Here is a 57,671-nt window from a genome sequence, read left to right as displayed (position 1 = left end):
GGCTTTCCTGCTGCCAAATAACGGCGCAACCATCTTTTCTCTATCTTAAGCCATGGGAAATTTGCCTCATCATTTACACTCATGGTTCCACCCATGACCAATAACAAATCAACCTCTTCAATTTGAGGTAAAGCTTCTATTTCAAGAGACCGATCAACTGGAAGTGCAAAAAATTCAGTAGAACTAATAGTCGCGTGATGAGCTTTTAAAAATGAATAGCAACTTCCAAAACCCTCACCAGCAATATGTTGAAAATAGTGAACACGTAAATGCGACTTCATGCGCTTAAACCTATTGTTGTTAGAATGTTGTAGAGGTCTTTGCAAAAATAAAGCCAAGTTTTTATTTTATGGGTCAACTGTAACGAAACGTCTTATAAAACTTCGTAAATCTAGCGAAGAATTTAAATTTCTCTTAATCTAACTTTATTATCTAAAATGCAACGCACTATGAAAAAGCATAACGACTTCCAGACTCGCCTCATTCATGCACAAAGAAAGGCTCCGCAATTTATCGAGACAGTGCAACCCCCCTTATTTCGTGCATCAACTATTATTTTTAAATCAACTTCGCACCTTTTTGATCGCCATTGGACGGATGATTACGACTATAGTTACGGCACACATGGCACCCCTACCACCTTCACATTAGGCGACAATATTGCACAAATTGAAGGTGGATTGCATTGTTTACTTGCACCGAGTGGCTTATCAGCAATTAATGTTGTTAATTCAGCATTTTTAGGCACTAATGATGAAGTATGGGTACCAGATAATATTTATGGACCAAATTTAGAACACTTAAATTACTTAGAAAATCAGTATGGGATTGTAGTCAAAATATATAACCCAATTGATGCTTCAAGTTTTCAGCCTTCGGATAAAGCTAAGCTATTATGGTTAGAAGCAACAGGCTCGGTTACTCTAGAATTTCCTGATCTTAAGAATCTAGTCAAAAAAGCTAAAAAACACGGTGTATTAACAGCCCTAGATAACACTTGGGGAGCCGGGCTTGCGTTTAATGCTTTTAATTTTTCCGATGAACATCTATCAGTCGATTTAACCGTGCATGCACTCACCAAATATCCGAGTGGCGGTGGTGACATCTTAATGGGTAGCATTGTAACTCGTGATGAGAAACTTCATCACCGCCTGTTTCGTACGCATGCCATTTTAGGTATTGCAGTTTCGGGAGACGATGCAGCTCAAGTCCAGCGTAGCCTTGCTCATATGTCATTGAGATATGAACAACAGTCAAAAAATGCCAGAATCATACTTACATGGTTAAAGGCTCAACCTCAATTTGCACAGGTTCTCCATCCAAGCGATGAAGCTTCACCTGGCCACCAATATTGGCAAGAAATATGTACAAGTGGTCAAAGTGCGGGCTTAGTAAGTGTTATTTTCAAACCTGAATATGACATTACAGCAGTACGCCGTTTCTGCGATGTGTTAGCGTTATTTAAACTTGGTTTTAGTTGGGGAGGACCTGTTAGCCTGATCATGCTTTATGATTTAAAAATGATGAGGAAACTTGAGAATACACATTTACAACAAGGATTATTAGTCCGCTTCTGCATAGGACTAGAAGATCCTCAAGATTTAATACAAGATATCGAAAATGCACTAAAACATCTGTAAAACGGCAACATTATAGTGACTCAAACCAAAGGATAAAAATATATGGGTACACCGATTGTTATTGCTAAAAATATTAATGACACATCCAAAGAAATTGTTTTGCTTTCCCAGTTTGCCAACCGTCATGGACTTATCGCAGGTGCTACAGGTACAGGTAAAACAGTTACATTAAAAGTTCTAGCAGAAAGTTTTTCTCGAATTGGCGTACCCGTATTTCTTGCCGATGCTAAAGGTGATGTTTCGAGCCTCGCAAAAGCTGGAGAAGCTTCAGATAAATTTAATGAACGACTAAAACTTTTGCAGATTGATAGTGTCCCTTTTGCAGCAAATCCTGTCGTTTTTTGGGACTTATTTGGCCAACAAGGCCACCCTATTCGTACTACCATTTCTGAGATTGGGCCAATTTTATTAGCTCGCATGCTCAACTTAAATGATACACAAGAAGGCGTTTTAGCAGCTGTGTTCCGTATTGCTGATGATCAAGGCCTGCTGCTAGTCGACTTTAAAGACTTAAAAGCCATGATCACATTTGTCAGTGAACATGCAGCAGAATTTAAAGCCGAATATGGAAACTTATCACCAGCAAGCCTCGGCGCTATTCAGCGCAATTTACTTGCGCTCGCAGATCAGGGTGGAGAACAGTTTTTTGGTGAACCCGCGTTAAATATTCTAGATTTCATTCAAACCGACATAAATGGACATGGCTACATTAATATTCTTGCGGCTGATAAGCTCATGAATACACCTAAGCTCTATGCCACTTTCCTTTTGTGGATGCTTTCAGAACTATTTGAACAGCTTCCAGAAGTCGGTGATATGGATAAACCTAAATTGGTATTCTTCTTTGATGAAGCTCATTTATTATTCGACAATGCTAGTCAAGCCCTACAAGAAAAAATTGAACAAGTTGTACGCTTAATTCGGTCAAAAGGTGTAGGCATCTATTTTATTACTCAAAACCCACTCGATGTACCAGAAAGCGTTCTCGGTCAACTTGGCAATCGTGTTCAACATGCTTTACGTGCATTTACTCCTAAAGATCAAAAAGCAGTAAAAACTGCAGCAGATACCTTCCGAGCAAACCCAACTTTTAAAGTTAATGAAGCCATTACCGAACTGGGTGTAGGTGAAGCACTCATTAGTTGCCTTGATGAGCAAGGCACGCCACAAATTGTAGAACGTGGCTGGGTAATGCCTCCTTACTCCGCCTTTACACCCATTACCCCAGAAGAGCGTCAAGCGCTAATCTCACAAAGTATTATTGCCAACATTTACGAACAAACTATAGATCGTGATAGTGCCTATGAAATGCTACAAAATAAAGTTGCTGAACGTGAGCAACAGCAGCAAGATACTGAAATTGCCAAACAGCAAGCAAAGGAACAAGAACGATTAGCACGCGAACAACTAAAAGAAGAAGAACGAGCAGCACGTGAACGAGCCAAACTTACGCAAGATATAGTTGGTACTTTTGCAAAAAGTGCTGCACGAAGTTTAGGAGGAAGTACAGGTCAAAAATTAGTGAGAGGTCTACTTGGTTCACTATTTGGCAAATAACTTTCTTAGATATATATCACTTTTTAATTAGGGGATTTTATATCCCCTAATTCTCTTATGGTTTTTTATTCAAAATCTATTGCCATTAATTTTTTAAAGATGTATTTTAAATACATCTTATATAGCCAGATAAATAAGGTCTAGCCATGACTCCACAACAAATTGAACTTGTTAAATCTACTGTACCCGTTTTGCGTGAACACGGCGTTACGCTGACTACATACTTTTATAAGCGTATGCTTAACAACAATCCAGAATTAAAAAATGTCTTTAACTTAGATGACCAAACCAGCCTACGTCAGCCACGTGCTCTTGCAGCTGCCGTTCTTGCCTATGCAGAAAATATTGAGAACCCTTCTGTTCTAGCTAAAGCTGTTGAACGTATTACCACTAAACATGTGAGCTTAGATATTCAACCAGATCAATATGCAATCGTTGGTGATAACTTACTTCATTCAATTAGTGAAGTTTTAAATGTTCCATTTGAGTCCGAGCTTATCGAAGCGTGGAAGCAAGCTTATTTACAATTGGCAGATATCTTGATTGGTGTTGAAAAACAAAAATATGAACAACTTGAAAGCTTAAAAGGTGGATGGGCTGGCTGGCGTCCATTTGAAATTACGCAAATTGACCCTCTTGAATCTGGTAAACGCTTTACCTTAAAAGCAACCGACCATGAAGACGTACTGACTAGCCCAGCAAATGCTTTTATTTCAGTTAAAGTACAAGTTCCTAATCAGCAGCTCGAACAACCCAAAGCCTTTAAATTTACAGAAGCTCAAGAAAACAACTCATATCACTTTGAAGTACAACCTGAAGAGAACCATACAGAGTTTTCAGTTGCTAATATTTTACTTGAGCATTATAGAGTTGGTGATCAAGTACAGGTTTCAGCTCCTTTAACGCCGTAATGCAAAAACCTCTTGCCTGAAAGTTTTCTTATTTAGACTTTCAGGCTAAGATGATCATCCTTTTTATTCTTCCCATTTTTGGTGATCATGCAGCTTAATAAATTTACCGATTATGCATTACGATTATTAATGTATGTTGCACGCCCAAGTGATGCACCCTACACGATTGCAGAAATCGCGAAAGATTTGCATGTTTCACAAAACCATCTGGTTAAAGTTGTTCATTTTATGGGCAAACAAGAATGGATTATTACTATTCGCGGTAAAGGTGGTGGAATTCGCTTAAATCCAGATGCTCTTAATTCAAATTTAGGTTCAATTGTTCGAATATTACAGGGTGACAATCAAATCGTTGAATGCAACACACCGCCTTGTGTATTACGTAGTCACTGTGGTTTAAAAGGGATTTTAGATCAAGCTCTAGAAAGCTTTTATCAAAGCCTAGACCAATATACTCTCGGAGAGGTTTTGCAACAGTCAAAGTCAACTCCTTCTGACTCTCCTATCGCTTTTTTGCAAATTTAATAAATACCCTTTATAGGTTAGATCTATTGAAGATTAGCAAGAATAACCAAGCTCCTTTATACTAGGCACGAGCCCTCTCATTTAAAAAGTTATTTTTTATGCGTCGTAGTGAAAAATCGAAAGACACCAAAGCCAGACTCGCACCCAAACAGAAGATCAGCTATGAAAAAGCACCAGATCCAACGATCACAGCATATGCTGTGCAATCCTTAAACTGGTTACGTCAAGCTGAATTCCTAATGAGTGCACCTAAATTGGCACTTTGTGTTGAAGATAGTGGCTACGAAATTGCTTTTGCAGGGCGCTCAAATGCTGGTAAGTCTAGTGCTATTAATGCATTAACCAATCAGAAACAGCTCGCCCGTGCCTCTAAAAAGCCTGGCCGGACCCAGATGATTAACTTTTTTAGTCTAGGCAATCCTGACCAACGCTTGGTCGACCTTCCAGGTTACGGTTATGCAGCCGTACCTGAAGATATGAAAAAGGTATGGCAAAAGGAATTAGAAAACTATCTAATTCACCGTAAAAGCTTACAAGGCTTAGTATTACTTATGGATATTCGCCATCCTCTACAGCATTTTGACATGATGATGTTGGAATGGGCTTATTCACGACATCTGTTCGTACATATTCTTTTAACAAAAGCAGATAAGCTTAATCGCGGCCCTGCCAATAAAGTGCTACTTGAAGTGAAGCAGCAGTTGAAAAAAATGAAGCTTGATTTTTCTATCCAGCTTTTCTCTTCACTTAATAAATTAGGTTTGGAAGAGCTTGCAAGTGTTATGGGTGGACGCCTGCATTTTACGCTTGATCAACAGCCCGAATTTGATGTTGATTCAATCCCTGAAGCGACTGATGAGGATGCTGAAAGCTAAATTGTCACAACAGATACATTTTCTTCATAAAATTTGTACTCAATTGGCCCCTATTGCTAAACACAAATGTAGGGGCTTTTTTTATACTCGTAATAACTTCATCGAGTTAAAAATCAGGACTAAATGATGAAATTGTTATCTTTTTTGAAGAACAAGGCTTTAGGTTCTTCTATTGACTATAAAATTCTTCCACGTAAAGTAAAATTTGACTGGAAAAATACCCCTGTAGACTGGATTCCGAATCAACCTTTCGCAAGCTATTTTATTAATGAAATTAATAATATTTTGCCAGCGGGAGAGTTTTGGTTTTGCCGTTTATACAACAAGGTTTTACCAAATATTACCGATGAAAAGCTTAGACAAGATGTCCAAGCTTTTATCCGTCAGGAAGCTATGCACGCCAACGCACATACTTCTGCCAATAAAGAGTATTTAAGTGTGCGTAATATTGATATCCAAAGAAATCTGGACATCATGAATTATTTATTTAATAAAGCCTTAGCAGATAAACCATTTGATAAAGAAGTTCCACAATTTTTACAGGAACAATGGGATCTATTCCGTTTAGGCATTATTGCTACAGTCGAACACATGACTTGTGTTTTAGGTAAATATGCGCTTTACAACGAACGTTGGGAAGAATTAGGTGCAGACCCAGAAATGGTAGATTTAGTTAAATGGCATGGTTCGGAAGAAATTGAACATCGTACCGTGGCCTTTGATTTATATCGTCATCTCGGTGGGGGTTATATTCCTCGTTACTATTTAAGTATTGCTGTTATTACGCTTGTACTTGGATTATGGGTAGACGGCGCAGCACATATTATGAAGCAAGACCCTCGTTTTGCTGATGCTGCTAAATCTAGATTTTTTCCAGTTTGGGTTGCTGTAGAGTGGTTCAAAATTAGTCGTAAGGATAATCAGGTATTACCAAATCCACTTTGGCTAATTGCTCAGCAGATTGATTATCTCATGCCTTGGTATGATCCAGTCAAAGAAGGCAGTACTGAAGATGCTGTAGGTTATTTATCTCAATCTCCAGCAGCAAAAAGAGCAGAGCTTCAAGCAGCTTAAAATAAAAAAGCAGGATTTCAAATCCTGCTTTTTTTGATTTATAAATATTAGACGCTTATATCCTTATCTTTAGTGTATCGGTCTACAACCACACTAATCATCATATCACCCTGTACATTCACCACCGTTCTTACTGTGTCGAGCAAACGGTCTATAGGGAGTAAAATTGCAATAGCCTCGGCCGGCAAACCAACCGATTGTAGAACCATAATCATGGTGACCATGCCGGCACTTGGAATTCCGGGTGCACCCAATGATGCAATCATGGCAGTTAAACACACGATAATTTGCTGTGTGAGATTTAAATCCAACCCCACTAAATTTGCTACAAACAATGCAGCTGCTGCCTCATATAAAGCGGTACCATCCATGTTTAACTGTGTTCCTAAAGGAATCACAAATCCCGCTGTTTGAGGACGCACACCTAAGTTTTCTTGCGCACACTTCATACTAAGCGGCATAGTGGCAGAACTAGAACTCGTTGCAAATGCTGTAATCAGGGCTGTACGGGTGCCTTTAAAAAAGGTCCACGGACTCATACGCCCAAAAATCCAAAGCAATAGTGGTAGAACAACAGCACCATGGAAAATGGTTGTGCCCGTTACAACGACCGCAAACTCAGCCAAACGACTTAATACTGAAATATCTTCCGTTGCCATTAACTTTGCTAATAAAGCAAAAATACCCAAAGGCGCCAATTTCATGACCCAGCCAACCAGTAGCATCATCATTTCAAAGAACTGGTGGCTCAATAAGCGAATACTTTTGAAACGCTCCCCACCCTGCACCAAAGCGACACCAACGAATAAAGCAAAGACGACAACAGCCAAAACGTTACCATCACTAAATGCTTTAAATGGGTTGATTAACGTATTTTGAATAAAATTCGTGAAAAAACTGGCAGGATTTAAACTATCTGGTGCTTGATAATTTTGCATGGAAGTCTGAAAAATAGAAATATCTATACCACGTCCAACTTCAAATAAATGAGCACAACTAATGCCTAAAATTAAGGCTAAAGTCGTTGTAGTTAAACAGCATAAAAATGTTATTTTCCAGACTGGTCCTAACTGTCCGCCTGCTTGCAGATTTGATACACCCACAACAATCGAACTAAAAATTAAAGGCACCAAAAGCATTTTAAGGAGCCCGATAAAAATACTACTTAATATTCCAAGCCCATATAAACTATGTTTTACAAAAGCTGTGTCCGGATACATTGTGAGTAGGAAACCAAAGGCTAAACCTAAAATGGCGGCAATGAGAATTTGTGTATTTAAGTTCATATCAGCATTATTTTTTTTCAGTTAGCATATCTGTTTACAATATGACATGAGGTCGCTTTTCATACGAGCAATTTTTTGTCACATCGATTTCTTAAAAATAAAAAAGCCATCTAATGAGATGGCTTTTCCAAGAAGTCTATTGGGTTTCAATTTCCCGCAGACGAATTAAACCCTCTTGTACCGTACTACATACAAGCTGGCCATTTTGCCACATACGGCCAAAGTTTAAGCCACGAGAAGCAGCACTTACAGTTGCTTCCATGTCGTAAAGCATCCATTCATCTGCACGCAGTGGACGATGGAAATAAATTGCATGATCAATACTTGCACATTGTAAACTTGGGGAAATATAACTTAAGCCATGCGGTCTTAAAGCTGTCGTCATTAAAGTAAAGTCTGAATAAAATGCAACAATCGCTTGATGCAAGGCAATATCATCTAATTGTTTTGGAATACGATCATGGGTACGAATGTAGTGCGCATTATGAGGAGCTTCTGGTTGTGGCTGAAACGGGTTTACCGGATCAATTGGGCGAATTTCAACATGGCGCTCACGCATGAAACTAGCACGAACATTTTCAGGTACAAAATTTAAAATGCCTTCTTTTAACTCATTTTCCGACTTGAGAGTCTCTGGTGCAGGATACTCTGGTTCTTGATCTTGATAGTTCAATCCTTCTTCTGGATTAGCAAAAGAAACCATCGCAGAGAATATAACCCGCCCATGCTGAATTGCTCGAACTTGACGGCTTACAAAGCTCTTCCCATCACGTAAGCGATCAACTTCATAAATAATTGGAGCATTGATATCACCCCCATACAAAAAGTATGCATGTAAAGAATGCGCTGGGCGATCAGTTGTATAAGATGCTGCACGTAAAGCCTGACCCAAAACCTGCCCACCAAAGACACGTTTACCAACAAGATTGCGGCTCATGCCACGATAAATATTTTCTTCTAGCTTTTCTAAAGTGAGAAGCTCGACTAGTTCTTGGGTTAACGCATTCATGAGAGATACCTTCATATTTCAGGTAAAAAATCGTATTAAAGGACAGCTGTGTAGAATCTATTGTGCCATAAAAAACTATTTGAACATGGAACAATCAGTCAACTTTAGCCCGACATTGCCCATATAACAGCTAAAAATACGATTTTTAACGATAAAATATGCCAAAAGCATTATAATTTATAAGAAAGTAGCATATTGTTTTTTTTAATAAATGCCTCAAAATAATCACCCTCTGCATTTGGTGCCGGGATTTATCTTTAATAAGAAGTAGGAGTTCTTATGTCCAAGAGTGGGTTTGGTCAAATGTATCGTCGGCTTTCGAGTAAGCTACTTGACCTCGTGGTAACACCACATGTTCTTGGGGAAGTTCCTACTGAACCAGTATCAGATACGACAGAAACAGAAGCAAAGATTGAGCGCCAGAAAGTGGTGTGCTATGTCTTACAAAACCACTCTCGAAGCAATGCTTTGGTGGTTGATGGAGAAACGCGTCGTTTAAACTTAAAACCCGCGCTGGACCCATTAGTTGTTGGATCTCATCAGGAAAAAGCATCAGTTTTATTTTTACAACATAATGATGAAAATAATCTACTAAACCCGCCTCCTCATGCTTTCCCACCACGTTTAATAAAACTTATTGAAGTCTTAAAAGAAAATCCTGAACTTGATATAGAACTTGTTCCAGTTACCGTTTTATGGGGCCGCTCACCAGATAAAGAAGACTCTTGGTTTAAGCTCTTATTTTCAGATACATGGGCTACGCCAAGCACCGTTAAGCAATTGGTCAACATTGGCTTACATGGTCGTCAATCTTATTTAGAGTTTCATGAGCCGCAATCGTTACGCGAACTAGTTGAATATGCTCAACAGCATTATCCAAATCTTTCGCCAGCCACTTATATTGTAAGTACGTTAAATGATTACCTAGATCGTCAGCGTGAAGTGGTCTTAGGCCCCGATTTATCTGATCGCCGAAATGTCATGCAGTCGGTTGTGAAATCTCGTGATGTGCAAGAAGCAATCCGCCGTGAAAGTATTCGCGGAAAAGTCAGTATGCTCGAAGCTGAACGTCGTGCGATCGGTTATGTAAATGAAATCGTATCGGATTATTCGCACTCAGCAGTCCGCTTTGCCGATCTTGCTTTAACGCGCTTATGGACCCAGCTTTATGACGGCGTAGATGTGCATAACTTCAGCACTGTTCGTGAACTGGCAAAAGATTATGAAGTGGTTTACACACCTTGTCACCGCAGTCACATCGACTATTTATTATTATCTTATGTGATTTATAGACGTGGCCTTATGGTTCCATATATTGCTGCAGGTGATAATCTGAACTTGCCTTTCGTTGGTCAGCTTTTACGCGGTGGTGGTGCCTTCTTTATTCGCCGTTCTTTCCGTGGTAATGGCCTTTATACAACGGTATTTAAAGAATATTTATATAGTATTCTTTCTCGCAATACACCACTTGAGTACTTTATTGAAGGTGGACGTTCGCGTACAGGACGCCTATTACCGCCTAAGACTGGCATGCTTGCCATGACGGTTCATAGTCATTTACGTGGCCGTACAAAGCCAATTGTATTTGTACCAACCTACATTGGTTATGAACGCCTTATGGAAGGCTCGACCTACGTCGGCGAAATGCAAGGTAAACCGAAAGAAGCCGAATCAATTTTTGGTATTGTGAAAACCTTACGAAAAATTGAACGTATTTTCGGTAAAGTCCATGTGAACTTTGGTGAACCTGTTTTCCTTGATGATCTGCTTAAACAACATAATGCAGAAAATGTTTTTATCGAGAAAAATGACGACCCAATTCCTCAAGCAGTTTCAGATGCAGTAAATAGCTCTGCGCATGCAATTTTAGAAAATATTAACCGAGCTGTGGTGATTAACCCTGTCTCTTTACTTTCTATTATTTTGCTTGCAACTCCAAAGCATACGCTTGATGAAGAAATCTGTATTAAGCAGCTTGAAGCTTACCGTAATCTGGCATCGAACTTCCCATATGACCAACGTATGGAAGTAACGCCTCTTTCGGGTAAAGAAATTATTGCTTATGGTTTAAAGCTTAAACTCATTAAACGAGTTCAGCATGCACTCGGCGATATTATTGCGATTGAAGATAACCAAGCTGTTCTTCTGACCTATTTCCGTAATAACATTTTGCACGCCTTTGTTTTACCTTCATTGGTTGCATCACTTGTTGAACACAATGGAAAAATCAGCCGTTCAGATTTAACTAATGTGATCTATACGCTATATCCATTCTTGAAGGCAGAGTTATTCCTTAAATGGAAGAGTAGCGAACTTAAGGAGCAAATTGAGCAATATGCAAATGCATTGGTTCAATCCAACCTTATTCAACAAGACGATGAAGATAACTTAATTAGCTCTGCACCAAATACTGAAGAGCATAATCAGCTTGTTGTTTTAGCTACCCCTGTTAAGCAAAGCCTTGAGCGTTACTACATGACGCTTGCGCTCATTACTCAACGTGGTTCAGGTAATATTTCTGCTAAACAGGTTGAAGAATTAAGTCATTTACTCGGACAACGTTTATCAGTTCTATATGAATTTAATTCGCCAGAGTTCTTCGACAAAGCTTTATTCCAAAGCTTCTTAAAAGTACTTACGCAGCAGAATTACATTCGCACCAACGAACAAGGCCAAATCGAGTTTGATGATAATTTCCGTCAAATGGCTGCTGGCGCACAGTTGGTGCTTGATGAAGTAACTTTACAAATGTTGCAACACATCACAACCTTTAGCGACGAAGAGTTAAAAGATGCACTTGAAGCTATGGCATCTCAACAAGCAAAACGACGTTTAAAGCGTAAAAAATCTTAAGATTTTTACTCAAAATAAAAGGCAACTTCGGTTGCCTTTTATTTTATTAGCGAATTGGGCATTCAAAATAACGTGGATCATCCATACAACGCAGTCGCTTCATAAGTTGAACAAAATAAGCATCGTAATAACCTGAAAGAACGTACTGATTACGTATTTTTGCAACCATAACGTCATAGCTCTGCTTTTCATAAAAAGAAACGTCAACCCAATAATAGGCAGGTAAATGATTTTCCCATTGGGTCGCACGATTAGTCAGTAATTGGCTGTTTTGAACAAACCATCCTCGTATTTTTCGACCAAAATTAGCAGGATAAGCTTGTGGTTTAATAATTAAATTAACGCCGAAATACGCCAAAGGAAAATTGATTACTTGGACATCTGGTCCAAATTCTTTTTGTAGGTTATATGGCAATAATCCATATATGGGAGCCGGAACAATATCGATTTTGTCTTGCTTAAACTGCACAATCGCATTAGATAAATCGACATACACTGGCTGCGCTCCTACACTTCGCACCAATGCCTGTTGTGGTGGATTATTGGGTAACACCCCAATACGCTGATTTCTTAATTGAGCAACTCTAGAGATTTTCTTATTTTTTAAGACCATATAGGCAGTACCAATTGGAATCATCCCTACCGCTTCATAGTCCTTAGAAATTAACCTTTTCTCGATTGTTGGATGATTTAAAAGCTGCAATAAGCTTTTAGCGGTACGATTATTGGGAATGAGCCCGATACCTGCAGTATTCCCCATAAACTGGTTATAACGATAAGTGTTAAAATTGGATGCAGCTAAACCTGAACATTTACCCTCATCAAAAGCTTGTATTGCCTGTTCTTCTTTTTGATAGGTCACCACTTTAAATTTAACTTGATATTTCTGAGCATATAGCCGAATGTCATTTAAACGGCGTGTGATATCTCCTTGAGACCCGATAGGATCATATGCACACCACACCTGATCCTCAGCCCAACTCGTAACGGCTGTGATGCTCAAAATAAGAGCTAAGCAAATTCTTTTCACTTTCAACCTTTTTATCTTTATCGGCAATTTGGCTGCCTCATCAGGTATTTCTATTCTTATTTAAAGTTTAATCAAAATTTTGTTTTGTACCATGAACATTTAAACATAATAAATAGTCATTAAAGCAAATTGGATGCTCTAATTGAAAACCTGTTTGAAGCAAATGTTTAGCATAAATTCTTTTACCTGAAGTTTGATTCGATTCTAAAGTTAACTCTGGTAATCCCAATTGTTTTTGAAACCACAAAATAATTTCATGCAAGGGTAATGGTTGATTATTAGTCACAATATAGCTCACTTGATCAGTTTCATGGTCAACCATAAAGCCTAGAAAGTTTGCTAAATCCTCAATGTGTATTCGATTACTATAATGAATATTTGGATAACTTTGACTATTTTCAGCCATTTTCTTCAAACGAGCTACCGACGTTCCATAAATGCCAGTTGGGCGAATAATTACACATTGAGTTGGATAGTGTTTCTGCCAAAGTAACTCCATATTACGCAATATACGCCCTTGTGCATCACTTGGCTGAATGTCACTAAAATCATCAATGATCTCTCCTGCATTTTCACCATATACCCGCGTAGAAGAGACTACGATTATTTTTTTTACTGGATGTATGTTTAATGCTTTTCTAATCGGTTCAATACTATCTACATAAGTATGCTGATAACCCTCAATCGTACTATCGTTTGGAGAAAGTAAAATATATACGACATCTACAGGTTCAATTTTACTTAAATCGAGTTTAAAGATATCTTGAACAAGATGTGTTGCGTAACTATCCGTTTTTACACTACGGCTGATTGTGGTAATTTGATGTTCTTTCTCAAATAGTTGTTTAGCAACACGCTGAGATGTTTTACCATAACCGATAAATAATATATGCATAGAAAACTCGTTGAGGGGACATGACTTCAGTCCATCAGTTACAAGGCGTTGGATCGGCTTCAGCAGCCCTGCTCGAAAAACTAAATATTTTTACCACAGATGATTTACTGTTTCATCTGCCACGTGATTATGAAGACCGCAGTACAATTATTGCAATGAATCAACTCGTGGTTGGGCGTAGCTATTTACTCGAAGGTGAAGTCAGATCCATTGATTTCCCTCCGGGAAAAAGAAAATCTATGGCAGCCTTGGTTCAAGATGAATTCGGTAAAGTCACCTTACGCTTTTATCATATTTATAAAAACCTCACTGACAAAATAAAACCCGGCCATCGCTTACGTATTTTTGGTGAAGTTCGTGTAGGTGCGCGTGGCCTTGAGATGTATCATCCTGAAATTCAGCTCATTAATGAACATACGCCTTTACCAAAAACTCAGCTTACAGCAATCTACCCCAGCACAGATGGGCTGACTCAACCCAAATTACGCGAATATGTTAAACAGGCTTTGAAGCATCATAGTGATGCCCTACCAGAGCTATTACCAAAGCAATATACGAATGGCTATGCGCTTAAAGAGGCTTTGTATTACATTCATGAGCCTCCAGTAGATGCCAATATGGTTCAATTGGCACAAGGTTCACACCCTGCACAGCAACGACTTATTTTTGAAGAACTGGTTGCACACCAAATTAGTTTACTTAATCGCCGTGCTTATATTCGTCAAATTGCATCTCCAGCTTTTTTGAGCAGTAAAATATTAGCTAAAAAGTTATTAGAAGCTTTGCCTTTTCAAATGACCAATGCACAAAAACGTGTATCTAAAGAAATTTTGAATGATTTAAAACAGCACCAACCCATGCTGCGATTAGTACAAGGCGATGTAGGCGCTGGAAAGACTTTGGTGGCTGCCGTGGCTGCATGCCACGCTTTAGAAGCAGACTGGCAAGTGGCATTGATGGCCCCTACCGAAATTCTTGCTGAACAACATTATTTGAATTTTAAGCGTTGGTTTGAACCATTAGGTGTTACTGTCGCATGGCTCTCTGGGAAACAAAAAGGTAAAGCCCGCGCACAAGCAGAGCAGCAAATTAAAGAAGGTCATGCTGAACTCATTGTCGGTACACATGCTTTATTTCAAGATAATGTTGGTTTCGCCAAATTAGGTCTGGTGATTATTGATGAACAGCATCGTTTTGGCGTAGATCAGCGCTTAGCCCTACGTAATAAAGGTGCTGAGCAGTTCACCCCACACCAACTCGTCATGACAGCTACCCCTATTCCAAGAACACTGGCAATGAGTGCCTATGGTGATTTAGACACTTCAATTATTGATGAATTACCACCAGGTCGTACCCCAATTCAAACCGTTACCATTCCTCTTGATCGTCGAGAGGAAGTACTTCAACGAATTGCTTCGAATTGCAGAGATGGGAAACAGGCATATTGGGTTTGTACTCTGGTTGAACAGTCTGAAACTTTAGATGCTCAAGCAGCAGAAGCCACTTATCAAGAAATGAAAGAACGCTTTCCTGAGCTTAATATTGGCTTAGTACATGGCAAAATGAAAGCTGATGAAAAGCAAGCAGTCATGCAAGCGTTTAAGAATAATGAATTGCAACTTCTCATCGCAACCACGGTCATTGAAGTTGGGGTCGATGTTCCTAACTCCTCTATTATGGTGATTGAAAATGCTGAACGCTTAGGCCTTTCTCAGTTACATCAATTACGTGGTCGCGTAGGTCGAGGAGCTCAAGCCAGCTTTTGTGTACTTTTATACAAAACGCCTCTTTCACAAAATGGGCAAGAGAGACTTTCCATTTTAAGAGAAAGTAATGATGGCTTTGTGATTGCAGAAAAAGATCTTGAGTTACGCGGACCTGGTGAGTTACTGGGTACCAAACAAACGGGAGATATGGGTTTTAGAGTGGCTCGTTTAGAGCGGGATGACCATTTACTTAGCCAAGCTCATTATGTAGCTCAACAAGTGTTAAAAGATTATCCAGAACAAGCAGATGCACTGTTAAAGCGGTGGCTCCCGGAAGCACCTCGCTACGCGTATGTTTAGTTTCTTAAATCCGCAGCATTTTATTCACTCACTCTCATCTTGCTTATTGTGTGAGACTGGTGTGCGAGAAAAATATTCGCTCTGTAAAGACTGTTGGGAACAGTTAGGTTGGCTTAAACAAACCATTCAACGTAATAATCAATCAGTTCTTGTAGCGTGTGATTATGCATATCCAGTTAATCGAATCATTCAGCAGTTTAAATATGAACAAAAATTACATTATCAAATCTTGTTAGGGGAAATTTTACTACAACTCAAATTTCCTAAGGTGCAGGCTATTGTACCTATGCCTATTTCAAATCAACGTTTAATCGAACGTGGTTTTAATCAGTCGTTGTTACTTGCAAATATCTTGAGCAAACAATTAAAAATACCTGTTTGGCAGCCGGTGCAACGCCTTGCTGAACATTCGCAAAAAGGGCTTTCTCGACTAGAACGCTTTGAAAACATTGAACAGCAATTCATTGCACTTACTCAAGAAAAACGACGTTATCGCCGTGTTCTTATTATTGATGATGTCGTTACCACCGGAAGCTCAATTTACGCCCTGAGTCAGGTATTAAAGCAACTCGGATGTACATCCATTTATGCCGCTTGCTTAGCGGCAACTTTAACCAGTTAAAATGATTAAACTGTAGATAAATGCTCCTCACACCAAGGAATAACGATTTCACGGGTTAATGGTGCGAGGTGCGTTTCTGAATCATTTAAATCTACCCATTTCATTTCTGCAATTTCGGCTGCAATTTTAGGAGCCTGATCGAGCTGAACAAGATATAAATGACTGACCAGAATATGATCTGGTTCATTCGCTGCTGCTGTTTCGAAACGACCAAGAAATTGCTCAATTACACAAGAGCTCCCAACCTCTTCTAAAATTTCTCGCTGCATGGTGACCTCTGGTGCCTCATTGGGTTCCAGCTTACCGCCCACTTGCATAAAAGCATGGGTATTACGCTTTCTTACGAGCAACAACTGATTTTGCTCGTTCAAGATCACTGCAGCAGCGACCGTAATTGTTTTCACTTATTTAACCTCGTTTATGGTTGAACATCTGCATTTATCCATTTTGGAGCAGGAGCCTGATATTGCTCAAATTGTTGAAGAATATCTTCAATTTTGTCTGATGCGATCAATTTATCAACGAACCGTGCTTGGCTAAATCCATTATCTACCGTCCCTTGAATCATTTTAAGTAAATCTTCATAAAAGCCAGCTATATTTAAGAAAGCACATGGCTTTTGATGTATACCTAATTGCGCCCACGTCCATTGTTCAAAGATTTCTTCCAATGTGCCCGCACCGCCAGGTAAAGCAATGAAACCATCGGAAAGTTCCGCCATTTTGGTTTTACGCTCATGCATATTTTCGACCACATATAATTTGGTTAAGCCCGGATGAGCTAACTCACGATCGACTAAAGCACGAGGGATCACTCCAATGACTTGTCCACCTGCCTGTAAGGCACTATCAGCGACAACACCCATTAAGCCTGAGCGACCACCGCCATAAACTAAGGTTTTACCTTGTTTTGCAATAGCCTCGCCTGTAGCTTGGGCAACTTGTTGAAAAATTGGGTTTGAACCAAGAGATGAACCACAGAAAATACAAATTGAATTCATAGTGTAAAAAACCATTTTATTGAATTGTCATGCTGACAAACTAAACTATCGATAGAGTTTTTTTTTGCAAAATAGCGTATTAGCAAGTGTTTTTCGGCAAATCCTTGTCTAAAATACACCCATCCATTTCCATCAGACTGCGTGAGGAAAAAAGACACATGCTTGAAGCCTTTTATGCCACAGAACGCGGAAGTCTGGAAGATGCCACCATCAATGGTGGATTTGATCTACATCCCGAATTAGTCTGGCTTGATCTTATTGCACCCTCGCAAGAAGAGCAACAATGGGTACTAGATGCCTATGACCAAAATTTACCTACAATAAAGTCGCTTGAAGATATTTCATCCTCAGCACGATTTTACCGCGATGATGATGGTATTTTGCATATCAGTACTTATTTTTTAACGAAAAATAAAAACTATCAAGTGGATGGTGATGCAGAAGATTCATCGCATATTTTAGCTATGGTGCAAACGGTCGCATTTATTTTACATAAAGACCGTCTCTTCACGATGCGAGGAGAAAAATTAGTTGCCTTTCGTGCCTTCCGTGCACGCGCTCGTCGAAATGACTATGACATGGACTATAAAGATCCAACATGGATTCTATTAGGTCTTCTTGAAGCAAAGCTCGATGAGCTTGCGGATATCTTGGAAGATATCCACAAAGATTTAGAAAAATACTCCACAGAGGTTCTAAATAATCACCAACGTGAAAAAATTCTAGATCTTGATGACATGATTACACGCCTAGCTCAACAAGAAGATATGCTAGGAAAAGCTCAGCTCTGTTTAATTGATTTACGACGCGTACTGACATTTTTGTCACGCCCTCGCGCTTTAGGTAGTCATATTTACGATGCAGATATTCGAGAACTGAGTGAAGATGTTCGCTCACTCGTAGAACATGATGCCTTCTTATTCCAAAAAGTACGATTCTTGCTTGATACGACCTCTGGATTCATTAATACCGAACAGAATGACACGATCCGTCGATTCTCTATCTTACCAAGTATGTTAGCCCCTCCGATGCTTATTGCCAGCATCTATGGGATGAATACGGAAGTATTACCCTTTGCCCATGGCAAAAGTAGCTTCATAGCAGTTTTATTAATTATTGCTGGCTTCTTTATTGGTCCTATCATTTATTTCCGCTGGAAAAAATGGATCTAAGCTTTGTAATAAAATACGAATCCACAATATAAAAAAGCACCTACATAGAGGTGCTTTTTTATGTCTTGAATATCAGATCAAATGTAGATCTTCCTGCAAATGACAGGCTTGAATAATTTTCAGCATTTTTTCGGGTACATTTTTAAAATGCAAACCAGTTTTTTGTGGAGTCTCTCGCAACCATTGGACTAAAACAGCCAATGCCAAGGTACTACCATGCTCAAGCTCTGTTAAATCTACCACAAGTGGAAAGCTTTGCTGCTTCTTAATGATAGCTAAACCTGCTTGATACTGTTGTTCCGCATTTTCAAAATCAATTTTTCCCGAAACAACCAATTGTTGGTTGAGATACTGAACCACTCGTCACCTACTATTTTTGTTTGTTCTGATTAACAGCAGCATCTGCATCCGGCTGGAATGTTGCAATTGCTTTATTCAAATCGCCGCCATTGCGTTTCACTGTTGCAGCAAACTGATTACGGAACTGTAATCCTAGATCAATACCAGAAACATTGATATTACGGATTTTCCATTGAGTACCTTTATCAGCTAACTGGAAAGATACAGGAATTTTGTCACCGTTGTGACTAAAATCTAATGTCACTACCGGGTTTTTACCCGCAGTTGCCTTGTAAGGACGCATGGTATAGCTTTGATTTGTATATTTAGCAAATGCAGTACCGTAATTTTCAATTAATGTATTACGGAAGTTTGTTTCAAACTGAGCACGTTGTGCCGCTGTACTATACTGATTTGTCGCATAAGTACCCATTACAATACGAGTAAATGCTTGTGAATCAACATACGGGTCTAAATTCTGACGCACGATAGTCTTCACTAATGCTGGATTACTTTGTAATTTTGCATGATCAGTTTTTAAACGACTAATCAAACCATCAGCAACACGCTTGATAAAATCAGGTGGTGCTTCTGAAGGTGCAGCAAATGCTGTACCCACAATCATGGTAGACAAAAGACTTGCTGTCAGCGTTTGTTTAAACAACGTATTCACCAGGAACCACTCCTTCAAATAATCTTTTACTCAACAAATGATGCTTGTGCACTATCTTTATTAGTGCTTGCAGGAGCACTTGCTTCTGTTGAGCCTGAACCGGCAGCAACTTTACCAGCCCCGCCACCCGTAATAAATTTACTAATTAAATCTTCTAAATCCATAGTTCCTTGAGTGTTTGAAATCGTGTCACCTCGTTTCAGGTAGTTGACACCACCGCCTGGTACGACTTTCAAATATTTCTCACCCAACAAACCATTCGTTGCTACCATTATATAAGCATCTTCATCAATACTAGTGATGGAGTTCATGTTACTGGTCAGTTGCTGTTCCATTGCTTTTTGTTGCTCTGGAGAAGCCTGCGTATAATCTGAACTATAACGCAACTCTTCCAGTGCATTTTTCTGAACTTCTTTTAATTGTTCAGAATTGAAACTTGTCAATTTTCCATCCAAACCGAAAGTTACGGTAGCCAAACGCGTAACCGGATCAAGCGTAATTGAATCAACACGACCAATTGTAACACCACTCATTGTTACTTTAGCACGAGGCTTTAGCCCATTGACGTTATCAAACTGAGCCTTCATGGTATAACTATCATTTAAGTTCGTACCGACAAGACCACTGACTTTCATCGCTAAAAAAAACAACGCAATACCGAAGATGATAACAAAGATACCAACGGCCAGTTCACTACTACGTGATTTCATTAAATCCCTCCGAACATGACCGCAGTCAACACGAAATCAAAACCTAAAACACATAATGAAGAATATACAACTGTTCTCGTCATTGCAGTCGCGATTCCTTCTGGAGTTGGATCACATGCATATCCTTGATATACCGCAATCCATGTACATAGCAAAGCAAACACAATACTTTTAATAACGCCATTTACAACATCATGTCCAAATTGCACGTTGTTTTGCATTCCACTCCAGAATGAGCCTTCATCGACGCCAAGAAAATCGACACCTACCATTTTGCCGCCCACAATACCAATCGCAGCAAAAATGACAGATAGCATCGGTAAACTGACCATCCCCGCCCAAAGGCGCGGTGAGACGATTTGTTTTAATGGGTCAACCCCGATCATTTCCATACTGGCAAGCTGTTCACTTTGCTTCATGGAACCAATTTCTGCGGTCAATGCTGAACCTGCGCGGCCAGCAAATAATAAAGCTGCAACTACGGGAGCCAACTCGCGCAATAATGTTAACGACACCATTGTGCCGAGCATTGATTCACTGCCAATATTTACTAAGATTGAATATCCTTGCAAACCCAGTACCAAACCAATAAATAGGCCCGAAACGGTAATAATCAACAAAGACATTACCCCTACCCGATGCATTTGATAAATGAAGCGTCCAAATCCACCAGATGAAGGAAAAGAAAAAACAATCTGTAAGAGCATTAGTGCCGCAACACCAATCCCTCGAATCCGCTCAATAACGAGTCTACCTAACCAGGCAATCGTATTCATGGACGAACCTCGTTATTTAAATAGGCTTGATGACTAAATTGGTATTCAACCGGTCCTTCTGCCGAACCTGTTAAGAATTGGTGTACAAATGGAGAAGCATTATTTTGCAATTCTTCAGGTGTACCCTCTCCCTGAATTTTTCCTTCTGCCACCACATAAATGTAGTCAGCAATCGATAATGTTTCTGCGACATCATGCGAAACAATAATTGTTGTTAAATTTAATGCTTCTCGTAATGAACGAATTAAGCGTGTCAAAACACCCTTTACAATCGGATCTTGACCAGCAAAAGGTTCATCGTACATGATTAAATCTGGATCAAGTGCAATCGCGCGAGCCAATGCTACACGACGATTCATACCACCCGAAAGTTCTGTCGGCATTAATTGCTCAGAACCACGTAGACCCACTGATTCAAGTTTTAATGCAACCAGTTCAGCAATGAGATTTTCAGGAAGCTTAGTATGCGCTCGGATTGGAAACGCCACATTTTCATAAACGGACATATCCGTAAATAGAGCTCCACTCTGAAATAACATTCCCATACGTGCACGGGCGGAAAAAAGTTCCTGACGAGACATTTTGGCAATATCTTTAGCGTCGAGTAAAACTTCCCCCTGATCTGGAACGAGCTGTCCACCAATCAGACGTAATAAAGTTGTTTTACCTGTACCAGAAGGTCCCATAATGGCCGTAATCTGGCCTCGACGTATATTTAAACTAATATTGTCATAAATGACGCGTTCCCCTCGATTAAAACTCAAGTTTTTCACTTCAATAAGCGGTTGAGCCGAGAGAGGAGTTTTATTATTCATAATGGCAATCGTTCCTGCACTTTTATGCACGCATACTATAACACTGAAAATTAGCAAACTTGTTGTAATTTTGACAAAAGCAAATCTAACTTATTTTATAGAAATAGAAGAAGTATATTCGTAAAAAGAGGTCAACTCAAAAGCCTGGAATTGCTCAACAGAACTTCCATTTATAAAAGCGTAGGCGAAATAAACCCCATTACACAAAATAAGTGCAATAAAAAGATAAGGCAAACCATGCTGGACCAAAAGGTTCTTCAATTGCGCCATTATTGTTAGTTTTCGCTTATTTCTACTCATTATTTAATAAAAAATTGAACCAATTCACATTTTGTTAGTTTATAACAAAACTGAAAAATAAAAAAGGCCAGTATTTTTACTGGCCTTTTTTCAAACTAAATATTGATTAGCGGTCGAATTTACGACGCGGTGGTTTATCATCAAAGCTACGACGCGGACGATCTTCACCACCAAAGCTACGTTTTGGACGATCATCACCACCGCCAAACGCTGGACGTTCACCACGTGGTTTATCATCGAAGCTACGACGCGGACGATCTTCACCGCCGAATGCTGGACGCTCGCCACGTGGTTTGTCATCAAAACTACGACGTGGACGATCTTCACCACCAAAGCTACGTTTTGGACGATCATCACCGCCGAATGCTGGACGCTCGCCACGTGGTTTGTCATCAAAACTACGACGCGGACGATCTTCACCACCAAACGCTGGACGCTCGCCACGTGGTTTGTCATCAAAGCTACGACGTGGACGATCTTCACCACCAAAGCTACGTTTTGGACGGTCACCAAAACCACCTTCACGACGTGGTTTATAATCTACGCGGTTACCACGGTTGTCATCATTCGAGTCAAAACGCGGTTTATCATTGAAACCACCTTCGCGACGTGGACGATCTGAACTGAACTCACGACGTGGACGATCTTCAAAACCGCCTTCACGACGTGGACGGTCTGAATTGAACTCGCGACGCGGACGATCTTCACCACCAAACGCTGGACGCTCACCACGTGGTTTGTCATCGAAGCTACGACGTGGACGGTCATCACGACCACCTTCACGGCGTTTGAAGTTGCTTTCGCCTTCAAAACGACGACCGCCACCGAAACCGCCGCCACTACGACGACCATCACGGCTACCGCCATTACCACCACGACCACGACCACCGCCATCACGACCTGAACGAGCAGGAGGTGGAGATGGCTCTAAGCCTTCAATTTCAGAAACACTTAAACGCGCTTCTAAATATTCTTCAAGTGCACGGATCTTACCGCGTTCACGATAAGTCGCTAAAGTAATTGCTTGACCAGTACGACCAGCACGACCAGTACGACCAATACGGTGTACATAATCTTCATGCTTCATTGGAAGACCGAAGTTAATTACGTGAGAAATAGTCGGTACGTCAAGACCACGAGCAGCAACGTCAGTTGCAACTAAGATTTTTGCACGACCTTCACGAATACTACGTAAACGACGGTTACGAACTGTTTGTGGCATTGCACCATGAAGTGCAACAACAGAGTGACCTGCTTCAGCAAGTTCTTCTGCCAACATATCTGTATCTTCTTGCGTGCTAGCAAAAACAACAGCTTGATCTAAGTTTTCATCACTTAACCAATGGGTAAGTAATTTTTTCTTATGTTCAAAGCCATCAGTCCAATGCAATGTTTGCGTAATATCTGTATTGGTTGAATGACCTGTTTCAATTGCGATACGCATAGGATCTTTCATCATGCATGATGCAAGACGAATGATACGATCAGCAAATGTTGCAGAGAACATTAATGTTTGTTTACGGTTAGCAGCTAATTCGCTGATTGCTTCTAGGTCTTCAGAGAAACCTAGGTCAAGCATACGGTCCGCTTCATCAACGATTAAAGCATCTACTTGATCTAATTTAATTTGACGACGATTCACCAAGTCAAGTAAACGACCAGGTGTTGCAACAACAACTTGCGCGCCTTTTAATTGTTGAATTTGTTTTGCAAATGGCATACCGCCCATAATTGCAGCAATACGAACACCTTTCATGTGACGTACAAGTGCAATTGCGTCTTGACTTACTTGCTGTGCCAATTCACGAGTTGGTGAAATTACCAAGATATTCGGTTGAGTCACTGCTTTCATACGGTCTTTGAACGGTACAACAGTCTCTTGACCAGCTAAAGCATTTAATGTTGGGAGTAAGAATGCAGCTGTTTTACCAGAACCAGTTTGGCTTGATACGAGAAGGTCTTTACCTTCTAAAGCAGCAGGAATTGCTTGTTCTTGCACAGGAGTCGGGGCAGTAAAACCTAAACCTTCAAGCGCTTGTTGTAAGGTTTCATGCAAAGAAAATTCGGCAAAAGTTTTGCTCATAGAGAGTTTCACCCTTGTGGGTGCTCCATTTTTAATAAATACAAAAAAATAGACATCGGCAAAAAGCGGCAAAGCAAAATTAGCTGAACGTTTTTTTCAGCAGCAATCCGAGTAACGACGATGTGGACTAAACGCACGCTTGATTACGGCCGAACCTGAAGAATCGCTGAGCGATTGGGGCGCAAGTAATGGTCCTCTCTATGGACAGCGTGCGCTTACAATGAATAGAACAGAATGTTCAGGTAATGAACGGAAATTTAAGTGCGTTGGCGGATTATAGCAGAAATAATTTAAAAGTCACCTGTTTTAATCAACTTTGTTCATATTTCTTAAATTAATGTAATTTTACTCTTTACTTAAAAAATAAAACCCTCTGATTAAAGAGGGTTTTATTTATAACAAACTAAATTATTTTGCAGCTTTATCCCAAGCTGGAACAACAGTTTGCATTAAAGGTTTTAGCAGTTTAAGCGAACATGCAAGTACTTGACCATTTTCAAATGAGTTATTACCGCCACGTGCGTCAACAACTACACCACCCGCTTCTTTAAGAATAAGTTCACCAGCAGCAATATCCCATGGCTTTAAACCAAGCTCAAAGAAACCATCAAAACGACCAGCAGCTACATATGCTAAATCTAGAGCAGCTGAACCGCCACGACGGATTTGTGCACCAGCTTGAGTAACCGCTAATAAAGATGCGAAGTGCTGCTCTGCATAAGATACGATTTCGCCAGCACGTTTAGCACGGTAAGGGTGACCTACGGCCAAGAAAGTATTTTCTAAAGTATCTTTTACGTTGGCACGAATACGGCGTTGATTCATCACTGCACCGCGACCACGGCTAGCAGAGAATAACTCATCACGCACTGGATCATAGATTACGCCGTGTTGAGTCACACCTTTATGCTGAACTGCAATAGAAATACAGAAATGAGGGAAACCATTAATAAAGTTTTGTGTGCCATCAAGCGGGTCAATTACCCAGCACCACTCTGCATCATGGCCTTTGCCTTCTTGCAAACCAAACTCTTCACCTAAGAAGCTATGGTTTTTATAACTTTTACGTAACGTATCAATCGCTAACTGTTCTAAATAACGATCTACACGTGTTACCGGCCCATCAATGCCTTTCTCTTCAACTTGTAAATCGAGTTTATGACGATTTTGATGCGCTTTTAAAAGCTCTTGACCAACTGTTTGAGCCGCACGCGCAGCCATAACCACCATAGGTTCCATTGAACACCCACTAGACAAATTTGAAGATTTTGACAAAGAATAATGCATAAAAGCGCAGATATTTTAGCAAATATATGCGCTTTTAGGGGGAAAATGTTTCAAAAATTTTATTGAGGGTTAAACGACCTGGTTTAACTTGAGCCAAACTTTCTCAATTGAGTTCAAAATACCTTTAGCATCCAACCCACAGTCTTGCAGCATTTGTCCGTGTGAAGCCTGTTGTAAGAACAAATCTGGCAAGCCTAAATTAATGATAGGTTTCACAATTTGTTCTTGAGCCATGAACTCATTGACAGCGCTACCTGCGCCACCCATAACGGCATGCTCTTCAACCGTTACAAATAAATGAGTATGTTCAGCTAAGCCACGAATAATTTTTTCATCTAAAGGTTTCACGAACCTCATATTTACAACACGCACGCCCACATCATGTTTTTGTGCAAATTGTTCAGCAGCCTCTATAGCAACCATTACTCGGCTACCAAATGCCAAAATTGTAATCTGCTCTTCACGGCCAGTCTTTATTTCAGCAACGATTTCAGCTTTACCTAATTCAATAGCGGTCAACTCTTGCTGAATCTCAACGCCTACTCCTGCACCACGTGGATAACGTACTGCTGCTGGTCCATTGTAAGCGTAGGCTGTATGAAGCATCTGACGGCATTCATTTTCATCTTTTGGCGCCATGATCACAATATTTGGAACTGTACGCATGTATGCATAATCATATGCACCTGCGTGAGTTGGACCATCTTCACCAACCAAACCTGCACGGTCAATCCCGAAAGTCACATCAAGGTTTTGTAATGCAACATCATGAATAAGCTGATCGTAACCACGCTGCAAGAACGTCGAATAGATTGCAACAACAGGTTTTAAACCTTCACAAGCCATTCCTGCTGCAAGTGTTACAGCATGCTGTTCAGCAATCGCAACATCAAAAAATCTCTGTGGAAACTCTTTAGCAAACTGAACCATGCCTGAGCCTTCACACATCGCTGGTGTGATCGCGAGTAGACGCTCATCTTGCGCCGCCTCATCACATAACCACTGACCAAATACATCAGAATATTTAGGTGGTGTTTTGCCTGCTGAGGTTGCATTAATTTTGCTAATTGCATGATAGGTAATCGGATCTGCTTCTGCAGGAATAAAACCTTTACCCTTTTTAGTGTAGACGTGTACTAAACGTGGCCCTTTACGCTTCTTTAGAGCATTAAATACTTGAGCCAGTTGGTTTACGTCATGCCCATCAAATGGACCAAAGTAATCAAAACCAATTGCTTTAAATAAATTATCTGCAGCATCTGTTGCTGATTGATGCAAACGCGAGTTATACGTCCATTTTGGATGTGGCTGTATATATGCTTCGCCATCTTCATTAACGTTAACTAAATGGCCTTTTTCCCAAATTGCGGCCAAATGTTTAGCAAAACCACCTGTACTACAAGAAATTGACATGTCATTGTCATTGAGTACAACAATTAAATCGGCATTATGTGCAACAGCATCGTTCATGGCTTCAAATGCCATACCTGCTGTCATTGCACCATCACCCACGATACAAACGACTTCACATGGATCGTTTTGATAACGACGTGCTAACGACATTCCCAGACCAGCTGAAATTGCTGTTGATGAATGTCCTACACCGAATGTATCGAAAACTGATTCTTCTCTGGCTGGAAATGCTGCTAAACCATTTTTAGAACGAATCGTCGTCATTTGTTCACGACGACCTGTCAGGACTTTGTGCGGATACGCCTGATGTCCTACATCCCAAACTAATCGGTCATTTGGAGTATTAAAACAATAATGCAGCGCAACAGTCAGCTCAACCACGCCGAGATTAGCACCGAAATGGCCACCACTCTGGCCTGCTGCATATAAAATATATTGACGCAACTCATCAGCCACTTGAACCAATTGACTATGCTCGAGCTGACGTAATTGTTGAGGATGATCAATTGCATCTAACAATGGCGTAACAGGGCGTTGAGTTGGAATTTCGGTATACAACATATGTGGCAAAGCCTTTATAAGCCTGGCAAATCCTAAGCTGGGTCAAAATGGGTCGATCATACAATCGAATGAAGTCACCTTCAATCAGCCACATTTGCGAACGAGGTCATGCAGAGCAGTCTCTCATACAGTATGGGTATGGTTGGCAGATTATCCTGAATAATCTGACTATTTATCAACTATTATCGTCTTCTTTATACAAAAAAGAAAACCTTCATTCGCAAAATCATTATGACAATTCGACCAATCTCCCAGCATTACGCTATACTTTAAACCGTTTTCGGTTAAAAGATGAGTTAATCTGTGCCTATAGAGTTCATTGCAACATCAAAACTTCCGACCGCTTTTGGTGAATTCAATATTTCTGTGTTTCAAGATCCAGTATCAGGTGAAGAACATGTGGCACTTTCTAAAGGATTAGAAAATCCACCCACAGGTCCTGTTTTGGTCCGTGTTCATTCAGAATGCTTAACAGGTGATGCCTTTGCATCATTAAAATGTGACTGCGGCCCGCAATTACAGGCAACTCAAAAGCTCATTAACGAGGCAGGGCAAGGCGTTATTTTATATTTACGTCAAGAAGGCCGTGGAATTGGACTTACCAATAAAATTCGCGCTTACGCTTTACAAGATCAAGGTCATGACACCGTAGATGCGAATTTACTTTTAAATTTACCTGCTGATGCACGTCGTTACGACATGTGTAGCATCATGCTAGATCACTTAGCGGTGAAAGAAGTTAAATTAATTACTAATAATCCTTTGAAAATTCAGGCACTCAAGGATCAAGGAATTAATGTGGTTGACCGCGTTCCTTTAACGGTTGGACGCAACCCTTTTAATGAGCAGTATTTAAAAACTAAACGTGAACGCATGGATCACCTTTACCAAAAAGATGATTTTTAAATCCCCAAAAAATTAAAAAAAGTAATCGTAAGGGATTTTGAGACATTTCTCAAAAATCCCTTACTTTTTTTATGGTTTTGTGTTTTGATGTATCTATCTCCTATCTCAATCATCTTTGAGGGTCACTATGCAACATCCGACTTCCACAGATATTCAACGTGTCCGCGAATTTCTCCTCGATTTACAAGCCCGTATATGTGCTGGTTTAGAACAACAAGAAAAAAATGGCGGCGGTACGGGTGAATTCATTATTGATGATTGGGAACGCCCTGAAGGTGGCGGTGGCCGTTCACGTGTTCTACAAAATGGAACAGTGATTGAAAAAGGTGGTGTGATGTTTTCTCACATCAACATTAGCAAACTTCCCGCTTCTGCAACAGAACGTCACCCTCAAATTGCGGGTGCTAAAGCTCAAGCGCTTGGCGTGTCGTTAGTCATTCACCCTAAAAACCCCAATATTCCCACTTCTCATGCCAATGTACGTCTCTTTGTGGCAGAGCCTGAAGGACAAGACCCTATTTGGTGGTTTGGTGGCGGGTTCGACTTAACACCGTTCTATCCAGATGAACAAGATGTTATTGATTGGCATCAAGCTGCTTATGACCTATGTCAGCCTTTTGGTAGCAATGTTTATGCGGAACATAAGAAATGGTGTGATGACTATTTCTATTTAAAACATCGTGATGAACAACGTGGTGTCGGTGGTTTATTTTTTGATGATTTAAATCAATGGGATTTTGAAACCTGCTTTAAATATATTCAGGCTGTAGGTAATGGTTATTTAAATGCAATCCTACCAATTTTTGAAAAACACCGCGAACAACCTTATACCGAAGCTCAACGAGAGTTCCAGCTTTACCGTCGTGGCAGATATGTCGAATACAACTTAGTCTATGACCGCGGAACATTGTTTGGCTTACAGACAGGTGGACGTATCGAATCTATTTTAGTGAGCTTACCTAATCTTGCAGGTTGGTCATATCGTCCTGAATGGGATGAAGATTCGCCAGAAAAACGTCTCACCGACTATTACCTAAAACCACGTGACTGGTTAAATCTAAAAGAAAAAGTCGCTTAATTTCTTGCTTTTCGGAGATTCTTTGGCTTCCACCCTAAAGAATCTCCTTTTTTATTTTCAACACTATTGTTTCTATTCAAATATTTTTTCTTATTTCAAATTGTCTTATAGTGAGGCCTACTGAATATTCAGTATAGGTTTTATCTGCTTCATGCCATTTTAAAATTTTGGATATAAGAATGACCAAACAGTTTGCAGTAATTGGCAACCCGATCGAACAATCACGCTCTCCTGAATTACACCATGCTTTCGCAAAAAAAACAGGTGTTGACCTGAAATACAGCAAGCGTCTCGCACCACTCGATGGTTTTGAGCCCAGCATGCGTAATTTCTTCTCTGAAGGCGGAATTGGCATGAATGTTACTGTTCCGTTTAAAGAGCAAGCTTTCGCCCTATGTGATGTGTTAACCGAGCGTGCTCAAATTGCGAAAGCGGTCAATACTTTATGGATGCAAAACGGCAAGCTACACGGCGACAATACTGATGGGCAAGGCTTAGTCGCCGCGATTCAAGCTTTAGATTGGAAGCTAGAAAATACTACTATTTTAATTTTAGGCGCTGGTGGCGCAACTCGTGGGGTAATCTATCCACTTGTACAGGCCGGTGCAAAGAAGATTGTGATTGCAAATCGTACTCTAGCTCGTGCTGAACAACTTGTAGCAGACTTAGAATCAGCAGTTCCGCAAGCTCAATTACAAGCAGTTGCTTTAAATGACCTAGAAGGGAAATTCGATATTGTCATTAATGCAACATCTGCAAGCCTCTCTGGTGATGCATTACAATTACCAGAAAATTTAGAATTTAAATATGCCTACGAAATGGCTTATGGCAAACCCTCTAGCTTTCTTGAGCAAGCTAAACAACGCAATGTGCCATATTCTGAAGGTTTTGGTATGTTAGTCGGTCAAGCCATTGAATCTTTTTCTATCTGGAATGGTGTAAGACCTGAATTAAAAGATTTTCTGTAAAACAAAAAGAACCTACTTAAAGTAGGTTCTTTTTTTGGCTCATCTATTATTTTTTAGCTGTAACCATCTGCTTATAAACATCTCGGAAAATCTCATAATCAATAAACTCATTATGTTCAGGTTTTAAATTCTGAATTGTTTTTCCCGTAAGCTGCTGTTTACGTGCAGCAACATACACCTTCCCTAAAATATCAGCCGTTTGTGACAACAATGGTTTTTCTTCAGCAGAAGCACCATTTTTCTGTTCAAATTCTAATTGATATTTTTTTGAGAAAAGCTGCTCAGGCTGCTTATATTGTTGCTGTAATTTTTGCCATGCTTCACGCCCTGCCTTACCTTGTATTGTTGTAATCACAATATGGTCTACAGCACGACCTAAATTATTATCAAATTGGTCTTCTTGCTCAAGATGATGTTTTTTCTGCAATGCCTCGATACGCTCTAAAGCCTTACCTTGAGGATTATAGGTTTCTTCTTCAGAGAACCAGTAAGCATAAACTTCGGCAATTTCTTGCAACTGTTGGACTGAATAATAATTAATATATGACGGCTTTTCAGCAGTCAATTTTGCAATAAACACAGCTTTATACGTTTTGTCATAGGCACGTGTCGCATCATAGGTTTTATCGGCCAATAGAGCCAAACTCGAATCTAGATCTTGTACATCGCTATGTGAGCCAACTGGATGTTCAGAAACATCACTCTGGCCAAGTTTTTCGCTGAAACCTTTTACGAAGTTTTCAAATAAAGAACCCTTACTTGCTTCTGCGACTGACTTAGCTTGTTTAAGTTGCTGTTGATCAATTGAAGTTGCTTTACCATAATTCAGAATTTGCATGTCTGCTTTAATATTAAAGCGATGGTTAAATTCAGTAGGTGTATAAGCAATATCGTAATCTGCGTTGACTAAACGGCCTTTTTCATCAAGTCCAACATCAATCGTAATTGGATTTCTTTGTTTTGGTAAAGCCTGTTCAATCTCTGCTTTATGTTTTAACCACAAAGCTTTGAATGCGTCATCATTCACAAACTGGCTCTGATCATAAGCTGCAAAAGTTTGTTTTAGTGCAGCTCGACGAGCTTTAATCTGATTTTTTTCGGTATTTACAGCACTACGATCAAGCACATCAATATCGTAAATTTGACAGTAATTAATATCACCTAATGCGACTGGTTTCTTAAGAGTTTGTAATTCAAGACACTGCTCTTGTGTAAGTGTAGCTACGTCTTCATCTTGCGCAGTTGGCTCGGCATCTGCTACAGCAGCATCTTCAGCATGAGCTGAATCAGAAGCCTCGCCTGCCGCTGCTTCTTGTGTTGCACTTCCTTGTTCTTCATCACCCTCCTCAGAAGCCAATGTATTGCCAAAGTGAGCATTAATCAGTGAATAAAGTTGTTGGCTAACTGCTGCTGCATCTTCAGAAGAAACTTTCTGTTTCTTTGCACCATCCGCTTTTTTCTTAGCTTCCGAAGCTGTCGGTTCAGTTGCTATAGATTCAGCAATCTTTTGGTCATCAAACCCTAAAACATTTTTTTGCAAATATTTCTCATTGACTTGACCATAGAGTTCCGATTGCAACAATAATTCTTCAACCGTATCTTTTAAACGAATTTTTTCTACAATTCCCGCTTTGCGGTCAGCATCGGTAATGGATAAACGCTGTAAATTTTGTGGTTCAGCCAAACGATAAGATACCGCACTAGAAGCCTTAGCATATTCAACAAACTTCTTCATATCGACGTTTGTAAACAGATTTTTATACTTTGAAAAATCGACATACGCCAAGTTATTTTGATTATCTTTATTAACCAGATAAGGCATTAATCCGAAATAATTGACGTAAAATTTATAGTCTTTCAGATCAAGTACCATTGGCAATTTTGCCTGCACCAACAAGGTCGGTTTTTCATATCGTGCAGTGAGATTTAGAGACCCCATTTTTTGACGATAATGAACTGAGCCATCGTAACTAAATTGGAGATCATTTAATAAGTTAATTAATACGGCATTTACTTTTTCTGAACGTGGTTCACTAGATACACCCGAAACAGATTGCTCATTTGCAATTGCAGCATAAAGTGCCTGCTTCTGTTTTTTATTCAAATTAATTTTTTGTTCACGTAAATATTGATCTACTTTTTTTTGCACTTCCGCATCAAGCTGAGCCGTTTTCTCTACAGTGCTTACTTTCTTGGGCTGATTTGAATCAACATTAACTTTAAAATGCCCACGGTAGTCATAGCTTGGGTATTCATACATTGCATTCATACCCTGAATGACTTTTTGATCTAGGTTGGCAGATGGCACTGACGGGCGTAGGTTATGCTGCGCGCACGCGGTCAAACCCAAACTAAATAAACATAAACTGAGATATTTTAAATGCATAACCTTTTTAAAACCTTATAGCTTTATATTTTTAGCAAAACTTGCTAAAAATATAAAATAGTTGTTATTTCACATAAAAGTATAAGTCCTGAATGTAGCAGAAAATGTATTTTCAGGTGTATTTATTTTCGACAAAATTCGCTTTTCTGACACTTCTTTCAGATGTGATTATCATTGTATTTTTATCAAGTGAGTGAATAATCAAATCATCGATTCAGATAATCCCACAATGATTCAAAATTAGGATTAAAGCCATGCCAGCATATAAAGCTCCGCTACACGATATTCGTTTCTTAATGAATGAAGTATTAGATTATCCTGCTCACTATAAAACTTTATCGAATGGTGAAAATGCAGACCCAGATACAGTTGATATGATTCTTGAAGGTGCGGCTGATTATTGTGAAAACGTATTGTCGCCACTTAACCAATCTGGTGATGAAGAAGGTTGCCATTTTGACAACGGCGAAGTAACTACACCTAAGGGCTTTAAAGAAGCTTATGACCAGTTCGTAATGGGCGGTTGGCAAGGTCTTTCTTATCCAGAAGAATTTGGTGGTCAAGGCCTACCAATGTCATTAAATCTGATTAAATCAGAAATGATGGGTACTGCAAACTGGTCATTTACAATGTACCCTGGCTTAAGTTCAGGTTGTATGAACACCATTTTGCAATTCGGTACCGATGAGCAAAAACAAACCTATATGCCTAAACTTGTTGAAGGAACTTGGAGCGGCACAATGTGCTTAACCGAGCCTCAATGTGGTACAGACTTGGGACAAGTTAAAACTAAAGCTGAACCTCAAGCAGATGGCACTTATAAAATCTCTGGTACAAAAATTTTCATTTCTGCCGGTGAACATGACTTAACTGAAAATATTATTCACATTGTGCTTGCACGTCTTCCAGATGCGCCTGCTGGTACTCGTGGTATTTCATTATTTATCGTGCCTAAATTCATCCCTACTGCTGATAGTGGTATCGGTGAACGTAATGCTGTGACCTGTGGTTCAATCGAACACAAAATGGGGATCCGAGCTTCTGCAACTGCTGTATTGAACTTTGATAATGCAACTGGTTATTTAATCGGTGAGGTTAACAAAGGCCTACATGCAATGTTTACCTTCATGAATACAGCACGTATTGGTACTGCTGTTCAAGGTATTGCACACGCCGAGTTATCTTTCCAAGGTGCGCTACCTTATGCGAAAGATCGTATGTCTATGCGTGCCCTTTCTGGTAAAAAAGACCCAGACAAAGTTGCAGATGCAATCATTCACCATGCTGACGTACGTCGCCTGTTGTTGACTCAAAAAGCAATTGCCGAAGGTGGTCGTTCAATGATCTATCATGCTGCAAAACTTGCAGACAAAATGACAGATGCATTAACTCGTGGCGACCAAACTGCTTATGAAGAATATGATGACAAACTTGGTTTCTATACACCAATTTTGAAAGGTTTCTTAACTGAACTTGGTTTAGAAGCTACAAACAACGGTATGCAAGTTTACGGCGGTCATGGCTACATCAAAGAATGGGGTATGGAACAAATCGCTCGTGATGCTCGTATCTCAACACTATACGAAGGTACAACAGGCATTCAAGCCCTTGACTTGATTGGTCGTAAAGTATTGCTTAGCTCAAAAGGCAAAGTAGTTCGTGACTACACTGCTGAAATCTTAAAATTCTGTGCTACGCACGCACGTAATAAATACTTACGTCGTTTTGCTTGGGATTTAACTAAGCTTTGTGCTCAGTGGAACACTTTAACTGTTCGTATCATGCTTGCTGCGCGTAAAGACCGTGACATCGTATCTTCTGCTTCTGTAGACTTTTTGATGTTCTCTGGTTATGTGATGATGGCTTACTTCTGGGCACAGCAAGCAGTCATCGCTTCTGAGAAACTTGAAGCAGGTGACGGTGCAGAAACACCTGAATTCTATAAAGCAAAAATCAAAGTCGCAGACTTCTACTTTGACCGTATGTTACCTCGTACCCAAGGTCATGCAGAGTCAATGGTAACCAGCTCTCGCACATTAACATCATTACCAGTTGAACACTTTAGCTTCGACTACTAATGATTTTTAAATAGTGAAACAAAAAGAGCGCAATTCATATTGCGCTCTTTTTTTATTCAAGTAAAAATTTAATATTTATTCTTTAGTTAAAACATAAGACTGGTTTGGAACAAAATAGTTTTGCTCTAAAAATTCACGATTTTTACCATAATCACTATAAAACACTTTTTCTAGATTCATCACCAATCTTTTGTTTGAATCAAAATTAAAATAAAAATTAACTTTAGATAAAGGACATTCAATGGTTAACTCATGCTCTCTTTTATCTACCTTCCAGTTTAAAGAAGGGCATAATTCATTTACAGCGGCGCTTTTAGCCCCATCTTTACTTCCCACACGGCCAAAATGAATAACATTCCAATAAGCCGATCCGTTGGGTAATAAATTTAAAATGTACTCTGCTTCTCCAGATTCACAATCGGCAAAAGCATCCTTACATGAAATTCGGGTGTGATATCGCCCTACATATTGCAATGAAAGTGCGCTTAATTTTTTGGTTTGATCTAAATTTTCTTCAGGTAAAAAAGTACGTCCCGCCACATAGTCTAATGTTTTTGTAGATGTACTATTTTTTATTAAATTTTCTTCGTGAGTAGAATTAGAGCTTGCACTAGAGTGATCTTGTGAGTTGGTATGATTTATATCGCAAGCACTAAGTGTCAAGCACATCACGGCTACTACAACCAAATGCTTAACTAAAAACCTAGACCGCTTCAAAGACATATACATTATTCACAGTTAACAGCAATAGCCATGTTTAGATTGACTTCAGGCACTAGCCAACTGCTGCCATAAACCTTTAAGCCCTGAAAAGGTGCATTTTAATTGATGTTGGTTTCCTTCATCCCAATCCTTTACATATTTTAACCATTTTACTTTTAAGAGGACTTTAAACCCTTTATTTCGTCTCCATATTTTTATTAAGCAAGAGCACAATAGCTTCTTGTAATTATTTATCTTTAAGGAGAATTAGATGGCCAGTTCTGGTTTATATCGCTCGAACCGACACAGCATGATCGCCGGTGTAATGGGTGGTATTGCTGAACGTTTTGGTTGGAACGTGACTTTATTACGCATCATTTTTGTTTTGATCTCAGTTATGAGTGCGGCCTTTCCAGGAATTTTAGTTTATTTAGTTTTATGGTTAGTCATTCCGAAAAAACAGCCAGAACATATTGAAGGCTATCGTACCTCCGTTCGAACTGTACACGAAGAACAAACACGTTAATTAATTTTGGTCGCTACGGTTGCATCCCCTAATCAACCGTAGCTTTTTTTTGCCTATTTTTTTATAGCTTATATTTTACGGTTCAACTGTTGTTGTAACGCAGCAATCATATCTGCACGGCTGATCATTCCTATCAACTTCCGCTCTTCAACCACAGGAATATAGTTAAACGACTTTTCAACAAAGTAAGGCGTAAGGTCTTGAATCGGCTGAGTTGGTCCTACAGTTACTACTCTATGGCTCATAATCTGTTTCACATAATGCTGCCAAGAGTTTCTTGGATCTGTCGCTCCTTTAAACCATTCAACGACTTCATATAAAGCCAAAGTGCCAACTAAATGATTTTCTGCATTTACTACAGGCAAACTCATTAAATTACCCTGCTTGAATTTATCAAGTGCCTGATGAATATCATCATCTTCATGTAACTTAATCACATCACGACTCATAATATCCTGACAGGTATATTGGTTAATCATGCGTTCATTAGCATGTTCCTGAGCATCTAAAATGATTTTTTCTAGGTCGTATTGGCTAATATCGAGCAATTCAGTGTGATGATCTAAAGCATATTCAATATCTTTAGGTTGAATTGATACTTTTTGAGTGGGTGTCGGATCTTTACTACGATCATTAAGATGAGCAGTAACTGGATAATGCCGTCCAATTAATCGATTAAAAAAGATCGCAAACCCGAGTAAAAGTAATGAGTTGAGTAAAACTGGATAAAAGATGAAATAAAAGCCTAATTTATGAATTGCTGCACCACCCAAGACAGCCGTAATCGCGACTGCCCCGCTCGGTGGATGTAAAGAGTCTGTGGTCATCATCAAAAATATGGCAAAGCCCACAGCCACACTAAAAGCAGTGGTTAAATCAGGAATCCATTGTGCGCAAGCGACGCCGATAATTCCAGCAAGAGTATTACCGACAAGCACATTCCATGGTTGAGCCAATGGACTGGTTGGCACGGCAAATAAGAGAACTGACGAAGCACCCATGGGTGCAATGTACCAAGCATTAATTCCACCTAGAACATACCAGCTAATTAAGGAAGAAATTGCTAAACCACACAGTGCTCCAATACCGCAAAGCAACCGTTCTTTTAAAGGTAAAACTTTAAAATTTGGTTTTAAAATCTGTAACCATTCTCGCTGTATAACACTCACAGTACACCTTTGGGGATATGCCGTCATTTATAACGGGCAAAAGTATACGCTCAAAGTCCTATAAAGTGCATTTAAATTATATCTTTAAACAACAATAAAACGTCTTAAAAATAATATTTATTATTTTAATGCCTTAATATTCAATCAATTTTTCATTTAAGTAACGCCAGTACCGTTTTGGTAAATATTGCACATGAAGTTTTATATTTTGACGCTCCGCAATATTAATACTTTTAAAATAATCCTTCCAAAGCTGGTCATACAAGACTTCTTGCTCATCTAGCTCAAGCTGAAAGCTTTGGCTCATTCCATTTTTTAAATTATGGTCGACTTCAGAGGCTTCGAGTGAAACTTCATGTACTTCTCTTAAGTCATAATAAATACCAAACTTACGTTGCTCATCATAAATCAACCACCGCTGATCTTGATAACGTCTTTTAAAATGGGGCTGAATCAGTGGTAAAACATTAAAATCAGGTCGAACCAAACTTAGAAAAAGCTCATCTTTAGTTTTTTTAAATCGAATAAAAGCTTCCATTCGATGCTTCTCTCGCCCGACCTTTTTCGTCCACTGTGCAATTGCTAAAACACTAGGATTTGAATAATCTTTCTCTACAGAAACATGACTACTAAACACATAAATACAGTAGTTAAATAGATGCTGATAGGCATCTAAAGATTCAGATAAATAGGCAAAATAAAACTGTCTTAACGAAGCGGATGAAAGCTTTTTTTGTAGTGCCGACCAAACACGTTCTGCATGTTGCTCGTTACTTGAAATCTCAATTTTATCGGCGAATAAGCCATGTTGAGCTGCATCATTCAAACAGAGTTTGACCTGTAATTCTTTGAATTGAAATGCACGAAAAACACAACTCAGTAGCCCCACCATTGAACCATCAAAATAATAAGCGACCTCATCATTAAACACGGCTAGAACCCAAGGCTTAATTGTGGCGAAAGCTGCTTCACATATTTCGATGAACCCTGCGTTAAAATCTGTTGTCTAATAAAGCTTGTAGATAACTCTTTTTGGAATTTCGGACTATCTTCACAGCGAATAAAGAATTTAGCCCGCTGATAAGCGACACCTAACTTTTTAAGTAAATCGATATGGATTTTATCAAAACGACGAGCCTGAACAATTTTCTTGGCCGATTTCACCCCAATCCCCGGTACACGCAAAATCATTTGATAATCCGCATGATTTAAATCGACTGGAAATTGCTCTGGATGCCTTAAAGCCCAGCTTAGTTTCGGGTCTACATCCAAGTCTAAATTCGGGAATTTTTCATTTACAATTTCATTGACCTGAAAACCATAAAATCGCATGAGCCAATCACTTTGGTACAGCCGATTTTCCCGAAGTAAAGGTGGTGCAGAACCAACTGCTGGCAAGTGATTATTTTCGGTATTAATTGGGATATAACCCGAAAAATAGACGCGTTTAAGTTTAAATTCTTTGTAGTGCTTGTCTGCCATAAACAAGACATCTTGATCAGACTCTTGATGAGCACCCACCACCATTTGAGTGGTTTGCCCTGCTGGCACATATTTCGGTACGTGTTTAATAATTTGACGTTCATCTTTAAGCTGGATCAGTCTGTCACGTACGAGTCCTAAATCTTTTTGTACTTCTTGATGGGATTTTTCTGGTGCAAAAGTTTTTAGTCCAATTTCGGTCGGCATCTCTAAATTAATACTCATACGGTCAGCATATAAACCTGCTTCATGAATCAATTCAGGCGATGCTCCCGGAATAGTTTTTAGATGAATATAGCCATTAAAATTTTCTTCTAGGCGTAACTTTTTCACAACTTGAAGCATCCGTTCCATCGTATGATCGGCCGATTTAAAAATGCCTGAGCTTAAAAATAAGCCTTCGATATAATTACGGCGGTAAAAGTTAATGGTTAAGTCCACCACCTCTTGCACTGTAAATGCTGCACGCTGGACGTCATTAGAGCGGCGTGAAACACAATAGGCACAGTCAAAAATACATACATTACTAAATAGAATTTTTAAGAGTGAAACACAGCGGCCATCTTCGGTATAGCTATGGCAAATCCCTGAATGACTGGCATCACCCAGACCTTTGTCTTTATTTTTACGGTCACTGCCACTTGATGAACAAGACACATCATATTTAGCAGCATCTGCAAGAATTTGTAGTTTTTCTCGAATGCGATCAGACATATCAAACGACTCATTTATGGCATCGTTTAAAAAATATCATTTTGCATTCTTAAATTTAATCCAGTGGAGTACGCTCGGCGTCATGAGGTGACGTTTAAAATAATCTAGCTTAGTTAACGTATTCTTTTAATTGTTTTACGCGCGCTGCATATTCTTGCATTGGACAATATGAATACATCGGTGAGCCAATATATGAGCCTGCATTATTACACTCCTGATCTACATAAGCTTTCCAAAGTCGCTGAGATTTTAAAATATCTTGATAACGTTCTGGCTGTTTGTATTCTTCGCTTTGTGTACGGATTTGATCAATGAGAGCAACAATTTTTTCTTCATAAGTCTTTTTAGCTTGTTCAGAACAGCTATGTACGACCATGTTGTTAATGCTCTCAAGCTGCATTTCTTTAATGGTCTGATCTACACATTGACTATATTCATCTTGCTCATCAGCTTCCGTCTGCGCATACAGCCATGGACTACAAAAAAGGCTGGATAAAACAATAAGTTTGCAGCAAAATTTCAACATAATTAATTCTCGATTCTATAATTTTTAATATGCTTTAATATAACAAAAATTCTGTAATATTTTTCTATCAGTCCAAGTTCAAAGCGCAGAACATAAACATTGAATGAACGCGCTGCCAATTAAATCTAAAATCCTTATAAGCTGGAATATATTAATTAGACATTTTGATTTGATCGCATTCTTAAATACATTAAATTTTATTCATGCTATACATAGTTATAAGAATCAGACTCATATTGATTTATATGAAAAAATCTAATTTTAAAATTTTCATTCAAAATTTAGATCCCAATAAAGACCAAATTTTATATAGTCTTTTAAAAGTCCCACTCTACTTATTTATACCTGCTTGGTTTCTATGGATCTTTAGCATGATGCTATATGAAGGGTTCACTTTAGAAATTCTAAAAACTGCTGTGAATATGCCATTGATGCTTTTTATGGTTGCAATGACTTATTACATACTCGCATTTGTTCCCGCTTATCTATTTCAACTCTTCCTGCAAAAGTATAATTTCATAAATTTTTTCTCAATTAATGTTAGTGCGATCCTACTTACTACGTTACTCCTTAGTTTAATGTGTTTAGAATTCGCCCCAATAGAAATGATCATTTTCTTCAGTTATTTTTCTCTAACTTTCGCTATTACATATTGGGTTTTACTACTCAGAACTGTAAAAAAGCAGCTAAACAATCAAATCTGAAATTCCCAAACTAGCCTTTGCCACTCCCCCACAAAATCCTTATACTTAGGGGCAATTTTTCTCATAAATTCGTGGATGCTACATGAGTCGCGCCATCTCGCATATTGATACATTTCAGGGTTTAATTCTTGCCCTACAAAACTACTGGGCCGAACAAGGCTGCGTCGTTTTACAACCTTACGACATGGAAATGGGCGCTGGAACATTCCACACCGCAACATTCTTACGTGCTTTAGGGCCTGAGACTTGGAATGCTGCCTACGTTCAACCTTCACGTCGTCCAAAAGATGGCCGCTATGGTGAAAACCCGAACCGTTTGCAACACTACTACCAGTTCCAAGTCGTACTTAAACCAAACCCAGACAACATCCAACAGCTATATCTTGATTCTTTAAAAGCAATCGGGATTGATACGCTTACTCACGACATCCGTTTCGTAGAAGACAACTGGGAATCTCCGACTCTCGGTGCTTGGGGCTTAGGTTGGGAAGTTTGGCTTAACGGCATGGAAGTAACTCAGTTCACTTACTTCCAACAAGTAGGTGGCGTTGAGTGTTACCCAGTAACAGGTGAAATCACTTACGGTTTAGAACGTCTTGCCATGTACCTTCAAGGTGTTGACTCGGTTTATGACCTTGTTTGGACTAAAGGCCAATTTGGTACTGTGACTTACGGTGACGTATTCCATCAAAATGAAGTTGAGCAATCAACTTATAACTTTGAATACGCTCCAGTTGAAAAACTATTTGAACTATTTGATTTTTACGAATCAGAAGCAAACCGTTTAATTGAAGCAAAACTTTCTCTTCCTGCTTATGAGCAAGTTGTTAAAGCATCTCATACCTTTAACTTACTTGATGCACGTGGCGCAATTTCTGTGACTGAGCGTCAACGTTACATTTTACGTGTACGTACTTTAGCGCGTGCTATCGCACAAAGTTATGTACAAGCACGTGCAGAGCTTGGCTTCCCAATGGCAGAACCACACTTACGTGATGAAGTATTGGCACAGCTAAAAGCACAAGCTGAAAGTGAAGCAGCAAAGGCGGAGAAAAACTAATGAGCAAACATACTGTTTTATTCGAACTTGGCTGTGAAGAGCTTCCACCAAAAAGCTTAAAAACTTTACGTGATGCACTACAGGCAGAGACGGTAAAAGGCTTAAAAGATGCTGGCTTAAATTTTGCAGCAATTGAAGCTTATGCAGCTCCACGTCGTTTAGCGCTTAAAATTGTAGATATCGATGCTGCACAAGCTGATACACAAAAACGTTTTGACGGCCCTGCTGTTCAAGCGGCTTACGATGCAGAAGGTAAACCAACTAAAGCACTCGAAGGCTTTATGCGTGGTCAAGGCATTACTGTTGATCAGCTTTCTACTTTCCAAGCAGGTAAAGTTGAAAAAGTTTGCTATTTAAAAGATGTAAAAGGTCAAAGCCTTGATGCTTTACTTCCACAGATTTTACAAACTGCATTAGACAATTTACCAATTGCTAAGCGTATGCGTTCTGCTGCAAGCCGTACCGAATTTGTACGTCCAGTGAAATGGGTTCTTTTACTCAAAGATGACCAAATTATTGACGCAACTATTCAAGATCACAAAGCTGGTAATGTGACTTATGGTCATCGTTTCCATGCACCTGAGGCTGTGACTTTAGCGCATGCAAATGATTACTTGGCTGCTTTGGAAAAAGCTTACGTTGTTGCGAACTTTGAAAAACGTCAAGCAACCATTCAAGAACAAGTTAAAAAGTTAGCTGATGAAGTTAACGCAACCGCTATTGTTCCACGTGACTTACTTGATGAAGTAACAAGCCTCGTTGAATGGCCTGTAGCTTTACGTGCAAACTTTGAAGAGCGCTTCCTTGCTGTTCCTCAAGAAGCACTTATTACGACGATGCAAGACAACCAGAAGTATTTCTGTTTGATCAATGCGGAAGGTAAATTACAGCCTTACTTCATTACTGTTTCAAACATTGAGTCTAAAGACCCGACTCAAATTATTGAAGGTAATGAAAAAGTTGTTCGCCCTCGTTTGTCTGATGCTGAGTTCTTCTTCTTACAAGATCAAAAGCAACCGCTTGCATCTCGTAAAGAAAAATTAGCAAACATGGTATTCCAAGCACAGCTTGGTACACTTTGGGACAAATCAACACGTATTGCTAAACTTGCTGTTGCATTGTCTTCAATCACTGGTGCAAACCCAGCCGATTCTGAAAAAGCTGCATTACTTGCTAAATGCGACTTAACTTCTGAGCTTGTAGGTGAATTCCCAGAGCTTCAAGGTATTGCAGGTACTTACTACGCGCGTATTGAAGGCGAGAACACTGAAGTTTCAGAAGCTTTAGGTGAGCAATATTTACCAAAATTTGCTGGTGATGTTTTACCAAAAACCAAAACTGGTACAACCATTGCCCTTGCTGACCGTTTAGATACACTTGTTGGTATTTTCGGTATTGGACAAGCGCCAACAGGTTCTAAAGACCCGTTTGCTCTTCGCCGTTCAGCAATTGGTATCTTACGTTTAATTATTGAAAATGAATTAGATGTAACGATTGAAAAGTTAGTAAATCTTGCACTCCAAGGTTACGGCGACATCGTTAAAGATCACGATAAGACTCGCGCTGATGCTGTTGCATTCTTGGAAGGTCGTTACCGTGCTAAGTATGAAGACCAAGGCGTTGCTGTTGACGTACTTCAAGCTGTTCAAGCACTTGCACCAAAGTCTCCACTTGATTTTGACAAGCGCGTAAATGCTGTTAACCACTTCCGTACATTACCTGAAGCTGCTGCACTTGCTGCTGCAAACAAACGTGTTGCTAACATTCTTGCAAAAGAAGCAGCACCAGAAGGTTCTGTCGTTGAAGCAAACTTAGTTGAAGATGCTGAAAAAGCATTATTTGCTGAGCTTCAAGCAGTGACACCAGTGGTTGAGCCATTACTTGCAGCAAAAGACTATACTGCTGCCCTTTCTAAGCTTGCAGCACTTCGCGCGCCGATTGATGCATTCTTTGATGGCGTAATGGTGATGGCAGATGATGCTGACCTAAAAGCAAACCGTTTACGTTTATTAGCTCAGTTGCGTAACTTGTTTACTGCTGTGGCTGATGTGAGTGTGTTGCAGAGCTAAACTTTTAATTTTTTTAAGTATTTTTAAAAATCCCACTTTTAATTAGTGGGATTTTCTTATATTATCATTAAGCATTTAGACCATATATCTCTGATATCATCTGTATGAAAATATAGGTGCAACTGATTTAGAGTAGCTTTCTGCTACTAGGCTTTGCCTGATCCTTAAGTATAAGGATAATACTCTGTAACTTCTAAATGGTCTAAATGTTCCTCATATTAAAAGTAAGTATTAGAGCTAGAAAAATATGGAATTAAAAGATAAAGTTTGGTGGACAAAAAAATCAAAAATATTCCATGAAAAAAGATTATTAGCCTATAACTTTCATTCTCAATTACTATTGATATGGTATTCATTATTTACAGTAGCGGCTTCAACATTAAATGCAAATTCATTATATTTACTTGGAATAAATCAGAAACAACTTGATCCTAACATACTAATAATATTTTCAGTTTTAACATTAACTATGTCATGTTTTGTTTCTTCATTAAATTTTAAAGGAAGATCGCTAAGTATTAAACAATGCTATGAAAATCTAGCTTTATTAAATTATGAAAATGACAATGAGGCAAATCATAAATATCAGAAATTATTAGATAGCTGTGAAAATCATGAGGATATTGATTATATTAATGCAAAAATAAATATTTATTATTCTACACCTAAAAATTCTAGAACAGAGATACATCCATCACCAACTGTTTTTGAAAAAATACAATACATTTACAGGAAAGCAGTTAATTTTATAATTTTAAGTATTTTATATATTTTACCAATATATACAATTTACTTTACAGAAAGCAATTGGCAGCAACAGCAACAGCAACAGCAACAGCAACAGCAACAGCAACAGCAACATGTCTAATACAAAATTATTCCAATCTCAAATAAATGTAAGCTCTTTAAACGATATATATAATCAATATATCTACTATAGTTATGCTATTGGTATAGACAATATAAATCATACTCAATTTAATAAAAAGATAAATGATGAGCTAGATTTAATTAACAGAAAATTACTTTCTGAAAAATATAAGTTCAGCCGTTATAAACTAAAACTACTGAACAAAGGCAAAGGAAAACCTCCAAGAGAAATTTATATACCAACTATAAGAGATAGAGTTTTATTAAAAGCTATTCAACTATTTCTTCAAGAAGTTTTTAAAGAAAATCTATCTCAAGACTTACCCCAAAATATTATTAAAGAATTAAAATCAGAACTAGACTCAAAGAAATATAATGCTTTTATAAAAATTGATATAAAGAACTTTTACCCATCCATTGATAGAAAAATTTTATTAAAAAAAATTCGATCTAAAATTAGAAATAAATATTTCTCAAATTTACTTTTAGATGCTTTAAATCCATCTAAAAAGGAGTTTATTTCAGGAGTTCCTCAAGGCTTATCAATATCAAATATACTCGCTCATATTTATTTAATTTCCTTAGACAAAAAACTATCTAGTCAATTTAATATTAAATACTTTAGATTTGTTGACGATATTTTAATCCTTCTTGATATGAGCAATAAAGATTATATAATAGAAATTTTAGAGAAAGAATTTTCCAAAGTAAAATTAGAAATACATCCAATCAAAGATGAAAATAGTAAATCTAAAATTTCTTACTTGAGTAATGGATTTGATTATCTTGGTTATAATTATCGTAATGAGGAATTTTCTATTCGTGATTCATCTATAAATAATTTAAGAAATTCAATTGTGGAATGTTTTACTTCTTATAGATACGCAACCAGCTCAAGAAAAAATATAAATTTTTTATTATGGCGCCTTAACTTAAAAATTACTGGATGTATTGACAATGGTAAATCAAAAGGTTGGTTGTTCTTTTTTTCACAATTATCTAATTATAAAATTTTATATGAATTAGATCATTTTGTTAGAAAAATAGCTAAGCAATTTAAACTATCAAGTGCTGAGATTAATCAAATTAAAAGATTCTCAAGAACTTATTTTGAAATTACACATAACTTTTATTCATCAAATTATATCCCCAATTTTGATAAATATAATATCACCATGAAAAAAGATATTTTAATACAAGTATTTAGTCAAGATTTAAAAGGACGTTCTGATGAGGAAATAGACGATATGTTTAAGTTTAAAACAAGAAAACATATTAACAAGTTACTTATCGACCTTAGAAATTTTTCTTAATTTTTAGAAAAATAGAGAACTACTTAAGCTTAAGTAGTTCTCAAATATAGTTAAACAAATTCTTTAATTTCTTCTAAACTTTTAGATGGCTCAAACCACATAAAGTCATAATCAGCCACATCATGAATATAAAACGGATCATTTTTCATGATCTCTTCGGCCTCTTGAATCGAAGAGCTTAGAACTAAAATTACCCCACCTACTCTATTTTCACGACGTCCCGATGCTAAGAACTTCTTCTGCTCATAGTAATGATCTAAAAATGCAATATGCTCTTTGAGTACAGCATCAACTTCGGCCAGTGGCTTTTTATAGGTTAGGCTAACAACAATCATCTCATTCTCTTAAAGGAAGTAGTACATGACATAACACAATCTACAGATCGTTTAATTATCTATAGCTTATTCGATAGTACGCCGATTCCCGTAATTCATCCACACCAAACTCCCCACAATAATTACTCCACCTAACAGCACAATCATTGATGGTTTTTCATTTAAGAAAAGAACTGCTAAACTCATGGCAACAATTGGCGAGCAATACAAAAAATTCGATGCAATCGTTAACGGCATATTTTTAAGTACATATCCCCAAAGCACATAAGCCATCGCACTTGGAAAAATACCCAATAAGACAACCGACATATTAGCCTGCCAAGTGGCATGTAAAATTTCATTCGGTAAATGAGCACTATAAAAAAGTAAAGGAATGGTCCCGAACCAAATGATGTAGCACATCATGCTCAAGGCATCATAATTTAAAGCAAATTTTTTATATAAATTAAAATACAGACCCCAAGCAATTGCGGCCAAAACAATCAATAAACTATAAGGACTTGGCGTACCAAAACCATGATCGCCACTGACCACTAACACGGCGCCGCAAAGCCCCAGTAAAATACATAGCCATTGTTTGAAACTGATTTGTTCCTTAAAAAGCAAAGCTGAAATAATAAAGGTGAATAGCGGAATAGATTGACTCAAAATACTAGAGGCCACTGCACTTACATATTGCTGCCCTGTATTTATCAGCAAATGATGCAGCGTCACAGAGAAAAAACCTAATACAACAAGCGCAGGGACATCTTTCCACTTTAAAAGCTGAATGCCTTTTTTCATGACCAAAAGCAGTAAAAAAACCGATGCAATCAAAAAACGGAGCAAGGCAATGTGCTGCGGTGTATATGAATGTAAAGCACTATGTACACCAATAGGTGAATAGCCCCAACAAAAGACAGTTACAGCAATACATAAATAGAGTTTAAATGCGGGAGGCTGAGTTTCGGCAGCAAGAGAAATTGCCATGTTAAATATGCACTAGTGAAATGGAACTCTTTCATCATATGCGCATGGATAGTTGAATAAAATTAACTTATATTGAGTCAAATGTTCATTAAAAGTGAATGATAAAACATGGATATCGCACAGTTAAAAATGTTTCAGACCGTGGTTGAATGCGGAACAATGGCTAAGGCATCAATGCAACTACATTGTGTACCATCCAATATCACAACGCGCATTAAACAACTCGAAGAAGAACTAGGCGCACCGCTGTTTTATCGGGAAGGAAAAAGTTTAAAACTCACTCCCTCTGGGGAAATCTTTCTTAATTATTGCCATAAAATTTTAGCGCTGTGTGATGAAGCAAAACGAAGTATTCATCCTGATGCACCGCCCTCTGGTCCATTAAAAATTGGGGCGATTGAATCTTCTGCTACGACTCGCCTACCGAATTTACTTGCGAAATATCATCAACGTTTTCCAGAGGTTTCCATTCAAATTATTACAGGCACATGGAAACAGTTATTAGTCGATATTTCTCAACATAAGCTTGATGGTGCAATTGTCGCAGGCAATATTGAGTTTCCGATGCTAAACAAACTTGGTATTTATCAAGAAGAAATTATTTTAATTGCCCCTGAGTCTTTTGGTGAAATCCACTGCCAAGAAGACTTAATTGGTAAGGAAATTTTTATGTGGACCGAAGGTTGCCCTTACCGTGCAGCTCTCGAAGAATGGCTTAAACTTAAAAACATCTCATTACCCATCACTAGTATCACGAGTTATGCCACTATTCTTGGTTGTGTAAGTGCTGGCTCTGGCGTGTCTTTAGTACCAAAAAGCCTTTTTGAACAATATAAGAATTTAACCAACATTCGAGGCTATAAATTTGAACACCTTACTTTTATGCAGAATCAATTTTTTTGGCATAAAAATGTAAGTAACCATAAAGCACGAGACATGTTTTTAGAGTTAATTAAATCCGAATTTCGTTTATGAATAATGGCAATAATTGATTTATTGCCATCAAGTGATGATTTATCGTAATCAAATCGTATGGGTTTTATCTCATTGCAGTACAAGCTTTATTTTTAACAGTAAGATCACCACTTCATATTTTGATTCTCATTGGGGAGCTTGATCCAAAATGAAAAATATACGAGTTTTATGTATTGCGACTTCTATCTTGGCTTCATCCACCTTATTTGCAGAAACGACGCAACCACAACAAGCGGGTGAAACAACATCTACAGCAAAACCTTATGGAGATAACCCAAGCTTAGGTCGTGTATTGTTATACAAAACAGGAAAAGGTATACAAAATTTAGGAGACTCTATTCAAGGAGCTTCCGAAAAAACCTCAAATAAAATTAGTGAAAAATGGAAAAATACCAAAGAATTTACGGCTGAAAAAGCAGAAGTCGTTCAACAAAAAGCAGATACCGCAAAAACTTTTACCGAAGCCAAAATAGATCAGGCAAAGCAAAATATTACCGGTAGCCGAAATGGTGAAAGTATCCCAATAGAGCAAGGTGAATTAAGTAAGTCGAGCACAACAACTAACTAATTTTTTGGATAGCGCGAGAACTTTCGCGCTTTAATCCAGATACAGACATTCATCTAGAAATAATGATCATCCACTATAAAGAGCTAGGAATCTGCCTTATGAATAGTCAAAAACTTCTCTTTTCAACACTATGCTGCTTGGCATTAACTGCATGTGCGACCTCAGCACCTCTTTCTTCTTACTCTCCGGCACAAGTTTTAGAGCAAGATACAAATATCGAAGCATATCCATCAACTACAGGTAATGTAGCCAAACTCATTAAACAAGATAAGCAAGCTTGTATGATTGAATTTACGGGATATTTAGGAGGCGGACACGTTACTGAACACTGGGTATTTAATGATAAAGGTCTAATTTCAGCCACATCATTCACCCAACAATATCCTGATGAGTCAGGTATATTAAATCAGGCAACTAACTCTACAACCAAAAGCTCAACGACTTTTAATATTCAAGATCCAGAAATTCAAAATAATTTCAAAAAACTCCAAAACAACTTTAATCCAGCGAATTTAGCAAAGTGTAATTAATTCCTTTGCATAAAAATCCGTTGCAGAAGCTACCTTTTGCAACGGGTTATAGCCATTTAAAAAATTATAAATAAGCTATTTAATTATTACTTAAACCATTTGTTGCTGCCAGCAAATCAATCCGTGGAAAAACTAAACCTGTTCTCGAATCGGTAATTGGTTTACCAGTTGTTTTTAAACGGTTAATAGTCTGATCGATACTTTCAGTCGGACTCACACTATTTGCTCGCAATAAGGCAATTGCACCAGCAACATGAGGAGTCGCTTGAGATGTACCTCCCATGGTGTAACCACCAGCAGTAATCATTGCCCCTGGTGCTAATAAAGTTACAAGGCTCCCACCATTACTAAAGCATGCTACCTTGTCTGCTGCTGTTGTCGGATCAGAACATTTCACCGGATTACCCCATGACACACCACCAATATTACTGTCATAAACAGCACCAACTCGTACAGCGCCAGCAACACAAGCAGGAGATGAAATACCATCAGGGAAAGCATCATTACCTGATGCTACTACCGGTACTACGCCGGCAGCTCGAGCATTGGCAAATGCTGTTGCATAGCTACTATTACTACATTCAGATGTGTATTTAACACCAGGAACACCCAGGCTCAAATTTATCGCTTTAATATTGTATGTTTTAGCGTTATTTACTGCCCAGTTAATGCCAGCAAGGATATCACTATCATAGGCTGAACCTGATCGAAAAACGTCTATTCCAATGATTTTTGTTTTGGTCGCAACTTTAGACACTATCGCTGAAACATTACTCCCATGACCATTATCGTCAAGTGCGCCATCATCTGGGGCACTATCAAATGAATAAACCACGCGACATGTACTTGATGGCGTATTCACTGCCGTGCAACCAAAATCCGAATGCAGATAATTTACCCCTGTATCTAGTACAGCAACACTAGAGCCAGCCCCCGTAAACCCTTTGGAGTTGGCCTGAGGTTGATTAATTAAAGGTAAACTTTCATTCGTGGTAGGCTGATTAATTCGATTTGGATAAACTGCTTTAACATTTGGGTCGTTAAGCAACTCGACCAAAGCTTCTCTATTACTAATCCGATAAAAGGCTAAAGGCAAATTATTGTAGTCCCGAAGTACTTGGACACCACCAGCACGGTTAAACCTTGCCTGTATATTCTTTTTATTTGTAGCGATATAACTTCGCCGCTCTAAACCTGAGACTATACTTTCTGAAGGAATATTGTATTCAACAATAAGGTCATTAGACTCGTTAGTTACCAAGGCATCTAAGTTGATTTTACCCTGAAACACTTTTTGTTTTGCTGCCTGATTTAACTGCTGTTTGGCATCTTTGGAGTCCAAAGGAAGAGCGGATGCAGTTGTACTTAAGATCGTACATAGACCTAATAGAAATAACGTTTTACTTTGCATTATTTTTCTCCGTAGTTTTTCAACTCACAATTTGCTTATTTCGCTTTTATTTCATTTGCTGGATCTTTTTCTGGATCAATTGGTTGAATAGAAAGATCACTTTTTGTGTCATAAAAAGGAACGGTATCAACTGATACCGATTGAGGATGATTTGAATGTTGAGATAGATTTTTAGGTTGAGTAGGCTCCTTAAGTTTAGAAAGAAAAGACGATGTATCTGGTTGTAGCGAATTCGACTCATGTAACGCAGAACTGAATACATCAGATGCACCACTTGTTGGCTTAAAATAAAGGACAACGGCAACTAAGCCGACCAATACAAGAAGGGAAGCAATAATTTTCATCGTTTAAGATCTCTGTTTTTTTGTTTATAGACATCTATATTTATTTTTAACTATTACAAGCAAAGCGGAATTTATTAACATAAATTTCATGTGAAAATTCTATTTTATGAAATATGTCTCTAATAAACCTTTCATTCCTACCCATACTCAAAATAATCAAAAATACTTCTACCCTTTACGTTTATATTTCTGGCAGAAAGTGGATCAAAAAAGTGCTAAAAAGCACCTTATTCTCATAATAAGCAAAAATTATGCCGTTATCTCGAATAAAAAATGAAAAAATAATCATCTTTATAGATATAGAAAAATGGTGGTATTGAATACTTTTAGACGTTTCTATTGAAGAAAATAAAAAAGAGAGAAAATATTTTGCTAGCTCTTAAATCATAGGATATCGATATCTATTTCACTTTATTATTAATATTTTTCCTTCTCCACAATTTCTCCCTTATGTGTGTATTGACTGTAATGCTGTTGTAACGTTTTGATGAAGGTGATTCCCAAGCGAATCAACGTTTGACTATGATGCGATTGCGTTTATGAAATACCTCACTAAAAAGGTATATTCTTTGAAGGATATCGCAATGAAAATGATGAAAACAGCTATCGTTACTGCAAGTGTTCTTGCTTCTGCCTCTATTTTTGCACAAAGTGCGGGCGTTAATGCAGATGCTTCTGCCCAAGTAAATGTACAACCAGGCGGTCTTGTTAGTGGCGTAGCCAATACAGTCAAAAATACTGCACATACTGTAGGGAACACAGCGAAGCACGCAGGTCATGTAGCTGCTGACACTACAGTCAAGGCTACAAAAGAAACCACAGGTAAAGTAGCAGAAGTTTCTTCTAAAGCTGCAACCCACACAAAAAACTTAACTACTGAGGCGGCAACTGGTACTAAACACCTAGCTACTGAAGCAGCAACTGGTACTAAAAATTTAGCGACTAAAGCTGCTACTGGCACTAAAAATCTAGCAGTTGAAGCACAAGCAGGCACAAAAGCAAGTGTGGATGCTGTAAAAACTAAGTTTGCTGAAAAACAAACTGAACAAAAAGAATTTACTGCTGAAAAACAAGCTGACGCTCAAGCACAATTAAATGCTGCTCAACCAGCTCACGCAATTAATGCTCAAACAGGCGCAAATCTTGGCGTTAACGTTGCTCCAGTTGGAATTAGCGCAAATGCGAACGTAAATGCAGGCGCTCAAGGGTCTACACAAAAAACTGAAAAGAAATCTTTCGTTAAAGGTCTTTTCGGCACTAATTAATAAGTTATCAATAAAAAAGGGCGATTAATCGCCCTTTTTTATTGATCTACATTAACCATTTAACTCGTTTCAGTTAAAACCAAACCTGCACGTAAACCGATCTTTACATTTGGGTTCGGAAATAAAATCCAAACTTGATCCTGCTCTACAACATAATTACCAGAGGCTTGTGTCGCAATGATTTCGCCTTTTGTAAAAGTTGAAAAATTTGGTGCTTCAGCAGATAAGTGCATCTGAAAATCTTCATCTTTTTTAATTAAAGAATCAGACACCCCAAATACCCGAATTTTTGTTTTATGACGCATCGGTAAAGCTTGCTCAGAAACCACATGACGAATGACTTCATCAATTGCGGCAAATTGACTCAAGTCATTTTGTCCAAATGGCAAGGCTTTGCCCAACTCTAAAGTTGCACTCGCAGCTTTAAAGCTCTCACTTGTAAAATGTGTGAACGTTTTACCCGCGGCACGGTGATAAACCAAAGCATCTAAATCGGCAGCTTCAAGACTTGCTGTTAAATCGGCATCGTAGTCATGGGTTTGATAAGGCAATAAAGCAAACGTTGGTAATAATGAAGCACGAATTGCTGTATGCAAATCATAGTGATAACGCTTAGCTTCACTCGCACTTTCCTGAAAGAAAGCAGCAACAGCGTGTTCTAAAACCTCAGCTCGCTTAGATTCCTCAGTTACGGGTAGATTTTTATATCCACCACAAAACATTCGGTTCACATCATCATGCACATAACGCTTACCTTGACGCATTGCATACGGATTACCCAATATAAACAATAACCTCACAGCAAGGTTTAAACGTCCGGTAAATAAATCTGTGCAAAGATGAGATAACAATTCAATTGGTGCAGTTTCATTACCATGTACTCCAGCTGACAGTACGACAGCTTTGTCGTACTGTGCATGTGGCGTACATTCAAGAATCCCATCATCTAACCAGCGCCAAGAAAAACTGTCTTGTTTCCCTTCACGTACTGCTGGCTGCTCACCTTGTAAGGTTAATGCTAGAAAATCTTGCATGTCACCTCCTCATTATTTCTGGAAAGGATAAACTGAACCCAAACCTAAAATTTTGGTCAGCTCATCAAGTGCCATACGACTTTCCATAAGTAAATGTGGATCGGCTAAATCTTCTTGTGCCAAACGATCACGATAATGCTTATCCACCCACTGATTGAGTGTCGTAAACAATTGATCATTCATTAATACTTTTGGATTTACAGCATTTAACTCGGTTTCATTTAAAGCTACGCGTAAACGTAAACATGCTGGGCCACCGCCATTACGCATACTTTCACGCAAGTCATAAACCTGAATAGCATCAATTGGAGTGCCCATCTGAACCATCTCGTTCAAATACCCCCAAACTGCTTTATTCTGGCGTGACTCTTCTGGCACAACAATGGTCATTCCACCATCTGGGCGAGTCAAAATCTGGCTATTAAATAAATATGTTGCTACTGCATCATCAACAGTAACTCGGTTTTCAGGAACTTCAATCGAGATAAAGTCTTCACCGATGCTTGCCATTTTTTGACGAATTTCAGCAAAAGCCTGATCTTGATTTAAGAAGGCATGCTGATGATGGAATAAAACCTGCTGGTTACTTACCGCGATTACATCATTATGAAAAACGCCTTGATCAATCACATCCGGATTTTGTTGAACAAAAACTGTATGTGCATCATCTAAACGGTGCAAACGTGCAATTGCTTCGCTTGCTTCACGCGTCTGACGAGCAGGATAACGTTTTGGCCCCGGTAAGCCATTATTTAAATGTTGTTGACCATAAACAAAAACTTGAACCCCACGCTTAGCATAATCACCACCTAAACGATTGTGATTCGCTGCACCTTCATCGCCAAACAAGGCCACTTGTGGCAATGCTTCATGGTGTACAAAATGACGTTCATTTTTAAAAATTGCTTGTAAAACTTGGCTTGTTGTTTCAGCTTCAATTGAACGGTGAAACTTATTATTCAGGTTCGCTGCGGTAAAATGTACACGTTCATCTTGGCTATCTGCCGAAGGTGAAACTGTTGCCGCATTTGCTGTCCACATTGGCGAAGCTGAACTTAACGATGATAATAGTTCAGGTGAATGACGCATTGCTTGAGCAACAACACTAATGTCATCTCCTGTAAAACCTAAACGGCGTAGCATTGGAACATGGGGACGCTCATGCGGAGCAAGTACACCTTGTTTCATGCCCAGATCAGCCAAGGCTTTCATCTTTAGCAAACCTTGTTTAGCTGCTAATTTTGGATTCGAGGCATTATTACGGTTTTTTGTCGATGCTTCATTACCAAAAGACAAACCCGCGTAGTGATGTGTTGGCCCCACTAAACCATCGAAATTTACTTCATATCCTTTCATTTTTTCTTTCCCTAGTGTTTAAGGCAACACAATCCCTGGAGATAATTTTTCTGGTAAGGTTAAACTGTCACTTTCAAGTGAAGCCATTGGCCAAGCACAATAATCAGCTGCATAAAAAGCACTTGCGCGGTGGTTACCAGATGCCCCTACACCACCAAATGGTGCAGCACTTGAAGCACCTGTTAATGGCTTATTCCAGTTCACAATACCGGCACGCGCTTCAATAAGTACTTGATCAAACAATTCACGTTTTGGTGAAACCAGACCAACAGACAAGCCAAAGCGAGTTGCATTCGCAATTTTTAATGCTTCATCAAAGTTGTCATAACGTTGAATCGTCGTAAGCGGCCCAAAATATTCTTCATCAGGAATACCAGCCACACCTGTTACATCAACAATTCCTGGAGTAAGTAACGAACTATCTTCTTGTGGACGTGTCATTGCCAACAAACTTTCTGCACCAAGCTCAAGCAATTTTTGCTGAGCAAGCATCATGTTTGATGCTGCAACCGACGAGATAACGCCACCCATAAATGGTTGTTGTTCATCATTCCAACGACCAACTTTTAGGTTTTTAGCAACTTCAACAAAACGTTGAATAAATGCATCACCTTCTGCGCCATTTTTTACCAAGATACGGCGTGCACATGTACAACGCTGACCCGCCGAAACAAATGCAGATTGAATAGTGAGGTTAACCACAGCGTCGACATCAATAATTTCATCAATAATCAATGCATTATTGCCACCCATTTCAAGCGCAAGGATTTTCTCAGGTGCACCCGCCATTTGCTTATGTAGGTGGTAACCTGTATTCGCACTTCCGGTAAACAATAGACCATCAATTTCATGTGAAGCAGCCAATGCCTCACCAGTGGTACGACCACCTTGCACCAAATTCATCACACCATTTGGCAAACCAGCTTGCTGCCAAAGTTTTACAGTTTCTTCTGCAGTCCAAGGCGTTAATTCACTTGGTTTAAATACCACGGTATTGCCTGCAAGTAATGCAGGAACAATATGCCCATTTGGTAAATGGCCAGGGAAGTTATATGGACCGAAAACTGCAAGCACACCATGTGGACGGTGACGTAAAGATGCTACGCCATCGGCCATTTCAGTTGAGCTTTCACCTGTACGCTGGTGATAAGCACGAATTGAAATGGCAACCTTACCAATCATTGATTGGACTTCAGTTAATGTTTCCCAAAATGGCTTACTGGTTTCTTGGCTAATCACTTCTGCTAAATGTTTTTTATTTTCTTCAAGCAGCTTTGCAAACTTTTCTACAATCGCAACGCGCTCTGCAAAAGGTAAACGAGCCCATGCTGGAAATGCAGTACGCGCTGCTTGGCAAGCTTGCTCAACCTCAGCAGCAGTTGCCTCAGCACCCGACCAGACAGTTTGGTTATCAACTGGATTTGTTTTTTCAAATGTTGTGCCGTTGCCTTGTAACCAGACACCGTTTATTAATAAAGAGTTTGACATCAGGATACTTCCATCGGATTTAGTGATAACACACGAACAACATGACCTTCTTGTACACCGAGTTTTTCAGCTTGTTCGTGAGATAAATTTAAAACACCTTCAACTAAATCGAGCTTCATTAACATTGCTCGATAGTCATGATAATTATCATTGGCAATGAGATATTGGGTTTTACCCACCACAGCTTCACTGGTAATTTTGACGGTTAAAAATTGGCTTTCTTTTACTGCACGCAATTCATCAATATTGGCCTCAATAGTTGGACCCGCATCAAAAATATCGACATATCCTTGATAGCGTAAACCTTCCGACTCAAGCACATGATAAGCAGGCAAAGTATGTGGATGCATTTTGCCAATAACCTCTTGTGCATTTTTTGGCAAGAGATCTACATAGACTGGAAAACGTGGCATAAGTTCCGCAATGAAAACTTTTTGGCCAATTCCACTTAAATAGTCTGCTGTTGAGAAATCCATATTAAAGAAATGGTGACCAATCGCATCCCAAAACGGAGAGCATCCATTTTCGTCTGAGAAACCACGCATTTCAGCAATTAATTTTTTCTCGAAATATTGCTTAAAGGCAGCGATAAACATAAAACGGATTTTTGATAAGAATTTACCATTTTGGTTTTCACGACGCTCTGGATCTAAAAATAATGTACAGAGTTCACTACTACCCGTTCTGTCATTACTTAAAAATAATGTAGGTAAAGACTTATAAACATTTAATGCTTTTGAAGCGTGTACTTGAGTTCCAACATGAAAGTTGTACCAAGGTTCAATCAAACCTACAGCGACTTCAATTGCACTTAACCCAATTACACGTTGAGCTTCTGTATCTTCAAGAACAAATAAATAACCTTGTTCACTTTTATGGACATTGCCATTTAAAGTATTGCGAGTACGTGAAATTCGAGCCGAAAGCGTATCCATATTTTGTGGCAAGGAAGTCAGGCCTACACCCGACTTACCTGCTAATTTATAAATATCTTCAAGGTCTCGAAACTCGGCATGACGGACAATCATCATGGCTAGCTTCCTTTTTTTTATTTAGCCAATTTTGCCAATGCTCTTTTTAAACGAGCAATCCCTTCATCAATATCTTTTTCAGGAATAATGAGAGACGGAGTAAAACGAACAACATCCGGACCTGCGATTAAAGCAAGTAATCCTTCCTCACCAGCCCAAGTCGTAATATCTTTAGCTTTTCCTGCATACTCAGCTTTTAATACACAACCAATGAGCAGACCTTGACCACGAATTTCTTCAAAAACCTGATGTTCAGCATTTAAAGTATTCAAGGCATCAAGGAAATATTGATGACGGTGCTTCACACCATCAAGTACTTCAGGCGTATTAATAAATTCGAAT

Annotated in this window: 54 protein-coding genes and 1 pseudogene (1 of these 55 running past the window's edge); 24 read left to right on the top strand and 31 right to left on the bottom strand. The window is 38.8% G+C overall.

Annotation, left to right across the window (positions count from 1 at the left end):
• On the bottom strand, positions 1-281 hold the 5' portion of the coding sequence (locus I5515_RS15415) for a type 1 glutamine amidotransferase (protein ID WP_199968362.1). The gene continues 448 nt to the left of window position 1, outside the view; 281 of the gene's 729 nt are visible here — the first part of the coding sequence; it begins with the start codon at positions 279-281; its stop codon lies off the left edge, out of view.
• A gap of 168 nt (positions 282-449) precedes the next feature.
• Between I5515_RS15415 and I5515_RS15410 the strand changes: the two genes are divergently transcribed.
• The 7 genes and pseudogenes from I5515_RS15410 to I5515_RS15380 all read left to right on the top strand — a co-directional run bounded on the left by I5515_RS15410 (position 450) and on the right by I5515_RS15380 (position 6,582).
• A complete protein-coding gene (locus I5515_RS15410) occupies positions 450-1,640 on the top strand; it encodes a PLP-dependent transferase (protein ID WP_199968361.1) in 1,191 nt (396 codons plus the stop codon).
• 42 nt (positions 1,641-1,682) lie between these two features.
• Positions 1,683-3,197 carry a helicase HerA-like domain-containing protein gene (locus tag I5515_RS15405; protein WP_199968360.1) on the top strand — a complete coding sequence of 505 codons (1,515 nt, stop codon included), beginning with the start codon at positions 1,683-1,685 and terminating at the stop codon, positions 3,195-3,197.
• A 27-nt stretch (positions 3,198-3,224) separates the two neighbouring features.
• A pseudogene (locus I5515_RS15400) lies at positions 3,225-3,341 on the top strand (hypothetical protein); the annotation flags it as partial.
• Between the two features lie 2 nt (positions 3,342-3,343).
• On the top strand, positions 3,344-4,108 hold the full coding sequence (locus I5515_RS15395) for a globin domain-containing protein (RefSeq protein ID WP_199968359.1): 765 nt from the start codon (positions 3,344-3,346) through the stop codon (positions 4,106-4,108).
• 87 nt (positions 4,109-4,195) lie between these two features.
• Positions 4,196-4,633, top strand: coding sequence for an RrF2 family transcriptional regulator (locus I5515_RS15390; protein ID WP_199968358.1), 438 nt, complete (start codon positions 4,196-4,198; stop codon positions 4,631-4,633).
• Between the two features lie 98 nt (positions 4,634-4,731).
• The gene (gene yihA / locus I5515_RS15385; protein ID WP_199968356.1) at positions 4,732-5,508 is read left to right on the top strand and encodes a ribosome biogenesis GTP-binding protein YihA/YsxC; all 777 of its coding nucleotides are present in this window, start codon (positions 4,732-4,734) and stop codon (positions 5,506-5,508) included.
• Positions 5,509-5,631: 123 nt separating this feature from the next.
• Positions 5,632-6,582, top strand: a complete 951-nt coding sequence (locus tag I5515_RS15380; protein ID WP_199968354.1) for a metal-dependent hydrolase — start codon at positions 5,632-5,634, stop codon at positions 6,580-6,582.
• A 47-nt stretch (positions 6,583-6,629) separates the two neighbouring features.
• Here the strand turns inward: I5515_RS15380 and I5515_RS15375 are convergent, their stop codons facing one another.
• Together I5515_RS15375 and I5515_RS15370 are read right to left on the bottom strand one after the other, a co-directional pair.
• Positions 6,630-7,868 carry a dicarboxylate/amino acid:cation symporter gene (locus I5515_RS15375; protein WP_199968352.1) on the bottom strand — a complete coding sequence of 413 codons (1,239 nt, stop codon included), beginning with the start codon at positions 7,866-7,868 and terminating at the stop codon, positions 6,630-6,632.
• 136 nt (positions 7,869-8,004) lie between these two features.
• On the bottom strand, positions 8,005-8,877 hold the full coding sequence (locus I5515_RS15370) for an acyl-CoA thioesterase (RefSeq protein WP_199968350.1): 873 nt from the start codon (positions 8,875-8,877) through the stop codon (positions 8,005-8,007).
• A 279-nt stretch (positions 8,878-9,156) separates the two neighbouring features.
• Between I5515_RS15370 and plsB the strand changes: the two genes are divergently transcribed.
• Complete coding sequence (gene plsB, locus I5515_RS15365; RefSeq protein ID WP_199968349.1) at positions 9,157-11,730, top strand: glycerol-3-phosphate 1-O-acyltransferase PlsB; 2,574 nt, start codon at positions 9,157-9,159, stop codon at positions 11,728-11,730.
• 46 nt (positions 11,731-11,776) lie between these two features.
• Here plsB and I5515_RS15360 read toward each other — a convergent pair whose 3' ends face one another.
• The gene (locus I5515_RS15360) at positions 11,777-12,760 is read right to left on the bottom strand and encodes a putative solute-binding protein (protein ID WP_199968345.1); all 984 of its coding nucleotides are present in this window, start codon (positions 12,758-12,760) and stop codon (positions 11,777-11,779) included.
• A gap of 67 nt (positions 12,761-12,827) precedes the next feature.
• Positions 12,828-13,655 (bottom strand): SDR family NAD(P)-dependent oxidoreductase, encoded by an 828-nt coding sequence (locus I5515_RS15355; protein ID WP_199968342.1) that lies wholly within the window; start codon positions 13,653-13,655, stop codon positions 12,828-12,830.
• A gap of 20 nt (positions 13,656-13,675) precedes the next feature.
• On the opposite strand from I5515_RS15355, the gene recG reads away from it, so the two are divergent.
• Together recG and I5515_RS15345 are read left to right on the top strand one after the other, a co-directional pair.
• Positions 13,676-15,721, top strand: coding sequence for an ATP-dependent DNA helicase RecG (gene recG, locus I5515_RS15350; protein ID WP_199968340.1), 2,046 nt, complete (start codon positions 13,676-13,678; stop codon positions 15,719-15,721).
• Positions 15,714-16,343, top strand: coding sequence for a ComF family protein (locus tag I5515_RS15345; RefSeq protein WP_199968338.1), 630 nt, complete (start codon positions 15,714-15,716; stop codon positions 16,341-16,343). The genes recG and I5515_RS15345 overlap by 8 nt, the downstream gene beginning before the upstream one ends.
• Before the next feature lie 5 nt (positions 16,344-16,348).
• Here the strand turns inward: I5515_RS15345 and I5515_RS15340 are convergent, their stop codons facing one another.
• Positions 16,349-16,747 carry an NUDIX hydrolase gene (locus I5515_RS15340; protein ID WP_199968337.1) on the bottom strand — a complete coding sequence of 133 codons (399 nt, stop codon included), beginning with the start codon at positions 16,745-16,747 and terminating at the stop codon, positions 16,349-16,351.
• 14 nt (positions 16,748-16,761) lie between these two features.
• Positions 16,762-17,343 carry a TIGR00730 family Rossman fold protein gene (locus I5515_RS15335; protein ID WP_199968336.1) on the bottom strand — a complete coding sequence of 194 codons (582 nt, stop codon included), beginning with the start codon at positions 17,341-17,343 and terminating at the stop codon, positions 16,762-16,764.
• A 158-nt stretch (positions 17,344-17,501) separates the two neighbouring features.
• Here I5515_RS15335 and I5515_RS15330 point away from each other — a divergent pair, with 158 nt between their 5' ends.
• Positions 17,502-18,515, top strand: coding sequence for a magnesium and cobalt transport protein CorA (locus I5515_RS15330; RefSeq protein WP_199968335.1), 1,014 nt, complete (start codon positions 17,502-17,504; stop codon positions 18,513-18,515).
• A gap of 72 nt (positions 18,516-18,587) precedes the next feature.
• Here the strand turns inward: I5515_RS15330 and I5515_RS15325 are convergent, their stop codons facing one another.
• From I5515_RS15325 to dxs, 9 genes are all read right to left on the bottom strand, one after another.
• Positions 18,588-18,875 carry a lipid asymmetry maintenance protein MlaB gene (locus I5515_RS15325; protein ID WP_199968334.1) on the bottom strand — a complete coding sequence of 96 codons (288 nt, stop codon included), beginning with the start codon at positions 18,873-18,875 and terminating at the stop codon, positions 18,588-18,590.
• Between the two features lie 10 nt (positions 18,876-18,885).
• A complete protein-coding gene (locus I5515_RS15320; RefSeq protein WP_199968333.1) occupies positions 18,886-19,527 on the bottom strand; it encodes a phospholipid-binding protein MlaC in 642 nt (213 codons plus the stop codon).
• Between the two features lie 26 nt (positions 19,528-19,553).
• On the bottom strand, positions 19,554-20,237 hold the full coding sequence (locus I5515_RS15315) for an outer membrane lipid asymmetry maintenance protein MlaD (protein WP_199968332.1): 684 nt from the start codon (positions 20,235-20,237) through the stop codon (positions 19,554-19,556).
• On the bottom strand, positions 20,237-21,013 hold the full coding sequence (mlaE, locus tag I5515_RS15310) for a lipid asymmetry maintenance ABC transporter permease subunit MlaE (RefSeq protein ID WP_199968330.1): 777 nt from the start codon (positions 21,011-21,013) through the stop codon (positions 20,237-20,239). Before mlaE ends, I5515_RS15315 begins: the two co-directional genes overlap by 1 nt.
• Positions 21,010-21,828 (bottom strand): ABC transporter ATP-binding protein, encoded by an 819-nt coding sequence (locus tag I5515_RS15305; protein WP_199968328.1) that lies wholly within the window; start codon positions 21,826-21,828, stop codon positions 21,010-21,012. Before I5515_RS15305 ends, mlaE begins: the two co-directional genes overlap by 4 nt.
• A gap of 90 nt (positions 21,829-21,918) precedes the next feature.
• Complete coding sequence (locus tag I5515_RS15300; RefSeq protein ID WP_199968326.1) at positions 21,919-22,128, bottom strand: hypothetical protein; 210 nt, start codon at positions 22,126-22,128, stop codon at positions 21,919-21,921.
• Positions 22,129-22,234: 106 nt separating this feature from the next.
• A complete protein-coding gene (locus I5515_RS15295; RefSeq protein WP_199968324.1) occupies positions 22,235-24,211 on the bottom strand; it encodes a DEAD/DEAH box helicase in 1,977 nt (658 codons plus the stop codon).
• 408 nt (positions 24,212-24,619) lie between these two features.
• Positions 24,620-25,450 (bottom strand): inositol monophosphatase family protein, encoded by an 831-nt coding sequence (locus tag I5515_RS15290; RefSeq protein WP_199968315.1) that lies wholly within the window; start codon positions 25,448-25,450, stop codon positions 24,620-24,622.
• Positions 25,451-25,567: 117 nt separating this feature from the next.
• Positions 25,568-27,472, bottom strand: coding sequence for a 1-deoxy-D-xylulose-5-phosphate synthase (dxs, locus tag I5515_RS15285; protein WP_199968310.1), 1,905 nt, complete (start codon positions 27,470-27,472; stop codon positions 25,568-25,570).
• A gap of 303 nt (positions 27,473-27,775) precedes the next feature.
• Between dxs and ribA the strand changes: the two genes are divergently transcribed.
• The 3 genes from ribA to aroE all read left to right on the top strand — a co-directional run bounded on the left by ribA (position 27,776) and on the right by aroE (position 30,424).
• A complete protein-coding gene (gene ribA / locus I5515_RS15280) occupies positions 27,776-28,378 on the top strand; it encodes a GTP cyclohydrolase II (RefSeq protein WP_003653698.1) in 603 nt (200 codons plus the stop codon).
• A 127-nt stretch (positions 28,379-28,505) separates the two neighbouring features.
• Complete coding sequence (hemF, locus tag I5515_RS15275; RefSeq protein WP_199968309.1) at positions 28,506-29,456, top strand: oxygen-dependent coproporphyrinogen oxidase; 951 nt, start codon at positions 28,506-28,508, stop codon at positions 29,454-29,456.
• A gap of 179 nt (positions 29,457-29,635) precedes the next feature.
• Positions 29,636-30,424 carry a shikimate dehydrogenase gene (aroE, locus tag I5515_RS15270; protein ID WP_199968308.1) on the top strand — a complete coding sequence of 263 codons (789 nt, stop codon included), beginning with the start codon at positions 29,636-29,638 and terminating at the stop codon, positions 30,422-30,424.
• A gap of 46 nt (positions 30,425-30,470) precedes the next feature.
• Here aroE and I5515_RS15265 read toward each other — a convergent pair whose 3' ends face one another.
• Positions 30,471-32,810, bottom strand: coding sequence for a hypothetical protein (locus tag I5515_RS15265; RefSeq protein WP_199968306.1), 2,340 nt, complete (start codon positions 32,808-32,810; stop codon positions 30,471-30,473).
• 254 nt (positions 32,811-33,064) lie between these two features.
• Between I5515_RS15265 and I5515_RS15260 the strand changes: the two genes are divergently transcribed.
• Positions 33,065-34,888 (top strand): acyl-CoA dehydrogenase C-terminal domain-containing protein, encoded by a 1,824-nt coding sequence (locus I5515_RS15260; protein WP_199968304.1) that lies wholly within the window; start codon positions 33,065-33,067, stop codon positions 34,886-34,888.
• A 75-nt stretch (positions 34,889-34,963) separates the two neighbouring features.
• On the opposite strand, the gene I5515_RS15255 is transcribed toward I5515_RS15260, so the two are convergent.
• The gene (locus tag I5515_RS15255) at positions 34,964-35,611 is read right to left on the bottom strand and encodes a hypothetical protein (RefSeq protein WP_199968302.1); all 648 of its coding nucleotides are present in this window, start codon (positions 35,609-35,611) and stop codon (positions 34,964-34,966) included.
• 250 nt (positions 35,612-35,861) lie between these two features.
• On the opposite strand from I5515_RS15255, the gene I5515_RS15250 reads away from it, so the two are divergent.
• A complete protein-coding gene (locus I5515_RS15250; RefSeq protein WP_199968300.1) occupies positions 35,862-36,116 on the top strand; it encodes a PspC domain-containing protein in 255 nt (84 codons plus the stop codon).
• A 68-nt stretch (positions 36,117-36,184) separates the two neighbouring features.
• On the opposite strand, the gene I5515_RS15245 is transcribed toward I5515_RS15250, so the two are convergent.
• The 4 genes from I5515_RS15245 to I5515_RS15230 all read right to left on the bottom strand — a co-directional run bounded on the left by I5515_RS15245 (position 36,185) and on the right by I5515_RS15230 (position 40,007).
• Complete coding sequence (locus tag I5515_RS15245; protein WP_199968298.1) at positions 36,185-37,285, bottom strand: HPP family protein; 1,101 nt, start codon at positions 37,283-37,285, stop codon at positions 36,185-36,187.
• Between the two features lie 133 nt (positions 37,286-37,418).
• Positions 37,419-38,216 (bottom strand): TIGR03915 family putative DNA repair protein, encoded by a 798-nt coding sequence (locus I5515_RS15240; RefSeq protein WP_199968296.1) that lies wholly within the window; start codon positions 38,214-38,216, stop codon positions 37,419-37,421.
• Between the two features lie 2 nt (positions 38,217-38,218).
• Positions 38,219-39,481 carry a putative DNA modification/repair radical SAM protein gene (locus I5515_RS15235; protein ID WP_199968294.1) on the bottom strand — a complete coding sequence of 421 codons (1,263 nt, stop codon included), beginning with the start codon at positions 39,479-39,481 and terminating at the stop codon, positions 38,219-38,221.
• Positions 39,482-39,590: 109 nt separating this feature from the next.
• Entirely contained in the window at positions 39,591-40,007 is a 417-nt protein-coding gene (locus tag I5515_RS15230) for a lysozyme inhibitor LprI family protein (RefSeq protein WP_199968292.1), read from the bottom strand.
• Between the two features lie 786 nt (positions 40,008-40,793).
• On the opposite strand from I5515_RS15230, the gene glyQ reads away from it, so the two are divergent.
• The 4 genes from glyQ to I5515_RS15210 all read left to right on the top strand — a co-directional run bounded on the left by glyQ (position 40,794) and on the right by I5515_RS15210 (position 46,023).
• A complete protein-coding gene (glyQ, locus tag I5515_RS15225; RefSeq protein WP_002044989.1) occupies positions 40,794-41,771 on the top strand; it encodes a glycine--tRNA ligase subunit alpha in 978 nt (325 codons plus the stop codon).
• Entirely contained in the window at positions 41,771-43,840 is a 2,070-nt protein-coding gene (glyS, locus tag I5515_RS15220) for a glycine--tRNA ligase subunit beta (RefSeq protein WP_199968290.1), read from the top strand. Before glyQ ends, glyS begins: the two co-directional genes overlap by 1 nt.
• Positions 43,841-44,087: 247 nt before the next feature.
• Positions 44,088-44,708 (top strand): SLATT domain-containing protein, encoded by a 621-nt coding sequence (locus tag I5515_RS15215; RefSeq protein ID WP_199968288.1) that lies wholly within the window; start codon positions 44,088-44,090, stop codon positions 44,706-44,708.
• Complete coding sequence (locus I5515_RS15210) at positions 44,701-46,023, top strand: reverse transcriptase/maturase family protein (protein WP_199968285.1); 1,323 nt, start codon at positions 44,701-44,703, stop codon at positions 46,021-46,023. The genes I5515_RS15215 and I5515_RS15210 overlap by 8 nt, the downstream gene beginning before the upstream one ends.
• A gap of 50 nt (positions 46,024-46,073) precedes the next feature.
• Here I5515_RS15210 and I5515_RS15205 read toward each other — a convergent pair whose 3' ends face one another.
• A complete protein-coding gene (locus I5515_RS15205; RefSeq protein ID WP_199968283.1) occupies positions 46,074-46,358 on the bottom strand; it encodes a YciI family protein in 285 nt (94 codons plus the stop codon).
• A gap of 66 nt (positions 46,359-46,424) precedes the next feature.
• Positions 46,425-47,327: a DMT family transporter gene (locus tag I5515_RS15200; RefSeq protein WP_199968281.1), complete on the bottom strand. Its 903-nt coding sequence runs from the start codon at positions 47,325-47,327 to the stop codon at positions 46,425-46,427.
• A gap of 108 nt (positions 47,328-47,435) precedes the next feature.
• Here I5515_RS15200 and I5515_RS15195 point away from each other — a divergent pair, with 108 nt between their 5' ends.
• From I5515_RS15195 to I5515_RS15185, 3 genes are all read left to right on the top strand, one after another.
• On the top strand, positions 47,436-48,302 hold the full coding sequence (locus tag I5515_RS15195) for a LysR family transcriptional regulator (protein WP_199968279.1): 867 nt from the start codon (positions 47,436-47,438) through the stop codon (positions 48,300-48,302).
• 148 nt (positions 48,303-48,450) lie between these two features.
• Complete coding sequence (locus I5515_RS15190) at positions 48,451-48,870, top strand: hypothetical protein (RefSeq protein WP_199968277.1); 420 nt, start codon at positions 48,451-48,453, stop codon at positions 48,868-48,870.
• Between the two features lie 98 nt (positions 48,871-48,968).
• Positions 48,969-49,400, top strand: a complete 432-nt coding sequence (locus I5515_RS15185) for a hypothetical protein (protein ID WP_199968275.1) — start codon at positions 48,969-48,971, stop codon at positions 49,398-49,400.
• 79 nt (positions 49,401-49,479) lie between these two features.
• Here I5515_RS15185 and I5515_RS15180 read toward each other — a convergent pair whose 3' ends face one another.
• Both I5515_RS15180 and I5515_RS15175 read right to left on the bottom strand, forming a co-directional pair.
• Positions 49,480-50,811 carry a S8 family peptidase gene (locus I5515_RS15180; RefSeq protein ID WP_199968274.1) on the bottom strand — a complete coding sequence of 444 codons (1,332 nt, stop codon included), beginning with the start codon at positions 50,809-50,811 and terminating at the stop codon, positions 49,480-49,482.
• Positions 50,812-50,846: 35 nt separating this feature from the next.
• On the bottom strand, positions 50,847-51,155 hold the full coding sequence (locus I5515_RS15175; RefSeq protein ID WP_199968273.1) for a hypothetical protein: 309 nt from the start codon (positions 51,153-51,155) through the stop codon (positions 50,847-50,849).
• Between the two features lie 584 nt (positions 51,156-51,739).
• Between I5515_RS15175 and I5515_RS15170 the strand changes: the two genes are divergently transcribed.
• Positions 51,740-52,420 carry a hypothetical protein gene (locus I5515_RS15170; RefSeq protein WP_199968272.1) on the top strand — a complete coding sequence of 227 codons (681 nt, stop codon included), beginning with the start codon at positions 51,740-51,742 and terminating at the stop codon, positions 52,418-52,420.
• 59 nt (positions 52,421-52,479) lie between these two features.
• On the opposite strand, the gene astE is transcribed toward I5515_RS15170, so the two are convergent.
• The 5 genes from astE to I5515_RS15145 all read right to left on the bottom strand — a co-directional run.
• Entirely contained in the window at positions 52,480-53,454 is a 975-nt protein-coding gene (gene astE / locus I5515_RS15165) for a succinylglutamate desuccinylase (protein ID WP_199968271.1), read from the bottom strand.
• A 12-nt stretch (positions 53,455-53,466) separates the two neighbouring features.
• Positions 53,467-54,810: an N-succinylarginine dihydrolase gene (astB, locus tag I5515_RS15160; RefSeq protein ID WP_199968270.1), complete on the bottom strand. Its 1,344-nt coding sequence runs from the start codon at positions 54,808-54,810 to the stop codon at positions 53,467-53,469.
• 18 nt (positions 54,811-54,828) lie between these two features.
• Complete coding sequence (gene astD / locus I5515_RS15155; protein WP_199968269.1) at positions 54,829-56,298, bottom strand: succinylglutamate-semialdehyde dehydrogenase; 1,470 nt, start codon at positions 56,296-56,298, stop codon at positions 54,829-54,831.
• Positions 56,298-57,329, bottom strand: a complete 1,032-nt coding sequence (gene astA, locus I5515_RS15150) for an arginine N-succinyltransferase (protein ID WP_199968268.1) — start codon at positions 57,327-57,329, stop codon at positions 56,298-56,300. Before astA ends, astD begins: the two co-directional genes overlap by 1 nt.
• A 17-nt stretch (positions 57,330-57,346) precedes the next feature.
• Positions 57,347-57,671, bottom strand: a 325-nt coding sequence (locus tag I5515_RS15145; protein WP_199968266.1) for an aminotransferase class III-fold pyridoxal phosphate-dependent enzyme, incomplete at its 5' end; no start/stop codon positions are given.

It is taken from the genome of Acinetobacter calcoaceticus, from assembly GCF_016508255.1.
GTDB classification, from domain to species: domain Bacteria; phylum Pseudomonadota; class Gammaproteobacteria; order Pseudomonadales; family Moraxellaceae; genus Acinetobacter; species Acinetobacter calcoaceticus_E.
The sequence above is the reverse complement of the archived record's forward strand: the minus strand, read 5'-3'. Positions and strand labels throughout refer to the sequence as shown.

Bases quoted from the DNA above. Each gene is read 5' to 3' on its own strand.
- I5515_RS15390 (WP_199968358.1), top strand. From the start codon at position 4,196: ATGCAGCTTAATAAATTTACCGATTATGCATTACGATTATTAATGTAT.
- I5515_RS15215 (WP_199968288.1), top strand. From the start codon at position 44,088: ATGGAATTAAAAGATAAAGTTTGGTGGACAAAAAAATCAAAAATATTC.
- I5515_RS15315 (WP_199968332.1), bottom strand. From the start codon at position 20,237: ATGAAATCACGTAGTAGTGAACTGGCCGTTGGTATCTTTGTTATCATC.
- I5515_RS15300 (WP_199968326.1), bottom strand. From the start codon at position 22,128: ATGAGTAGAAATAAGCGAAAACTAACAATAATGGCGCAATTGAAGAAC.
- astE (WP_199968271.1), bottom strand. From the start codon at position 53,454: ATGCAAGATTTTCTAGCATTAACCTTACAAGGTGAGCAGCCAGCAGTA.
- hemF (WP_199968309.1), top strand. From the start codon at position 28,506: ATGCAACATCCGACTTCCACAGATATTCAACGTGTCCGCGAATTTCTC.
- I5515_RS15295 (WP_199968324.1), bottom strand. From the start codon at position 24,211: ATGAGCAAAACTTTTGCCGAATTTTCTTTGCATGAAACCTTACAACAA.
- astD (WP_199968269.1), bottom strand. From the start codon at position 56,298: ATGTCAAACTCTTTATTAATAAACGGTGTCTGGTTACAAGGCAACGGC.
- I5515_RS15235 (WP_199968294.1), bottom strand. From the start codon at position 39,481: ATGTCTGATCGCATTCGAGAAAAACTACAAATTCTTGCAGATGCTGCT.
- I5515_RS15330 (WP_199968335.1), top strand. From the start codon at position 17,502: ATGCTTGAAGCCTTTTATGCCACAGAACGCGGAAGTCTGGAAGATGCC.
- I5515_RS15185 (WP_199968275.1), top strand. From the start codon at position 48,969: ATGAATAGTCAAAAACTTCTCTTTTCAACACTATGCTGCTTGGCATTA.
- dxs (WP_199968310.1), bottom strand. From the start codon at position 27,472: ATGTTGTATACCGAAATTCCAACTCAACGCCCTGTTACGCCATTGTTA.
- I5515_RS15345 (WP_199968338.1), top strand. From the start codon at position 15,714: ATGTTTAGTTTCTTAAATCCGCAGCATTTTATTCACTCACTCTCATCT.
- I5515_RS15175 (WP_199968273.1), bottom strand. From the start codon at position 51,155: ATGAAAATTATTGCTTCCCTTCTTGTATTGGTCGGCTTAGTTGCCGTT.
- plsB (WP_199968349.1), top strand. From the start codon at position 9,157: ATGTCCAAGAGTGGGTTTGGTCAAATGTATCGTCGGCTTTCGAGTAAG.
- I5515_RS15265 (WP_199968306.1), bottom strand. From the start codon at position 32,810: ATGCATTTAAAATATCTCAGTTTATGTTTATTTAGTTTGGGTTTGACC.
- I5515_RS15290 (WP_199968315.1), bottom strand. From the start codon at position 25,450: ATGGAACCTATGGTGGTTATGGCTGCGCGTGCGGCTCAAACAGTTGGT.
- yihA (WP_199968356.1), top strand. From the start codon at position 4,732: ATGCGTCGTAGTGAAAAATCGAAAGACACCAAAGCCAGACTCGCACCC.
- I5515_RS15370 (WP_199968350.1), bottom strand. From the start codon at position 8,877: ATGAATGCGTTAACCCAAGAACTAGTCGAGCTTCTCACTTTAGAAAAG.
- I5515_RS15305 (WP_199968328.1), bottom strand. From the start codon at position 21,828: ATGAATAATAAAACTCCTCTCTCGGCTCAACCGCTTATTGAAGTGAAA.
- I5515_RS15405 (WP_199968360.1), top strand. From the start codon at position 1,683: ATGGGTACACCGATTGTTATTGCTAAAAATATTAATGACACATCCAAA.
- I5515_RS15380 (WP_199968354.1), top strand. From the start codon at position 5,632: ATGATGAAATTGTTATCTTTTTTGAAGAACAAGGCTTTAGGTTCTTCT.
- I5515_RS15255 (WP_199968302.1), bottom strand. From the start codon at position 35,611: ATGTCTTTGAAGCGGTCTAGGTTTTTAGTTAAGCATTTGGTTGTAGTA.
- I5515_RS15260 (WP_199968304.1), top strand. From the start codon at position 33,065: ATGCCAGCATATAAAGCTCCGCTACACGATATTCGTTTCTTAATGAAT.
- recG (WP_199968340.1), top strand. From the start codon at position 13,676: ATGACTTCAGTCCATCAGTTACAAGGCGTTGGATCGGCTTCAGCAGCC.
- I5515_RS15190 (WP_199968277.1), top strand. From the start codon at position 48,451: ATGAAAAATATACGAGTTTTATGTATTGCGACTTCTATCTTGGCTTCA.
- glyS (WP_199968290.1), top strand. From the start codon at position 41,771: ATGAGCAAACATACTGTTTTATTCGAACTTGGCTGTGAAGAGCTTCCA.
- I5515_RS15250 (WP_199968300.1), top strand. From the start codon at position 35,862: ATGGCCAGTTCTGGTTTATATCGCTCGAACCGACACAGCATGATCGCC.
- I5515_RS15355 (WP_199968342.1), bottom strand. From the start codon at position 13,655: ATGCATATATTATTTATCGGTTATGGTAAAACATCTCAGCGTGTTGCT.
- I5515_RS15410 (WP_199968361.1), top strand. From the start codon at position 450: ATGAAAAAGCATAACGACTTCCAGACTCGCCTCATTCATGCACAAAGA.
- I5515_RS15170 (WP_199968272.1), top strand. From the start codon at position 51,740: ATGAAAATGATGAAAACAGCTATCGTTACTGCAAGTGTTCTTGCTTCT.
- I5515_RS15195 (WP_199968279.1), top strand. From the start codon at position 47,436: ATGGATATCGCACAGTTAAAAATGTTTCAGACCGTGGTTGAATGCGGA.
- I5515_RS15375 (WP_199968352.1), bottom strand. From the start codon at position 7,868: ATGAACTTAAATACACAAATTCTCATTGCCGCCATTTTAGGTTTAGCC.
- aroE (WP_199968308.1), top strand. From the start codon at position 29,636: ATGACCAAACAGTTTGCAGTAATTGGCAACCCGATCGAACAATCACGC.
- astB (WP_199968270.1), bottom strand. From the start codon at position 54,810: ATGAAAGGATATGAAGTAAATTTCGATGGTTTAGTGGGGCCAACACAT.
- I5515_RS15210 (WP_199968285.1), top strand. From the start codon at position 44,701: ATGTCTAATACAAAATTATTCCAATCTCAAATAAATGTAAGCTCTTTA.
- I5515_RS15200 (WP_199968281.1), bottom strand. From the start codon at position 47,327: ATGGCAATTTCTCTTGCTGCCGAAACTCAGCCTCCCGCATTTAAACTC.
- glyQ (WP_002044989.1), top strand. From the start codon at position 40,794: ATGAGTCGCGCCATCTCGCATATTGATACATTTCAGGGTTTAATTCTT.
- mlaE (WP_199968330.1), bottom strand. From the start codon at position 21,013: ATGAATACGATTGCCTGGTTAGGTAGACTCGTTATTGAGCGGATTCGA.
- I5515_RS15230 (WP_199968292.1), bottom strand. From the start codon at position 40,007: ATGTTGAAATTTTGCTGCAAACTTATTGTTTTATCCAGCCTTTTTTGT.
- I5515_RS15180 (WP_199968274.1), bottom strand. From the start codon at position 50,811: ATGCAAAGTAAAACGTTATTTCTATTAGGTCTATGTACGATCTTAAGT.
- I5515_RS15395 (WP_199968359.1), top strand. From the start codon at position 3,344: ATGACTCCACAACAAATTGAACTTGTTAAATCTACTGTACCCGTTTTG.
- I5515_RS15205 (WP_199968283.1), bottom strand. From the start codon at position 46,358: ATGATTGTTGTTAGCCTAACCTATAAAAAGCCACTGGCCGAAGTTGAT.
- I5515_RS15335 (WP_199968336.1), bottom strand. From the start codon at position 17,343: ATGAATTCAATTTGTATTTTCTGTGGTTCATCTCTTGGTTCAAACCCA.
- astA (WP_199968268.1), bottom strand. From the start codon at position 57,329: ATGATGATTGTCCGTCATGCCGAGTTTCGAGACCTTGAAGATATTTAT.